The sequence below is a fragment of the Flavobacterium pokkalii genome, assembly GCF_014596575.1.
Taxonomy (GTDB): Bacteria; Bacteroidota; Bacteroidia; order Flavobacteriales; family Flavobacteriaceae; genus Flavobacterium; species Flavobacterium pokkalii.
The window spans coordinates 1-42,128 of record NZ_NASZ01000029.1 but is presented as its reverse complement, the minus strand read 5'-3'; the positions used below and the strand labels follow the sequence as shown (position 1 = coordinate 42,128).

The 42,128-nt window shown below is 35.7% G+C and carries 38 protein-coding genes, 2 tRNA genes and 1 pseudogene; 15 read left to right on the top strand and 26 right to left on the bottom strand.

Going from position 1 to position 42,128, the window contains the following annotated elements:
• The 3 genes and pseudogenes from B6A10_RS14985 to B6A10_RS14975 form a co-directional block, all read right to left on the bottom strand.
• Positions 1–2,007, bottom strand: a pseudogene (locus B6A10_RS14985) (PKD domain-containing protein); the annotation flags it as partial.
• 498 nt (positions 2,008–2,505) lie between these two features.
• Positions 2,506–3,729, bottom strand: coding sequence for a 3-oxoacyl-[acyl-carrier-protein] synthase III C-terminal domain-containing protein (locus tag B6A10_RS14980; protein WP_188221502.1), 1,224 nt, complete (start codon positions 3,727–3,729; stop codon positions 2,506–2,508).
• A 969-nt stretch (positions 3,730–4,698) separates the two neighbouring features.
• Positions 4,699–7,332, bottom strand: coding sequence for a valine--tRNA ligase (locus B6A10_RS14975; RefSeq protein WP_188221501.1), 2,634 nt, complete (start codon positions 7,330–7,332; stop codon positions 4,699–4,701).
• Between the two features lie 237 nt (positions 7,333–7,569).
• On the opposite strand from B6A10_RS14975, the gene B6A10_RS14970 reads away from it, so the two are divergent.
• Positions 7,570–7,959 (top strand): DUF1573 domain-containing protein, encoded by a 390-nt coding sequence (locus tag B6A10_RS14970; RefSeq protein WP_026714611.1) that lies wholly within the window; start codon positions 7,570–7,572, stop codon positions 7,957–7,959.
• A gap of 42 nt (positions 7,960–8,001) precedes the next feature.
• On the opposite strand, the gene B6A10_RS14965 is transcribed toward B6A10_RS14970, so the two are convergent.
• Positions 8,002–9,342, bottom strand: a complete 1,341-nt coding sequence (locus B6A10_RS14965; protein WP_188221500.1) for an aspartyl protease family protein — start codon at positions 9,340–9,342, stop codon at positions 8,002–8,004.
• A 125-nt stretch (positions 9,343–9,467) separates the two neighbouring features.
• On the opposite strand from B6A10_RS14965, the gene B6A10_RS14960 reads away from it, so the two are divergent.
• From B6A10_RS14960 to lgt, 6 genes are all read left to right on the top strand, one after another.
• Positions 9,468–10,664: a pyridoxal phosphate-dependent aminotransferase gene (locus B6A10_RS14960; protein WP_055093008.1), complete on the top strand. Its 1,197-nt coding sequence runs from the start codon at positions 9,468–9,470 to the stop codon at positions 10,662–10,664.
• A 190-nt stretch (positions 10,665–10,854) separates the two neighbouring features.
• The gene (folE, locus tag B6A10_RS14955) at positions 10,855–11,526 is read left to right on the top strand and encodes a GTP cyclohydrolase I FolE (RefSeq protein ID WP_188221499.1); all 672 of its coding nucleotides are present in this window, start codon (positions 10,855–10,857) and stop codon (positions 11,524–11,526) included.
• Positions 11,527–11,578: 52 nt separating this feature from the next.
• On the top strand, positions 11,579–11,944 hold the full coding sequence (locus B6A10_RS14950) for a four helix bundle protein (protein ID WP_394354339.1): 366 nt from the start codon (positions 11,579–11,581) through the stop codon (positions 11,942–11,944).
• A 65-nt stretch (positions 11,945–12,009) separates the two neighbouring features.
• Complete coding sequence (gene cysS, locus B6A10_RS14945) at positions 12,010–13,488, top strand: cysteine--tRNA ligase (protein WP_188221497.1); 1,479 nt, start codon at positions 12,010–12,012, stop codon at positions 13,486–13,488.
• A gap of 54 nt (positions 13,489–13,542) precedes the next feature.
• Positions 13,543–13,791 (top strand): membrane protein insertion efficiency factor YidD, encoded by a 249-nt coding sequence (yidD, locus tag B6A10_RS14940; RefSeq protein ID WP_188221496.1) that lies wholly within the window; start codon positions 13,543–13,545, stop codon positions 13,789–13,791.
• A 65-nt stretch (positions 13,792–13,856) separates the two neighbouring features.
• Complete coding sequence (gene lgt / locus B6A10_RS14935) at positions 13,857–14,783, top strand: prolipoprotein diacylglyceryl transferase (RefSeq protein ID WP_188221495.1); 927 nt, start codon at positions 13,857–13,859, stop codon at positions 14,781–14,783.
• Between the two features lie 113 nt (positions 14,784–14,896).
• Here lgt and B6A10_RS14930 read toward each other — a convergent pair.
• From B6A10_RS14930 to idi, 7 genes are all read right to left on the bottom strand, one after another.
• Positions 14,897–14,970, bottom strand: a tRNA-Thr gene (locus tag B6A10_RS14930).
• A gap of 66 nt (positions 14,971–15,036) precedes the next feature.
• A tRNA-Thr gene (locus B6A10_RS14925) sits at positions 15,037–15,110 on the bottom strand.
• A 79-nt stretch (positions 15,111–15,189) separates the two neighbouring features.
• Positions 15,190–15,456, bottom strand: coding sequence for a hypothetical protein (locus tag B6A10_RS14920; protein ID WP_055093020.1), 267 nt, complete (start codon positions 15,454–15,456; stop codon positions 15,190–15,192).
• A gap of 55 nt (positions 15,457–15,511) precedes the next feature.
• Complete coding sequence (locus B6A10_RS14915) at positions 15,512–16,477, bottom strand: type I phosphomannose isomerase catalytic subunit (protein WP_188221494.1); 966 nt, start codon at positions 16,475–16,477, stop codon at positions 15,512–15,514.
• Between the two features lie 97 nt (positions 16,478–16,574).
• Complete coding sequence (locus tag B6A10_RS14910; RefSeq protein ID WP_188221493.1) at positions 16,575–17,024, bottom strand: peroxiredoxin; 450 nt, start codon at positions 17,022–17,024, stop codon at positions 16,575–16,577.
• Complete coding sequence (locus tag B6A10_RS14905; RefSeq protein WP_055093027.1) at positions 17,024–17,434, bottom strand: 6-pyruvoyl trahydropterin synthase family protein; 411 nt, start codon at positions 17,432–17,434, stop codon at positions 17,024–17,026. Before B6A10_RS14905 ends, B6A10_RS14910 begins: the two co-directional genes overlap by 1 nt.
• A gap of 21 nt (positions 17,435–17,455) precedes the next feature.
• Positions 17,456–17,983 carry an isopentenyl-diphosphate Delta-isomerase gene (idi, locus tag B6A10_RS14900; RefSeq protein WP_188221492.1) on the bottom strand — a complete coding sequence of 176 codons (528 nt, stop codon included), beginning with the start codon at positions 17,981–17,983 and terminating at the stop codon, positions 17,456–17,458.
• Between the two features lie 234 nt (positions 17,984–18,217).
• Here idi and msrB point away from each other — a divergent pair, with 234 nt between their 5' ends.
• On the top strand, positions 18,218–18,769 hold the full coding sequence (gene msrB / locus B6A10_RS14895; protein ID WP_188221491.1) for a peptide-methionine (R)-S-oxide reductase MsrB: 552 nt from the start codon (positions 18,218–18,220) through the stop codon (positions 18,767–18,769).
• Positions 18,770–18,784: 15 nt separating this feature from the next.
• Positions 18,785–19,396, top strand: a complete 612-nt coding sequence (gene msrA, locus B6A10_RS14890) for a peptide-methionine (S)-S-oxide reductase MsrA (RefSeq protein ID WP_188221490.1) — start codon at positions 18,785–18,787, stop codon at positions 19,394–19,396.
• A 155-nt stretch (positions 19,397–19,551) separates the two neighbouring features.
• On the opposite strand, the gene B6A10_RS14885 is transcribed toward msrA, so the two are convergent.
• The gene (locus B6A10_RS14885; RefSeq protein ID WP_188221489.1) at positions 19,552–21,132 is read right to left on the bottom strand and encodes an NAD(P)/FAD-dependent oxidoreductase; all 1,581 of its coding nucleotides are present in this window, start codon (positions 21,130–21,132) and stop codon (positions 19,552–19,554) included.
• A gap of 50 nt (positions 21,133–21,182) precedes the next feature.
• Entirely contained in the window at positions 21,183–21,356 is a 174-nt protein-coding gene (locus tag B6A10_RS14880; RefSeq protein ID WP_188221488.1) for a hypothetical protein, read from the bottom strand.
• 54 nt (positions 21,357–21,410) lie between these two features.
• On the opposite strand from B6A10_RS14880, the gene B6A10_RS14875 reads away from it, so the two are divergent.
• On the top strand, positions 21,411–21,650 hold the full coding sequence (locus B6A10_RS14875) for a hypothetical protein (RefSeq protein ID WP_188221487.1): 240 nt from the start codon (positions 21,411–21,413) through the stop codon (positions 21,648–21,650).
• 122 nt (positions 21,651–21,772) lie between these two features.
• On the opposite strand, the gene B6A10_RS14870 is transcribed toward B6A10_RS14875, so the two are convergent.
• Positions 21,773–23,968, bottom strand: a complete 2,196-nt coding sequence (locus tag B6A10_RS14870) for a RecQ family ATP-dependent DNA helicase (protein ID WP_188221486.1) — start codon at positions 23,966–23,968, stop codon at positions 21,773–21,775.
• 85 nt (positions 23,969–24,053) lie between these two features.
• Here B6A10_RS14870 and B6A10_RS14865 point away from each other — a divergent pair, with 85 nt between their 5' ends.
• The 4 genes from B6A10_RS14865 (at position 24,054) to B6A10_RS14850 (ending at position 26,941) form a co-directional block, all read left to right on the top strand.
• Entirely contained in the window at positions 24,054–25,019 is a 966-nt protein-coding gene (locus B6A10_RS14865) for a KpsF/GutQ family sugar-phosphate isomerase (RefSeq protein WP_188221485.1), read from the top strand.
• Positions 25,019–25,828, top strand: a complete 810-nt coding sequence (gene tatC, locus B6A10_RS14860) for a twin-arginine translocase subunit TatC (RefSeq protein WP_188221484.1) — start codon at positions 25,019–25,021, stop codon at positions 25,826–25,828. Before B6A10_RS14865 ends, tatC begins: the two co-directional genes overlap by 1 nt.
• A gap of 84 nt (positions 25,829–25,912) precedes the next feature.
• A complete protein-coding gene (gene lptB, locus B6A10_RS14855) occupies positions 25,913–26,653 on the top strand; it encodes an LPS export ABC transporter ATP-binding protein (protein WP_026714591.1) in 741 nt (246 codons plus the stop codon).
• Positions 26,654–26,704: 51 nt separating this feature from the next.
• Positions 26,705–26,941, top strand: coding sequence for a DUF5808 domain-containing protein (locus B6A10_RS14850; RefSeq protein ID WP_188221483.1), 237 nt, complete (start codon positions 26,705–26,707; stop codon positions 26,939–26,941).
• Here the strand turns inward: B6A10_RS14850 and B6A10_RS14845 are convergent, their stop codons facing one another.
• The gene (locus tag B6A10_RS14845; RefSeq protein WP_188221482.1) at positions 26,942–27,805 is read right to left on the bottom strand and encodes a glycoside hydrolase family 25 protein; all 864 of its coding nucleotides are present in this window, start codon (positions 27,803–27,805) and stop codon (positions 26,942–26,944) included.
• A complete protein-coding gene (locus tag B6A10_RS14840; RefSeq protein WP_188221481.1) occupies positions 27,789–28,511 on the bottom strand; it encodes a CDP-alcohol phosphatidyltransferase family protein in 723 nt (240 codons plus the stop codon). Before B6A10_RS14840 ends, B6A10_RS14845 begins: the two co-directional genes overlap by 17 nt.
• Before the next feature lie 169 nt (positions 28,512–28,680).
• On the opposite strand from B6A10_RS14840, the gene B6A10_RS14835 reads away from it, so the two are divergent.
• Positions 28,681–29,823, top strand: a complete 1,143-nt coding sequence (locus tag B6A10_RS14835; protein WP_238929422.1) for a lipoprotein N-acyltransferase Lnb domain-containing protein — start codon at positions 28,681–28,683, stop codon at positions 29,821–29,823.
• 4 nt (positions 29,824–29,827) lie between these two features.
• On the opposite strand, the gene B6A10_RS14830 is transcribed toward B6A10_RS14835, so the two are convergent.
• From B6A10_RS14830 to B6A10_RS14785, 10 genes are all read right to left on the bottom strand, one after another.
• Positions 29,828–31,222: an exopolysaccharide biosynthesis polyprenyl glycosylphosphotransferase gene (locus tag B6A10_RS14830; RefSeq protein WP_238929421.1), complete on the bottom strand. Its 1,395-nt coding sequence runs from the start codon at positions 31,220–31,222 to the stop codon at positions 29,828–29,830.
• Between the two features lie 119 nt (positions 31,223–31,341).
• Positions 31,342–32,700 carry an O-antigen ligase family protein gene (locus B6A10_RS14825; RefSeq protein WP_188221480.1) on the bottom strand — a complete coding sequence of 453 codons (1,359 nt, stop codon included), beginning with the start codon at positions 32,698–32,700 and terminating at the stop codon, positions 31,342–31,344.
• Positions 32,693–33,775 (bottom strand): glycosyltransferase, encoded by a 1,083-nt coding sequence (locus B6A10_RS14820; RefSeq protein ID WP_188221479.1) that lies wholly within the window; start codon positions 33,773–33,775, stop codon positions 32,693–32,695. Before B6A10_RS14820 ends, B6A10_RS14825 begins: the two co-directional genes overlap by 8 nt.
• Positions 33,772–34,893, bottom strand: coding sequence for a glycosyltransferase family 4 protein (locus B6A10_RS14815; RefSeq protein WP_188221478.1), 1,122 nt, complete (start codon positions 34,891–34,893; stop codon positions 33,772–33,774). The genes B6A10_RS14820 and B6A10_RS14815 overlap by 4 nt, the downstream gene beginning before the upstream one ends.
• Before the next feature lie 3 nt (positions 34,894–34,896).
• On the bottom strand, positions 34,897–35,448 hold the full coding sequence (locus B6A10_RS14810; RefSeq protein ID WP_188221477.1) for a serine O-acetyltransferase: 552 nt from the start codon (positions 35,446–35,448) through the stop codon (positions 34,897–34,899).
• A gap of 415 nt (positions 35,449–35,863) precedes the next feature.
• Complete coding sequence (locus tag B6A10_RS14805; RefSeq protein WP_188221476.1) at positions 35,864–37,024, bottom strand: glycosyltransferase family 4 protein; 1,161 nt, start codon at positions 37,022–37,024, stop codon at positions 35,864–35,866.
• A gap of 241 nt (positions 37,025–37,265) precedes the next feature.
• Entirely contained in the window at positions 37,266–38,483 is a 1,218-nt protein-coding gene (locus tag B6A10_RS14800; protein ID WP_188221475.1) for a UDP-glycosyltransferase, read from the bottom strand.
• Positions 38,484–39,131: 648 nt separating this feature from the next.
• On the bottom strand, positions 39,132–40,034 hold the full coding sequence (locus B6A10_RS14795) for a hypothetical protein (protein ID WP_188221474.1): 903 nt from the start codon (positions 40,032–40,034) through the stop codon (positions 39,132–39,134).
• 42 nt (positions 40,035–40,076) lie between these two features.
• Positions 40,077–40,421: a GIY-YIG nuclease family protein gene (locus B6A10_RS14790; RefSeq protein WP_188221473.1), complete on the bottom strand. Its 345-nt coding sequence runs from the start codon at positions 40,419–40,421 to the stop codon at positions 40,077–40,079.
• Between the two features lie 147 nt (positions 40,422–40,568).
• Positions 40,569–42,002, bottom strand: coding sequence for an MBOAT family O-acyltransferase (locus B6A10_RS14785; protein WP_188221472.1), 1,434 nt, complete (start codon positions 42,000–42,002; stop codon positions 40,569–40,571).
• Between the last annotated feature and the right edge of the window lie 126 nt (positions 42,003–42,128).

The following is a 42,128-nucleotide window of genomic DNA, read 5'->3' as shown; positions in this document are numbered from 1 at the left end:
AACCCAGGCAAAAGTAGCTCCTGCTGTCGAAGAAGAACCACTCAAAGCAATCGAAGTTACAGTACAAGTCAATACTTTATCAGCTCCTGCATTAGCATTTGGTGCTGTGTTATTTAGAGTCACTAAAGCAACATCGGTAGCGGTACAGCCATTTGCCGGATTAGTAACCGTTAAAGTATAAGTACCAGCCATATCAACTGTTGGTGTTGCAGTGTTGGCTCCGGAAACTATGTGTCCACCATTGCTGGCAACCCAGGCAAAAGTAGCTCCTGCTGTTGAAGAAGAACCACTCAAAGCAATTGAAGTTATAGTACAAGTCAATACTTTATCTGCTCCTGCATTAGCATTAGGAGGAGTATTATTTAGAGTCACTAAAGCAACATCAGTAGCTGTACAGCCATTAGCCGGATCAGTAACTGTTAAGGTATAAGTACCAGCCATGTCAACTGTTGGTGTTGCTGTATTTGCACCTGAAACAATATGTCCTCCATTGCTGGCAACCCAGGCGAAAGTAGCTCCTGCTGTTGAAGAAGAACCACTCAAGGCAATCGAAGTTATCGTACAATTCAGCACTTTATCATCTCCTGCTGCTGCATTTGGCGGAGCAACATTAACCGTTACATCCACACTATCCATATTACTACATACCGTACCTGTTTTAGTTTTAGTAACTGTATAAGTAGTATTTTCCGTTGGATTAGCAATTGGATTTGCAATATTAGGATCACTCAAACCAGTTGTTGGTGACCAGGAATAAGTAAATCCGGCTTCCGGAGTTTCTCCAATCATTTTACCTGTCGGGTTAGAAGTACAGGTTTTGGTAAAATCAGCTCCTGCATTCGCAATTGGAATCAAATTCAAATTCAATTGAATAGGAGCTCCAGGAAAATCTTTTAACTCTGATTGAGCCGAATTTCCTGAAGAACGGGTTCTAATAAACAGAGTACTAATATTAAAACAAGGATCATTAGGACTTGTATTTTTAAATACTTCTGTTAAGTTAATTGCCCCTTCAGCCCATTGGTTTGGTGCATAAGTCCCCGGAGTAACACCATAAGCATCAAAAGGTACTGTGGTAGTTACACTATTATTCGTACAGAAAATATTTCCAGGAAAAGTATCATTAGGCACTACGACATACTCAAATCCTCCTCCGGCTTTTGCTTTCCAAACTCGAATTACAACTGTTGCGTCTCCACCTCCCTGAGTAAACTCAATAGTGATTAATATATCGCCAACTGTACGCCCTCCATCTGTACCCAAACTAGAAAACGCTCCACTACCACCGGTAATTGGTGCTATACCTGTATTAGGATCTACCGGTCCAAATGTAGCTCCGGTTATAGTTAAGGGTTTTTGTAAAAACTCAAAATCAATATAGCTACTTCCATTAGTAACCTGACGATCACCAGCAAAGAGACACCATAAATCAGTTGAAACACCTTGTCTACTTGTTCCATTCACAAAAGTCAATCCATCAACACTTACTCCTCCGGTCACAGAGGGACTACCATAAGAAAAATGAGCTCCGGCATTTTGAATCTCATTTTTATTAGGCGAAGATCCCGGCCCCCAAGTATAAGTATTTGGATTATCATTAATTTTATTAGAAGAAGTAAAAATGGTTAAATCATCAACATAACGATCTTGTAAAAAGAATGTAAACCCCGGATAAAGAAGTGACCCATTCGAAAAATCCAGGACTCCATTATTTACCACATCCCCAGGGTACATAGGATTACCAAATTGTCTATCAAACAAATCCCCTACATTCTCATAAATAGTACTAATAGGCTCATGTGCCCAGGCATCTCCATCAACCCCGGAACCACTAATAGGATACTGTACCGGCACAATTCCTTTGATATTTTGAGCAATCGTAATATTTCCGGTAAATAACATCAGTCCAAACAGCAGACAAAAAATAAATGTCTGACGCCAACCATCTAACAAAGCACGCCAACAGACTGTCGCACCCCGCATCGTATAAAAAATATTTTTTTTCATGATAATAGTATTTTTATGTCATAAATTATATTAAATAGGTATATAAAAGATTTGAGGGAAAACTATTATAAAAAACAGCTTCAAATAGTCATTGAAGTAAACCTCTTTCATATAAAAAAATTAAATACAACCGCTCCGATGGTCTACAATGTCAGGCATTATCAAACACATCGAAATACAATTATCGAAGTAGGAAAATCACAATATTCCTAAGATTTGGAGAAAGGAAATGTGTAGCAACAGCAATTGCATTTACAGCCAAAGAATTTCCTTATTAGCAATGCAAAATACCACAACATTAGATGTTGCTTCTGAAAAATGAAACCAACAAAAGTCAGGTTTTAAATAGTTATCAAACTTGGGGGAGATAACCGTTAGATAATTTTCTTCATATAATAATGAAGTTCGCCATCTGAAAAAATCAAATTGATGAAATCAATCCTGATTTTCAATAAAAACTAGCCGTGAAGTGTAAAACTTTATTTCAATAAAAATAACTTATAATTTCTCAAATAATAAAGACGTCGCTGTCAAACCGGGACCAAAAGCCATCGCAATTACCCGAGTTCCTGACACTATAGTAACATCATTGATAATAGCATCCAAAATATAGGGTATGGTAGCCGAAGACATATTGCCATGATTACGCAATACAGCATAAGACCATCGTGCCTGATTGTCGGAGATCCCGAGCTCACTTACCACATAATCAATAATTTTAGGTCCTCCGGGATGAATGGCAAAATACATCTGCGCCTTCTCTTCATCCAGATTCACACCACTTTTTTCGCAAAGCGTCGTCAAAAATTCTTTAATGTTTTTTCGAATAAAAACCGGAACTCTTTTAGACAGCGTCATCAAAAAATTATATTCTCCTAAATCCCATGACATATCTTCTAAGGAATCCGGAATAATTACCTCGTGCGAGGCTAAAATGCGAAGCCCTTTTTTCTCCAAAACTGAGTGATCGGCCATAAAAGCATTTTCTTCATACAAAGAATAGCCTATAAATCCATCGGCAAAGAGCGAACAAATCATGGTATTGGCCGGAGAAAATTCCGTTAGATTCAAATGTGCCGACAACAATTCGGTATGCACCACGTCGGCTCTGCCATTTTCTGAACTGGCAGCTATAAGGCTTCGGGCGGTTCGGATTGCCGGAAAGGCTCCGTAACATCCCATGTGATATGAATGGGTAACCTGTACATTGTTCCAATTGCGTTCAATAACCGCTTCCTGTGCCACACTGGGCGAAGAATAACCCGAACAGGTAACATGAATTAAATTTTCAGGCGGAGTAGTAGTTTTTAAATAAAACTGATCGAAAACATAGCCCATTTTAGTTTTAAACCACTCCATCCTAACTTCTATTTTAGGTCCAAAAGATTTTCCTTCTTTTACTTCAAATCCATCCGGAAAATGATAATCCAAAGGAGAGCGAACATTCATGATATTTTCAATAAATTTTCTAACTCCTTCAAAAATGATAATTTGTCTTTTATTTATACTTTCAGAAGAAACCGAATACTTATCCACCTGATCGGAGATATAATCAAAACCGACAGATTCCTTCGTTGTCTCTTCTAAATTTCCTGTATTTTCCACAATAGGAATATTTTGAAAATGATAATATAAAAATTTGGTGTACTGATTGAGCTTGTCCTGCTCAAATAATTCACCAACCTGAATCGGATGAAAATTGGAAAGAATAATGCTTTTCATAACCTTAAAATTTAACTCACTATTAAAGTTTTAAGTGAAAACTTCTTAAAAAATAGCTTTGTGATTATTATTCCCCTTTCAACCTTTAGCAAAACGCAACAAATTAAAAAAACTAACTAAAAAAAACTAAATACCAACTTGTTACGCATTCAAACATTGCTCAAATTGGAATAAATTTAATCCACAAAATTGCCGCGGTAATACTAAAAAACGGAATTAATAACAAAGAAATAATGCAATCCTTTTCAAAAAAGAATAACATCTGTTCCAATACCTGGAAACTGTTATTTACCGGAAGAAGCGTAATTTTATTTCATAATTATCCAAAAAGAAAAATTTGGGGAAATATATTCGAAAGAAAAAAAACAATTACAAAATGCATCATGGAAAAATACCACAATGTAAACTTCTGTATAAAGATACCTTTTGAGCTATCCTTACGAACCAAAAACTATTAAACAACAGTTTTTAATTACTTAAAAAAAGAAATGGTTACAAGCATGCTTTTTCAGACTGGGGAAGAAAAGCTGTAAAAACAATCTTCATAATATTTTATGAAGGAACCTACTATCATTACATTGTAAAAAATAAACTGTTTGGAGTTGTAACGAACCAAGCATTTATTAATCACATTAATTTTAAAACAAAACCAAACAATAGGTTAATGAAAGGGTAAGTTTGAGGGACTTAACGGCTATACATTCAAGATCCAAAAGACGCTTTTTTTCAGAAGAAAAAGCTTTCTCTAAGAATCTGATTATCAAAGTTAATTGGAATTAAATTAACATTAAGAAAACCAAATGTTAAAAAAAACTTAAAACAGCCAATCTGTTATTTTTATCGATGAAATGCAATTCATTGTAAGAAAAAAAGCTAAAGCAAATTAAAAAAAACGTTTATACTTACAAAAAAATAAGCCAGAATAACGTCAGTCATTCTGGCTTTTAATTAATTGTGTATGCTTAAAAATTATTTCAAAGCAACTAAACTTTGTTCAATAGTAGCAATTTTTGCTAAAGCATCAGCTTCTTTTTTGCGCTCCATAGTAATCACTTTTTCCGGAGCACCACCCACAAACTTCTCGTTAGACAATTTTGCCTGAACTGATTTCAAGAAGCCTTGTGTATATTTCAATTCTTCTTCCAGTTTTTTAATTTCAGCTTCTACATCAATATTTCCGGTAATTGGAATAAAATATTCGTTAGATTTTACACGGAAAGACAAAGCTCCGTCCACTTTTTCAGTAACATATTCAAAAGCAGCAACATTACCTAATTTCGAAACAATCGAATCAAAATATGTAGAAACATTTTCATTATTGATTGCTTTTAACTCTATCGCGTCTTTAAACGGAATGTTTTTATCCTTACGAATCGTTCTGATTCCTGAAATCACTTCAATAGTATTTTCAAAATCTGAAATCAAATTAGCATTGAAAGCTTTTCCTTCCGGCCATGTCGAAACAATTAAAGCCTGTTCCGGAGTTCTTTCAGCAATATTCTGCCAAATTTCCTCTGTAAGGAAAGGCATGAATGGATGCAATAATTTTAAATTATTTTCCAACATTTCGATAGCCTTATCAAAAGTCAGCTTATCAATTGGTTGTTGGTAAGCCGGTTTAATCATTTCCAGGAACCAGGAACAGAAATCATCCCAAACCAATTTATAAATAGCCATCAAAGCATCTGAAATTCTGTATTTCTCAAAATTATCTTCAATCTCCTTCAAAGTTTGTTGCAACTTCGCCTCATACCATTCGATAGCTACTTTGGATGATTCTGGTTGAGCAATCGTTTCTGAAACTTCCCAACCTTTAATCAATTTGAAAGCATTCCAAATCTTATTCGAAAATCCTTTTCCTTGGTTACACAATTCTTCGTCAAACATGATATCGTTTCCAGCCGAAGCACTCAACAATAATCCTACACGTACTCCATCGGCTCCAAACTTATCAATTAAATCTAATGGATCCGGTGAATTCCCTAAGGATTTAGACATTTTGCGACGTTGTTTATCACGCACCAAACCAGTCAAATAGACATTTGTAAATGGCTTATCTCCCGCATATTCATATCCGGCAATTATCATTCTGGCTACCCAGAAAAACAAAATATCCGGACCGGTAACCAAATCATTCGTTGGATAATAATATTTAAAATCTTCGCTTTCCGGATTCATAATTCCTCCAAAAACCGACATTGGCCACAACCAGGATGAAAACCAGGTATCAAGAGCATCTGCGTCTTGTTTTAAGTCAGAAATTTGAAGTTGGGAATTAGAAGTTTTTTCTTTGGCTAAAGCCAAAGCTTCTTCAATAGTTTCAGCAACCACAAAATCTTCTTTTCCGTCGCCGTAATAGTAAGCAGGAATTTGTTGCCCCCACCACAATTGACGGGAAATGTTCCAATCGCGAATATTATTCAACCAATGTGCATAGGTATTATTGAAACGAGATGGATGTAACTTAATATCTCCGTCTTCTAAAACCGCTTTGATAGCCGGTTTTACCAATTCGTCCATTTTCAGGAACCATTGATCGGATAATCTTGGCTCAATAACAGCCTTAGTCCTTTCAGAAGTTCCAACTTTATTCAGGTGAATTTCAGTTTTAACCAAGTCACCGCTAGCCTCTAATTCTTTGGCAATTTCAGCACGAACCACAAAACGGTCTTTCCCCTGATAATGCAATCCGAAACTGTTCAGAGTTGCATCTTCATTAAAAATATCAACGATTTCAAGGTCGTGTTTTTCACCCAATGTTTTATCGTTCATGTCGTGCGCAGGCGTCACTTTCAAACATCCGGTTCCGAATTCTACATCTACATATTCATCTTCAATAATCGGAATTACTCTGCCGCAAATAGGCACAATCGCTTTTTTACCTTTCAAATGTGTGAAACGCTCATCGGTAGGATTGATACAAATAGCTGTATCTCCAAAAATAGTTTCCGGACGGGTTGTGGCTACTGTTAAATAATCTTCCGAACCTTCAATTTTATATTTTAAGAAAAATAATTTTCCTTGTTGTTCTTCATAAATAACTTCTTCGTCAGACAAAGTAGTTTTGGCTTCCGGGTCCCAGTTCACCATACGGTAACCACGATAAATCAATCCTTTGTTGTACAAATCAACAAAAGAACGGATTACAGAAGCGGACATATCCGGATCCATAGTAAATTTGGTTCTTTCCCAATCACAGGAAGCTCCTAGTTTTTTTAACTGTTCTAAGATAGTTCCTCCGTATTTATCCGTCCATTCCCAGGCGTGTTTTAAAAACTCTTCGCGAGATAAATCATTTTTATTGATTCCTTCCGCTTTTAATTTCGCCACAACCTTAGCCTCAGTAGCAATAGAAGCATGATCTGTTCCCGGAACCCAACAAGCGTTGAATCCTTTCAAACGGGCTCTGCGGATTAAAACATCCTGAATGGTATTATTCAACATGTGCCCCATGTGCAAAACTCCTGTTACATTGGGAGGAGGAATAACAATCGTATAAGGGGTTCTGTGATCTGGTTCTGAGTGAAAATAATTGTTTTTCATCCAGTAATCATACCATTTTTGCTCTATTGTTTTAGCGTCAAATTGTGCGGGAATTGCCATTTACTAGGTTTGTTTAATCGTTAATTTGTTTAATCGTTATTTGTTCTTTGTTAATCGTTTTTTGAATCTTTCAGTTAAACGATTAAACAGTTAAACAAATAAACCCAAAAAATTGGTTCGATTTTTGTAATTTAAAATTGGGAACAAAAGTAAATAATAAAGTACACTATAAAAAGGGAAATAAAAATTTGTGTACTAATTAAAACAAAGTATATTTACTTTATAATACCAATTCAAATGAAAAAAATAACCACATTTATAGCAATCTTATTTTTTGGCAGCATTGGATTTGCCCAGAAGGGAGCTAAAATAGAATTCAAAGCCAAAAATAACACTATTGATTACGGAGTAATAAATAAGAACAGCGACAACGGTATTCGCTCTTTTGAATACACCAATACCGGCGATGCTCCGTTGATTATTTATTCCGTTCAATCCACAACGAGCTGTACCATTTTATCCAAACAAAACGAAACGGTGCAACCGGGAAAATCCAGCAAAATAGACATTAAATACAACATGACTCCCGGACCAATTAGAAAAACAATTACGGTAGAATCCAACGCTATCAACTACGACGAAGGACGAATTCCTTTAAAAATAAAAGGAGAAGTGGTCTCTTTATAAAACCTAATAAAAATGCTTCCGAAAATTCTGGAAGCATTTTTTTTATAAAACATTCTTCAAATGAAATTTAAAATCCATCGGTTGCCCTTCCCGCAGAATCCTTAAAACAACCCAAACTTCATTTTCTGACCACAACAGCGCATTAATTTCTTCCAACGAATAATTGTAACATTCTTTCCCGTCAATCGAAACCAAAACATCTCCGGTTTTCAAACCACTTTGAGCCGCAGTCGAATTGGCTCTTACATACCCAATTTCATAAACCGGTTTCAGCGACATTTTAATTTTATACCCCAAATTATTCCCTCTGGAATTATCTCCCTTAACATCTTCAGCATGCAAAACGATGGAATTATCCGGAATTGCCACCAATTGTTTCACCAGTTGCACTCCGCTATGCCATATTTCAATTCCACTCTTATTATAAGTAAAAGGTTTCCTGTACATTTTATTTTTCTTCAAATACATTTTTTCGCCCTTGTAATCAAAAACCACCGTGAATCGTTTTAAAATTTCACCTCCTAACGACCCCAACCGATTGGGCTGTAAACTGATATTTTTTAAAGAATGAATATTCGGAAAAGCAACTATTGGCGAACGAAATTGGAAATTTGCAATTTCAAATGCATCAATCCGGGCTCTTTTCCCTTCAACGGCTCCGCTGAGTCCCTGCCCCAAATAATCTTCAAAATACTTCTCAGGGATTTCAATTTTACTGGAAAGTTGGTCAAAAAGCCACACCGCATCACTATTTCCGGAATCGACTAAAAGTTTGACAGGAACTTCTTCCTCTTTAATATTTACAATCGAATTAACATAAGGTTTCCCCTGTTCTATCGAAAGCGGAATACTGCTGTACTTTTTTTGAATTCTCTTCACATACTTGGAATCCGACTGATAAAAGTTAACTTTTTTCTTGTCGTAATCAATCGCCACCAAATGATTCCGAAAAGCAGCTGAACCAATAATTCCGTTAACAGTAACCCCTACATAATTTGACAAATTAAACGAAGGATCTAAAATCAGATACAACAAATAATTTTCAGCCTGCATTTTATCAATAAGCAACACATTTCCGGAAGATTTAAGTCCTTCAACCGCCTCATTACCTCCCAGTCCCTGAATACTTATTTTCTCAACATGATTCAAATTGAGTTCTTTAACATCTTCAAAACCAAACAAAATTGTTTCCTGAACTCCGGAATCTAACAAAAAAAGAAGTTCAACCCCGTTAACCTGAACCGGAATAAAAACCAGATTATTAATAAGCTGAAAGGGAATTGTTATCCTGCTGCTGTTATTTTTAATAAACTCAAACCCCTGTTGTGAAAACACTGGAGTTGCAAAACCAAAGAGAAAAAAAAACAGGATAATTTTTTTCATGAATTGCAGTTTTCATAAAGTTAACAAAAATCCTCCTTTTTTAGCAACTAAAATTTCAAATTGTAAATCTATCAATAGGTCAGTTCAAAAAAAAAATTGCAAATTTGCACCAAATTTTTAGTAACATGCCTGAGATTTCAATAAGAGGACGAAAAATGCCTGAATCGCCAATTCGAAAATTGGCTCCATTTGCTGACATAGCTAACAAAAAAGGCCTAAAAGTATATCACTTAAATATAGGTCAACCGGATATTAAAAGTCCGGAAATAGCCATGCAAGCCATCAAAAACATCCAAATGGATATTATTGAATACGGTCCTTCGGCGGGTTATGAAAGTTACCGAAAAAAATTAGCTCAGTTTTATACCAATCAAAATGTAAGAGTTGATTTTTCAGACATCATGATTACAACCGGAGGTTCTGAAGCCTTATTATTTGCAATGGGAAGCATTATGGATCCGGGAGATGAAGTTATCATTCCCGAGCCTTTTTATGCCAATTATCATGCTTTTTCCGAAGAATCCAGTGCCACTGTTATTCCTGTAAACTCCGATTTTGAGGGCGGTTTTACCCTGCCTTCTATCGAAGCTTTCGAAAAATTAATCACACCAAAAACCAAGGCAATATTAATTTGTAATCCAAGTAACCCAACCGGAAATTTATATTCGGAATCCGAAATCCAACAATTAGGAGCATTAGTTAAAAAACACGATCTATTCCTGATTGCCGATGAAGTGTACCGAGAATTCATCTATGATGAAAAAGACCGCCATTATTCTGTAATGAACTTAGCTGGTTTGGAACAAAATGTAATTATGATAGATTCGGTTTCCAAACGCTACAGCATGTGTGGCGCCCGAATTGGTTGTATGGTTACCAAAAACAAACAAGTAATTGCTACTGCAATGAAATTCGCTCAGGCGCGTTTATGTCCGCCAACAATCGAACAAATTGCCTGTGAAGCCGCTATTGACACTCCGCAAAGTTACTTTGACGAAGTTATCAAAGAATACAAAGACAGAAGAGATACTTTAATTGACGAATTACACAAAATTGAAGGTGTAAAAGTAACACCTCCAAAAGCTGCTTTTTATTGCATTGCCGAACTTCCGGTCGATAACACCGAAACTTTTGCTCAATGGCTTTTAGAAAGTTACCATTTGAATGGCGAAACCGTTATGGTAGCTCCGGCAGCCGGATTTTACTCCACTCCGGGAATGGGACTAAAACAGGTACGTATTGCCTATGTACTTAATAAAGAAGACCTAACCAGAGCGGTTCATATCTTAAAAGACGCCATAGCTACTTATAATGCCCGATAAAAGTAATTTTTAAAAATACAAACAAAGACAATAACCGCTTCTAAAGTTATTGTCTTTGTTGTTTAAAAGAATACCACAATTACCCCATAAAACAGCTTATTTTTTTATCCAAACCGATAGAAAATCTTTGATTTTTATTAATTATCTTTACAGCCTTTAAAAATAACACCCACTATAATAGTAGTATTTAATGATACACAACGAAGAAACGCACGACGAAATAGGAGACAACCACATCAGTACAAGTGCAAAGAATCCGATGAGAGAAGATGCTTTTGCTATTTCGGATGACGAAAAAATTGAAAAAATAAAAAAAGATGTCGAAAACATTCTGGTAACTTTAGGAATGGACTTAACTGACGACAGCTTAAAAGGCACTCCTAACAGAGTTGCCAAAATGTTTGTTAAAGAAATTTTTGGTGGTTTAAATCCATCCAGAAAACCAAAAGCCTCTACTTTTAACAACAATTACAAATACGGTGAAATGCTTGTTGAAAAAAACATCATTGTTTATTCTACCTGTGAACACCATTTATTACCAATTATCGGTCGAGCGCATGTTGCTTACATCTCTAACGGCACTGTAATTGGTTTATCTAAAATGAACCGTATTGTAGAATACTTTTCTAAAAGACCTCAGGTACAGGAGCGTCTTACTATGCAAATTGTTCAGGAATTACAGAGAGCTTTAGGTACAGAAGATGTTGCCTGTGTTATTGACGCCAAACACCTTTGTGTAAACTCAAGAGGGGTTAGCGATATCGAAAGCAGCACGGTAACTTCTGAATTTGGAGGAAAATTCAAAGAAGCACAATGTCGAAGAGAATTTTTAGATTACATTAAACTGGAAACTAAATTCTAATTTAATGTTGAATTGCAGTATGTTTAATCGTTAAATCGAATTAAATATGTACATGTTTTCATTTGAAAAACTTGATGTTTGGCAAAATTCAAGAGAATTAATTTTGACAATTTATAAATTGACTGCTAATTTTCCATCAAGTGAGATATATGGCATCACTTCTCAAATAAAAAGAAGTGCATCATCTATCGCAACAAATATAGCCGAAGGAACTTCGAGAAATACCAATAAAGACAAAGCATATTTTCTCACGATTTCGTATTCTTCTGCAACAGAAACATTAAATCACCTGATAATCTCAATAGATCTTGATTATATTACAGAAGAAGAATACCTTCACTGCAGAGAAAATTTAGAAAAAATTTGTAATCAGATCAATAGTTTAAAGAAATACTATATTTCACAAGAACAAAATTGAATCATTTATTCACTTCATTAAGCAAATAAACGAATCAACAATTAAACGATTAAACAACACCCTTTATGTCCTCATACAATACTCAAACACTAAAAATATACAATTCACTTTCAGGAGAAAAAGAAACTTTTGTACCCATAAACGAAGGAAGCATTGGAATGTATGTTTGCGGACCTACAGTTTACAGTAACGTACATCTTGGAAACCTACGAACTTTCATGTCATTTGACGTGATCTTTAGATATTTACTTCATCTGGGCTACAAAGTGAGATATGTTAGAAACATTACCGACGTAGGACACATAGTAGATGATGTGGACGAAGGGGAAGACAAAATTGCCAAAAAAGCACGCCTAGAGCAATTAGAGCCTATGGAAGTGGTTCAACGTTATACCGTTGACTTTCATGAAATTCTGAAAGCTTTTAATTTTTTACCACCAAGTATCGAACCTACTGCAACAGGCCATATTATTGAGCAAATTGAAATTATCAAAAAGATTATTGATGCCGGAATTGGTTACGAAGCGAATGGTTCGGTTTATTTTGATGTGGTAAAATTCAATGAAACTAATAATTACGGAAAACTTAGTGGTCGTAATATCGAAGACATGCTGGCCAATACCCGTGATTTGGACGGACAATCTGACAAAAGAAATCCCCAGGATTTTGCACTTTGGAAAAAAGCCGAACCGGAACACATTATGCGTTGGCCTTCGCCTTGGAGCGACGGTTTCCCGGGCTGGCATTTGGAATGCACTGCCATGAGCACTAAATACCTGGGAAATCATTTTGATATTCATGGTGGCGGAATGGATTTAAAATTCCCGCATCACGAATGTGAAATTGCCCAAAACGAAGCTTGCACCGGGCAATCTCCGGTAAATTACTGGATGCACGCCAACATGCTTACTTTAAACGGTAAAAAAATGGCCAAATCTACCGGAAACAACATCTTGCCAAGAGAAATCCTAACCGGAGAAAACACTATTTTAAGCAAAGCTTTCCCGGCTTCAGTAGCTCGTTTCTTCATGTTACAGGCACACTACAGAAGCATTCTTGATTTTTCGGACGAAGCCATTGTCGCTGCCGAAAAAGGATACAAAAGATTAATGGAGGCTATCGATGCTTTAAAACAAATCAAAACTAGCACCAACAGCACTTTGGATATTGCAAATTGGAACCAACTTTGCTATGATGCTATGAATGACGACTTCAATACTCCTATTTTAATCGCTCATTTATTTGAAGGTGTTCGTTATATCAATTTATTAAAAGACAACAAAGAGAGCATCACCGCTGCCGATTTAGAAACACTTATTTCGGCAATCCATTCTTTTGTGTTTGATGTTTTAGGTTTGGAAAACCAAAAAGCCGCAGACAGCAGTAACGACAAACTGGAAGGCACCATTAACATGTTGATTGACATGCGCAACAAAGCACGTGCAGATAAAGATTTCGCCATGTCTGATCACATCAGAGACCAACTACTTGCCTTAGGTATCCAATTAAAAGACAGCAAAGAAGGGACTACTTTCAGCATCTAATTTAAAAAAGAAGATTGAAAATATTTTTCTTTTGTGAATCCTAAAAACATAAAAATGTTTTCAAAAATCATCATATTTCCATTCATAATATTGGTTCGAATTTACCAATTAGTGATTTCTCCACTGACTCCGGCAACTTGTCGATTTACTCCAAGTTGCTCGGCCTACATGATTGAAGCCTTAAAAACACACGGTTTATTTTATGGCGGATTTTTGGGAATAAAGAGAATCTTCAGCTGTCATCCCTGGGGAAAAAGCGGTTACGATCCGGTACCTAAAAAAAAGGATTGTCACAAACATTAACCTTTCATTAGTACTCATTTTACTTTAAATATTTAATTTTACAACTCATAAAAAAACAAAATTACATGACACAGGCTTTAAACATCGTATGGAATCCATCCGAAGGTATTGATTTAGGTTTTTTTGTAATTAGATATTACAGCTTAATGTTTGTGATTGCATTTGGATTGGGTTGGTATATTATGAAAAACGTTTTCGAACGCGAAAATGAATCCCTAGAAAAACTGGACTCCTTATTTGTATGGAGTGTTCTTGCCACACTAATTGGCGCCCGATTGGGACATGTTTTCTTTTACGATTGGGAATATTTCCGAAACCACTTATCTGAAATCATATTACCTTTCCGATTCACACCAAAATTTGAATTTACAGGCTATCAGGGATTAGCCAGTCACGGAGCAGCAATTTCTATTATTGTTGCGATGTATTTTTACAGCAAAAACATTCTGAAAAAACCTTTGTTGTGGATTTTAGACCGCATTGTTCTTGCCGTTGCCAGTGGCGCTATCTTTGTTAGATTAGGGAATTTTTTCAATTCTGAAATTGTTGGAAAAGAAACCTCTTCTGCTTTCGGAATCAAATTTCTTCATGATTACTACAGCAAATCCGACGCTGTAAATCTGACACAAATCCCGAATCCAAAAGAAGCTTATACCGCAATTGCAACCAATCCTAAATTTGCCAATTTACTGGCACAAGTTCCGGTAAAACACCCAACACAGCTGTACGAAGCCTTTTGCTATATTTTTGTATTTGCTATTTTGTTTTACTTATACTGGAAAACCGAAGCCAGAAAAAAATCAGGCTTCTTATTTGGATTATTCCTGGTTTTATTATTCTCTGTTCGAATGGTAGTCGAATCAGTTAAAGAAAGTCAGGGCGGATTTGAAAGTGCCTTAGGATTACTTTCAACTGGACAATGGCTTAGTATTCCATTTATTTTGATTGGTTTTTACTTTATTTTTACAGCCGAAAAACCGGTAAAAATATAATTTCAACATAACTCAACAACATACCGCTTTTTTAGCGGTATTTTTTTTGCTCTAAAAATCCAAACAGCCCAAAAACAAAAAAACCACCTAACAACGTTAGATGGTTTTTCCTGAGCCGATAGAGGGACTCGAACCCACGACCTGCTGATTACAAATCAGCTGCTCTAGCCAGCTGAGCTACATCGGCATTTTTTGTAATAATGTTTTATTGAAATCTCAATAAAAAACCACCTAAAATTTAGATGGTTTTTTGAGCCGATAGAGGGACTCGAACCCACGACCTGCTGATTACAAATCAGCTGCTCTAGCCAGCTGAGCTACATCGGCGTCATTATTACGGGTGCAAATATACAGCTGAATTTTAATTCTCCAAAGGAAATTTGCACTTTTTTTCGCTTTTTACCGACTACAATTCGTTGATTTTAGCAATCAATTGATTTGCAGTTTGTTCCAATTCCGCATTAATTTGCTTGAAGTGTGCTTTTTTATTTTCTACATTCTTAGCATTCACTTTTGCGATTAAATTATCAAAAGCAGCAATAGCTTCGTCAATCAAATTATTCGTTTCTTCTGTAGGTTTACCTGTAGTTGAAAGTTCAAACAAGTAAATTGCCTCAATAATATCCCCTAAAACGTAGTTGATGTCTTTCTTTAAATTCTTAACGTTTGCCATTTTATTTAATTTTGATTTGCGTTTGCAAAAGTACGTATAAACTTTTTATTAGTCACTATGAAATGTAAATTTCTAAAACAGAAGCTTTTCCGCTCAGCACAAAAGAGTCGATTGCAGCCGGAATCAATACCGTATCCCCTTTTTTATAACTGTATTTCACTCCATTATATGCTATTTCAAATACCCCTTCAACACACATATAAACCGTAAAAGTCTCCCCGTTTTTACTCATATTAATTTCTCCATCCAAGGGAATAAAATTAGTTGTAAAATAAGGACAATCAACAACCGAATTAGATCGATTGACTTCTTTGGCATATTGCTTATAAGTATCAACTTTATCGTAATTAATCGCATCTAAAGCCTGATCAATGTGTAATTCTCTTTCGTTTCCTTGCGCATCTACCCGGTCAAAATCATAAATTCGATAGGTAATATCCGAAGTTTGCTGAATTTCAGCCACTACTAATCCGGCACCAATTGCATGAACCGTTCCGGTTTCCAAAAAGAAAACATCTCCCGATTTTACTTTTACAGCATCAAGGATAGAAAGCAAACTTTTATTTTTTAGATTCGAAACATATTCTTCCGCATTTGATTTTTCTTTAAATCCAACAATAATACGTGCATCTGCATCAGCCTGCATGATGTACCACATTTCGGTTTTCCCAAAAGAATTATGACGCTCCTTTGCTAATTCATCATTAGGATGCACCTGAATCGACAAATCTTCGCGTGCATCTAAATATTTAAACAATAACGGAAATTGCTTTCCAAATTTTTGATAAACCGCAGTCCCTAAAATTTCATTAGGTGATTCATCAATCAATTGCATTAAAGTACGTCCTTCCAATGCTCCGTTAGCTACCACACTTACATCACCTTCAACTGTGGACAACTCCCAACTTTCTCCGGTAGTAACCGATTCAATCGACTTATTTAAAACCGTTTTTAATTTTTCTCCTCCCCAGATTCGCTCTTTCAAAATGGGTACAAACTGTAACGGATAGACATTCTTCATTTTTAAATTTATTTTTAGTGTAGTGTTTTTATTTTCAAAGTCAAATATAAAGCGTCCAAGTCTTTAAAAACAAGTACTTTTTATTCAATCTTATAGACTATTTTACCATTTTCTCTAACATTTTACGAACATGCTTCATCCCGCTCATACTTTCAAATACCATTTGAATCACTCCGGCTTTATCAATTAAATAAGTGACTCTTCCCGGCAATAACCCAAAAAATTTGGAAGGCACGCCAAAAAGTTTTCTAACAGACTGATCTGTATCCGACAATAAAATAAAAGGCAAATTATATTTTTGAGAAAAATCACGATGCGAAGCCACATCATCCGAAGAAATTCCAATTACGGCAATATCTAAATTTAAAAATTCAGAATAATTATCCCGAAAACCGCAAGCCTGAGCGGTACATTGAGGCGTATCATCTTTAGGGTAAAAATAAATAATTGCTGCTTTTTGACCAATAACTGACCGACTGTCAAACAAGTTTCCCGCAGCATCTTTAGCTGTAAAACCCGGAATGTGATCTCCTTCTTTTAAAGCCATCACAATCCTTTGTAGGTTACAAAATTTCGGGGAGTCTCATAAAGAACGACTTCTAATTCAAATTTAGATTCAATTCTTTTTCTGATTTTATTCCAAATTACGATAGCAATATTTTCGGCCGTTGGATTCAGATTCTCAAATTCAGGCACATCCAAATTCAGGTTTTTATGATCAAAAGCATCTTCTATTTCTATTTTGATAATATCTGCTAAAATTTTAGCATCCATCACAAAACCGGTTTCCGGATCAACAGCTCCGGTAACACTCACCACCAACTCATAGTTATGACCGTGAAAATTAGGATTATTGCATTTTCCAAATACAGCATCATTTTGCTCAAACGTCCAGTCTTTTCGATACAAACGATGAGCAGCATTAAAATGGGCTTTTCTACTAATAGTTACTTTCATAATCCTGTTTTAAAACCAATTTCAAACTTTATGTTCTTCCAAATAATGATAAAATTCTTCAAAAATAATCTTAAACCAAACCGTATAAAGCTCCGGATGAACCGAAATATCTTCTTTCACAGCCTCAATATCCATCCATTTCCAGGCTTCTACCTCCTCAGGATTAATTACCGGATTTTCATTGTAATACCCAATCATCACATGATCCAGTTCATGCTCGGTCAATCCGTTATCAAAAGGAGCTTTGTAAATAAAATGAAACAATTCTTTTAATTCGGTCTGAAACCCCATTTCTTCCTTCAGCCTACGATTTCCTGCCTGAAGATTGCTTTCACCTTCACGCTGATGACTACAACAGGTATTAGTCCACAACAATGGAGAATGGTATTTATGATGTGCCCGTTGTTGCAACATCAATTGATTCTTTTCATTTAAAATAAAAACCGAAAAGGCACGGTGTAATACCGCTTTTTCATGAGCTTCTAATTTTGGCATTAACCCAATTGGCTCATCTTTTTCATTAACCAGTATTACGTTTTCTTCTGTCATATTCTTTTATAGCTAGACAAAAATACAAAAAAGATAAGGAAACAAACAGCCTTTAACGTTCTCTTTCGAATTAATAAACGAAACCAAAAACCAAATGACAATCTTAAACGTATATGGTAATCAAACGTTAAACAACACCTAAATAGCCGTTAAATTACAGAGTTCACATCATTTTTAGCCAATTTGCTCGTTATCTTTGTATTAACACTAAACTTCAAAAACAAAAACATAATTATGAAAACGAACATCTTTATTAATACGTTCTTTTTCTTACCGTTTTTCATTGTTACCGCCTGCGGACAAAACAAAAAATTACCGGAAGAGAAAGCTGTCATCACGAACAAGCAAATCAACAAACCGGGAAATCCTTATTATTCCAATTCCGACACCACCAAACTTAATTTAACGGACGCCGAATGGAAAAAAGTACTTCCCGAAGACGTTTATCTAGTCATGCGCGAAGCTGAAACCGAAAGAGCTTTTACCGGAAAATATTGGAATACCGATGAAAAAGGAACCTATTATTGCGCTGCCTGTGGCAATAAATTATTCCGTTCTACAGCTAAATTTTCCAGCAGTTGCGGCTGGCCAAGTTTCTTTGAACAGGAAAACAAAAAAAGCATCATTTTTAAAAACGATTTCTCTTATAATATGGAACGAATTGAAGCACTTTGCGGCAGATGTGGCGGACATTTAGGTCATCTTTTTGACGACGGCCCTCCTCCTACCGGAAAAAGATATTGCATGAATTCCATTGCGCTTGATTTTGTTCCGGATAACCAATAAATCAATCAAATCCACATGAAAAAGTCTTTTTTAATTATTTTACTGATCTCACTAAGTGCTTTCAGCCAAAAAAAACCGGCAGCAAATTCTAATCTCGAAACCATAACATTAGGAGGAGGCTGCTACTGGTGTATTGAAGCCATTTTTGAAAATTTGGTCGGAGTAAAAACAGTAATTTCCGGATTTTCGGGAGGAACAGTAAAAAATCCGAGTTACGAAGCAGTTTGCACCGGAAAAACCGGTCACGCCGAAGTAGTACAAATTACTTATGATAAAACGAAAACTAATCTGGATGAAATTCTGAAAGTATTTTTTACCGTTCACGACCCTACTACTTTAAATCGTCAGGGAGCCGATGTAGGCACTCAATACCGTTCAGTTATTTTTTACAGCAATGATTCCCAACGAAAAGCTGCTCAGGAAATCATTAACGAATTAAATAAAAATAAAGTTTACAACAGTCCAATAGTCACAAAAGTTGAGCCTTTTAAAAACTTCTATGAAGCCGAAGATTACCATCAGGATTATTACGAATACAATAAAAACAAACCGTATTGCCGACTGGTCATCCAACCCAAACTGGAAAAATTTGAAAAGGTTTTTAAAGACCGTTTGAAAAAGAAATAACAAATAGAAAACAGACACAAATTTCACAAATCAACACAGATTCATAAACTTTAAATTACGTAAACTTTATGCCTAAATATCACTGATTCGCTAGATTAAAACGAAACATTAGTGTAAATCAATGTAATTCGTGTCTAAAAACACAGAACCTCGAATTAAGTTACAATTCGAGGTTTTTTATTTAAAGCTTCACCAATTTTCAAAGCACATTTTTCACCGTCAATCGCAGCCGAAATAATACCTCCCGCATAACCGGCTCCTTCTCCGCATGGATACAAACCTTTTATTTGCAAATGCTCTAATGTAATTCCGTCTCTTGGAATACGCACCGGCGAAGAAGTTCGGGATTCCGGTGCATGCAAAATTGCTTCATTAGTGAGATAACCTTTCATCGACTTTCCAAATTCCGTAAATCCCTGACGCATAATTTGCGTTAAAAAACCCGGAAAAACCTGTCCCAGTTCTACCGAAGCAGTCCCAGGAACATAAGAAGTTTTTGGAATTTCTTTAGATACTTTAGACTGTGTAAAATCAATCATTTTTTGAGCAGGAACTTTCTGTGTTTCCCCTGCCAAATGCCAGGCTTTTTGCTCGATGCTTTTCTGAAACTCCATTCCAGCCAATGCACCAAACTTCGCAAAAGGCTTAAAATCTTCCAGTTTCAATTCGACCACAATTCCGGAATTAGCCGTTGCCTGATCTCTTTTAGACGGTGACCAACCATTCGTAACCACTTCTCCCGGACTGGTGGCGCAAGGCGCAATAACACCTCCGGGACACATACAAAAAGAATACATTCCTCTTCCTCCTACCTGTTTCACGATACTGTAAGGCGCAGGTGGCAGCAATTCACCTCGAAAATCACAACTATATTGAATACTGTCAATTAATGTCTGCGGATGCTCGGCACGAACACCCAATGCAAAAGGTTTGGCTTCAATCAGTATTTTTTTTCGATCTAATAATTCAAAAATATCTCTGGCTGAATGTCCGGTAGCCAAAATCAGTTTGTTAGCTAAAATTTTATCACCGTTTTGAGTTACCACTCCTTCCACTTCATTATTCTTCACCAAAATATCCGTCACCCGGGTTTCAAACAAAACCTGACCGCCACATTCTTTAATTTTTTCACGAATGTCTTCGATAATTTTTGGTAATTTATTAGTCCCAATATGCGGATGCGCTTCTACCAAAATATCCGGAGTAGCACCAAAAGCTACCAATAATTCCAATATTCGATTCACATCGCCACGTTTTTTAGAACGGGTATATAATTTTCCATCCGAATAAGTTCCGGCACCTCCTTCTCCAAAACAATAATTAGAATCCTCATTTACAATATGATCCCGATTAATCGCTTTCAAATCCCGGCGGCGACCTCTTACCTCTTTCCCCCTTTCAATTACTATAGGCTTCAAGCCTAATTCTATTAACTGCAAAGCAGCAAAAAGACCCGCAGGTCCTGCTCCTACTACAATTACCTCCTGTTCATTCGATACATTAGGATAATCCGGAAGTTGAGAAATCTGCTCCTGAAAAGCTTCGCCTTGTAAATAAATAAGAACTTTCAAATTAATTTTAATCGCTTTTTGACGGGCGTCAATAGAGCGCTTCAAAATAACAACATGTTGAATTTCGGAAACAGCTACTTTTATTTGTTTGGACAAATACTCTCTCAACAAAGATTCATTGGCAGCAATTTCCGGACTTAGCTGAAGTAAAAGTTCTTTGGGCATAATGACTGAATTATTCTGTTAGCTTTTCTATTTATGAAATGAGCATAAACTTAAATTAATTTGTAATCACCAATACAGTTTATGCGAATTACATATGTCCGATAAAAAACAATAAATATCAGCATATGAAAAGAAGCTGCAAAAATACTATTTTGAAATGACATTCCAAGACGGTTCACTCCCGAAGCATTGGTAACATCCAAACTCATAAGCAGATTATTCATTTTCAAAAGAGACTTTGTACCTTTGTGATTCAAAATCTTTGCAACTTTAAAAAAATGTCCAGAAAAATAAAATTGATATGGGATTTTCGAGGTCCTGCTTCCGCCAAAACCGCCGAACATCACGAAATTCACCTAAAAGAATATATTGCAATTGAAAAACTTCCGTTGAACATCACCGGATTTGAAATTTATGACGAAATGTACGCCATAGCTTTTATGGTTGTCACGGATGAAAATATGATTCAGGTAAGGGATGCATTAAAACCGCATCGAGGGGAACTTTTTACAGAATAGAGCGCAGATTTTAGAAGGCAGAGCTCAGAAAACAGAAGGCAGAAACAAAAAAAGATTTCAGATTAACACTTTATAAAAAGAATCAATCTGAAATCTAAAGTCTTAAGTCTGCAATCTAAAATCTAATTCGCTACTTCGCTGATGAATTTAATACGCATCAATCGTAACTCATCAATATCGTAATCGCCATCAAATTCTTTTAAAGCTTCTTCAATTTTATCTGTGGCTGATTCCATAAAATAATCGTGAATTTCTTCCTGCTGATCTTCGTCCAGCATATCGTCAATCCAATATTTGATATTGAGCTTGGTTCCGGAATACACAATCTGCTCCATTTCTTTAATCAAAGCATCCATCGTCATACCTTTGGCTTTAGCTATATCATCCAAAGGCAGTTTTCTGTCAATATTCTGAATAATATACAATTTATTCGCCGAATTGGTTCCTGTGGATTTCACTACCAAATCATCCGGTCGAATAATATCATTATCCTCAACATATCTATTAATCAAAGCCACAAATTCCCCTCCGTACTTTTTAGCCTTTCCTTCTCCCACACCATGAATATTGGTTAATTCAGCTAATGTTACCGGATATTTCAACGCCATATCCTCCAAAGAAGGTTCCTGAAAAACCACAAACGGAGGAACACCTAATTTCTTAGCAACTTTTTTACGCAAATCACGCAACATTTCCATCAAAGCTTCATCGGCAGTTCCTCCGGACTTAGAAGCTGCTACCACTGTTTCATCGTCAGCGTCGGTATATTCATGATCTTCAGACATCATAAAAGAGGTAGGATTTTCGATAAAATCCAATCCTTTTTGGGTGATTTTTACAATTCCATAGGTTTCAATATCTTTTGACAAATAGCCTTCAACCAAAATTTGTCTCAACAAAGCCATCCAATATTTTTCGTCATGTTCGGCTCCACAACCAAAAAAAGATTGTGAATCCGTACGATGTGCTTTAATTACAGCGTTTACACGACCTATTAAAGTAAAAACAATTTCTTTGGACTTGTATAAATGTTTCGTATCCCGAACAACTTCCAAAAGTTTTACCACTTCATTTTTGGCTTCTACTTTGGTTTTAGGATTTTTTACATTGTCGTCCATATCGCCCCCTTCTCCTGTTTCGCTGTCAAATTCTTCACCAAAATAATGGAGTAAAAATTTTCTTCTGGACATCGAAGTTTCGGCATAAGCCACCACTTCCTGCAACAAGGCAAAACCAATTTCCTGTTCGGCAACTGGTTTTCCCGACATGAATTTCTCTAATTTTTCTACGTCTTTATAGGAATAATAAGCCAAACAATGTCCTTCACCTCCATCACGGCCGGCACGACCGGTTTCCTGATAATAACTTTCGAGAGATTTTGGAATATCATGGTGAATTACAAAACGCACATCGGGTTTGTCAATTCCCATTCCAAAAGCAATGGTTGCCACCACCACTTCTACATCTTCCATCAAAAACATATCCTGATGTTTGGCTCTGGTTTTAGCATCCAATCCGGCATGATACGGAACAGCACTGATTCCGTTTACTTTCAAAACCTCGGCAATCGCTTCTACCTTTTTACGGCTTAAACAATAAATAACACCTGATTTCCCTTTATGCTGACGAATAAAACGGATAATATCCGATTCAACATTCTTGGTTTTAGTACGTACTTCGTAAAACAAATTAGGTCTGTTAAAAGAAGCCTTGAAAGTAACCGCATTGGCCATATCCAAATTTTTCAAAATATCCTCCTGAACTTTTGGAGTAGCCGTCGCTGTAAGTCCAATCACCGGCACATCCCCAATTTGTTTGATGATATTTTTCAGATTTCGGTATTCGGGTCTGAAATCATGCCCCCATTCCGAGATACAGTGTGCTTCGTCAATAGCCACAAAAGAAATAGGGACACTTTTTAAAAAAGTCACATTTTCTTCTTTTGTTAAAGACTCGGGAGCAACATACAATAATTTAGTTAATCCGGAAGTAATATCTTTTTTTACCTGAGCAATTTCCGTTTTGGTAAGTGAAGAATTTAAAACATGAGCGATGCCATTCTCTGAAGACAAACTCCTTATTGCATCAACCTGATTTTTCATTAAGGCAATTAATGGAGAAACTACTACCGCAGTTCCTTCCTGAATTAAAGCAGGCAGCTGATAACACAACGATTTCCCTCCACCTGTGGGCATGATAACAAAAGTATTTTGTTTTTTGAGAAGGCTTGTCACCACCTGCTCCTGTAACCCCTTAAATTGACTAAAGCCGAAATATTTCTTTAATTCTTTATGGATATCAATTTCGTTTGAATTCATTCTTTATTATCTGGTATTTTGTATAAATTTGCATCACATAAAGATACAAATTTCTTTTTCACACACAAATTTTAAACATTCTGTTTTGACATCCAAAGAAAATATATTGGCCATTGCCAAAAAAACCATATTATCTGAAAGTGAAGCAATTGTAAAATTAATCGATTACTTAGATGAAAATTTTTCAAAAGCTGTAGAAATAATCTTTCAATCAAAAGGTCGCTTAGTTGTTACCGGCATTGGAAAAAGCGCTATTATCGGTCAAAAAATGGTAGCTACTTTTAACTCCACAGGAACTCCATCCATGTTTTTGCATGCTGCCGAAGCCATTCACGGAGATTTAGGAATGATTCAGGAAAACGATGTAATTATTTGCATTTCTAAAAGCGGAAACAGTCCTGAAATCAAAGCACTCATTCCGTTATTAAAAAGAGACGGAAATCCACTCATTGGAATCAGCGGCAACAGTAATTCGGCTCTCGCAAAAGGTTCCGATTTCGTTCTAAACACTACTGTTGACATGGAAGCCTGCCCCATTAATTTGGCTCCTACCAACAGCACCACAGCCCAATTGGTCATGGGCGATGCTTTAGCAGTTTGTTTAATGGAAATGCGCGATTTCAAACCGGAAGATTTTGCCAAATACCATCCGGGAGGGGCTTTAGGAAAAAAATTACTGCTAAAAGTAAAAGATTTAATCGAACACAATCAGAAACCAATAGTAACTCCGGACACTCCGGTAAAAAAAGTTATTTTCGAAATTTCCGAAAAAAGACTCGGTGTTACTGCCGTAATTGAAAATGATACCGTAACAGGAATCATTACCGATGGTGACATTCGTAGAATGCTCAACGATACCGATAATTTTACCGATTTGACCGCTAAAGACATCATGAGCCGAAACCCAAAATCAACTTCATCAGAAACGATGGCGATTGATGCTTTGCAAATTTTGGAAAACCATTCCATAACCCAACTTATTGTAATTGACAACGGAGTATATAAAGGCGTTTTACACCTACACGATATACTAAAAGAAGGAATCCTATAATGGCAAAAAAAAATGTAAACGAAATGTCGTTTTTAGACCATCTGGAAGATTTAAGATGGTTATTAGTTCGAAGTACTGTTGCTATACTTATCATGTCAGTTTTCGCTTATTTGATTAGCGATTATTTATTTGACACGGTTATTTTTGGCCCAACAAGACCAAGCTTTTTCACCTATGTTTATTTTTGTGAATTATCACACAGCTTAGGTTTTGCCGACAGCATTTGCATTACCGAAATGCCTTTTATCATTCAAAATACCGAAATGGAAGGTCAGGTCAATGTTTTCATCTGGATGTGTATCCTTTTTGGTTTCATCCTCGCTTTCCCCTATATTTTATGGGAAATCTGGAAATTTATCAGTCCGGCACTTTATAATAACGAAAAAAAGAATGCTAAAATTTTCATCTTTTTTTCATCGTTATTATTCTTTTTAGGAGTTGTTTTTGGGTATTTTGTGGTTATCCCAATGTCGGTTAATTTCGTAGCTACTTTTACCATTAGCCCAACAGTAATCAACCAATTCACCCTGGATTCCTATATGGGAATGGTAAAAACCTCCATGATTGCCAGCGGATTATTTTTTGAATTACCAATAATTATTTATTTCTTAAGCAAATTAGGATTAGTAACTCCTGATTTCTTAAGAAAATATAGAAAATATGCCATCGTAATCGTTTTGATTGTAGCTGCTATTGTGACTCCGCCAGACGTAGTAAGTCAAACCATTGTAGCGATACCAATGTTATTAATTTACGAAGCCAGTATTTTTATTTCTGTTTTTGTTTCTAAAAAAGAAAAGAATAATTAATTGTTAATATCGCTATTTGTTTATTGGGTTATTCGTTAATTTGTCGAAGAAACAGCTATACACTGAGTCAAAAACCAACACAAGATGATTTTAAGAGCCGATAATTTAGTAAAAACATACAAAGGAAGAAGTGTTGTAAAAGGCATTTCGGTAGAAGTAAATCAGGGAGAAATCGTGGGATTACTCGGACCAAACGGAGCCGGAAAAACCACCTCTTTTTATATGATTGTGGGATTGGTAAAACCTAATGCCGGAAACATTCATCTTGATGATACTGACATTACGCATTTCCCGATGTACAAAAGAGCACAACAGGGAATTGGTTATCTGGCTCAGGAAGCTTCGGTTTTTAGAAAATTAAGTATCGAAGACAACATTTTAAGTGTTTTGCAATTGACCAAACTTTCCAAAGAAGCCCAAATTGCCAAAATGGAAAGCCTGATTGCCGAATTCAGTTTGGAACACATTCGTACTAACCGTGGCGATTTATTATCCGGAGGAGAACGCCGTCGTACAGAAATTGCACGCTGTCTGGCAACGGATCCAAAATTCATTCTGTTAGACGAACCTTTTGCAGGAGTTGACCCGGTTGCTGTTGAGGATATCCAACGAATTGTTGCACAGTTAAAAAACAAAAATATCGGAATCCTGATTACCGACCACAATGTTCAGGAAACATTGGCTATTACTGATAAAACCTACCTGATGTTTGAAGGTGGAATCCTAAAAGCGGGAAAACCGGAAGAATTAGTTGAAGACGAAATGGTAAGAAGAGTGTATCTGGGACAAAATTTCGAATTAAGAAAAAAGAAATTAGAGTTTTAAGAAAAAAATTACGTTATTTGAGTAAATCATTTTAAACTAATATTTGTAAAAATGGAAGATCCAAATAACCCAAGCAAAGAAATCTTAGATAGATGGTCTAAAGATCCGAACAATTGGATTTGGGGAATGTTTTATTACAACCCAAAAGACAAACGTATTTTTCCTCCTAAGAAAAAAGAATGGATGGGTTGGACTGTTAATTTTGCCAACAGAAAATCAGTACTATTTTTTATAGGTATGTTATTATTTTTCGCCCTAGTTACTTTCACTATCTTAAGAAAACACTAATTATTCTTTGGTGATAAATTGCAACTGTTCTAAATCTCCGTTAAAAATATTCACATCTACGTTCCCTTTTATTCCTGAAACAGAGGCTTTTTCGGTAAATTGCCAAAAGAGCCAATCTTCCTCCATTTTTTCGCGGTAAAAATTATAATTGGCTATCCAAAACAAATAATCGGAGAATTCTTTTTTGAGAAAATCATCATAATAACGTTCTCCGGTATAAATAATCGGTTTGACTTTGTAATGCGCTTCTATTTTGGTCAGCCAACGTCTTAATCCTAATTTCAATCGTTCCATAGATTGATTTTCAGGCAAACGTTCAATATCCAAAACCGGTGGCAAATCACCTTTTTCTAAACGAACGGTTTTGATAAAAAGCTCTGCCTGTTCCAGCGAATTTTCATTAGGTCGGTAATAATGATAAGCACCGCGAATCAGCTTGTTTTCTTTGGCCTGAAGCCAATTTTCTTCAAATCGTTTGTCTAATCGGTCGTTTCCAACTGTGGCGCGAATAAAAACAAAAGACAATTGATAATCGTCATCCAAGGTTTTTACCTCATCCCAATCGATTTCGTCCTGATATTCCGAAACATCAATCCCAATGGCTTTGGATTCGTTCTTTTCTAAGACCTGATAATTACGAACATCCGAAAGTCGTTTTTCCTTCGCTTCCTTATCCAGAGTCTTATTGGTTTTAAAACTAAAATAATAAGCCAAACCATTTCGATAATGATAAATAATTCCAAAACCCAATAACAACAGCAAGGCTACTGTCAGGAACTGAATTGCCTTTTTTCGTAGTACCGAAGTTTTCTTTTTAGACTTTCGGGAAGGAGCGGTTCTTCGTCGGTTATTTTGTTTTGCCATCCAGAGAAAACCTATTATTCAATACCGACAATAACACATAACTGATAATCACCAAAGGAACACCCGCATATTGAAAAAACAATACCAATAAAACAGACAGAGTGATAAAAGCAATTTGCAGCCAATTATCTTTCAAAGTAAACTTCTTAATTTTTAAAGAAAACAAAGGAATTTCGGCATTTAAAATAAAAGCACTAAAAGCCGTAATCAGCAACAAAACCCATTGATTAGTCAGTAATTCTAAAATAAACAAGGAATCCGAATATTTAAGCACCAAAGGCAAACTTAACATAAACAGGGAATTTGCCGGAGTAGGCAATCCTATAAATGATTCGGACTGACGGGTATCTATATTAAAAAAAGCCAAACGATAGCAGGAACCCATTGTAATGATAAAACCTAAAAAAGGGAAAAACATACAATCGCATATTTCGTGCTGACTGTTTAACAACAAATAATACATCACATAACCCGGAACAACACCGCTGGTTACCATATCGGCCAGTGAGTCCAATTGTAATCCTAATTCACCGGTAACCTTGAACATTCGCGCAAAAAAGCCATCAAAAAAATCAAAGAAAATCCCTAATGCCACAAATAAAAAAGCAATTTCAAAATCCTGATTACTCACAAAAACCAACGCTATACAACCACAAAAAAGATTAAGTAATGTAATACTGTTAGGAACGTGTTTTTTGATATTCATTGCTGTTTATTTTAAAAGGATAGTACGCAAATTTAATACAATTAATCCATGCAAACACTTTCTCTGAAACAGATTATCAACAGAAATTTCACAAAGAATATTTAAATCCGAAAGGAAATAAGCTCGCTAAAAAATGATACTTTTGAAAAAATAACGAAAACCATTAATTATGATGAATATTTTGATTTCCAAAAAAACAATATTTCTGCTATTCTTTCTTAGTTTTTTTAATGCTTTTTGGGGACAAAATATCCAATTATCCAAAGACGCTACCGTTAGCGTAATCACTTGCGGACTGGGGAATGAATCCTATTCGCTATTTGGACATACCGCCATCCGAATTAAAGACGAAGCGAATTTTGTAGATGCCGTTTACAATTACGGCGCTTTTGATTTTAACACACCTAATTTCGTTCCCAAGTTTGCCAAAGGAGATTTACAGTATTTTGCAGTTGTGCATCCTTTTACTGATTTTATCAGTCAGTACACTTATGAAAACCGTTCGGTTGATGAACAGGAATTAAATATCCCATTAGCATTAAAACAAAAACTTTTTGAAAATTTAAATACCTCACTGGCTTCCGGCGACAGTCATTATACTTATAAATTTATTGATAAAAATTGTACTTCTATGGCTATAGATATTATCAACAAGACTTTAGGAAGTACCGTAATTACTAAAAAAACAGACACTAATTTAAGCTACAGAAGTATTTTATATCCTTATTTTAACCATCATTTTTATGAAAAACTGGGTACCAGCATCATCTTTGGTTCTAAAGTAGATCAATTAGGTACAAAACTCTTTTTGCCATTGGAATTACAAAAAAGCTTAAAACTGATTCAGTATAAAAACCAGCCTCTGGCTCCTAAAAACGTAACACTTTTACACTTTGAAGAATCGCATCCAAGCTCCTGGTGGAACAATATTTATTCGTACTTAATTCTTATAGCGCTATTCGTTATTTGGAACAAAAAAAGCATACATCTTGCTTATTTTATCTTAATGGGAATACTTGGTTTATTCTTTCTTTTTATGGGATTTTATTCAAACCATTTAGAATTAGCCAACAATTACAACGTACTGTTATTCAATCCGGCCTTATTAATTTTAGTATTCTTTTACAGTAAACAGAACAAATTATGGACGTACCGATTAGCTTTGTTCAACCTCTTTTCACTACTGATTTATCTGGTGTTCCTATTCAACAAAGCCCATTTATTAATCGTTTTGCCTTTAATAGTCACTTCGGTATATTTCTTAGTTCAAATAACACTCAAAAACAAAAAAGCAATTCCGATTATTATTTAAAAAGCTACTGTCCGCGGTAAAATAAAATGGTGGTTATGGTTTTTAAGGCAATATTAAAATCGAGGTAAAAACTTCGGTGTTTGATATAATACAAATCGTATTGGAGTTTAATCAGACTGTCTTCCAGACTTTCTCCGTAAGAATAATTTACCTGCGCCCAGCCGGTAAGTCCGGGCTTAATGATATGACGGGTTTCATAAAAAGGCATTCTTTCGGCAATTTCTTTAACCACAAAAGGTCTTTCGGGACGGGGCCCAATAACCGCCATGTCCCCTTTTAGAATATTAACAAACTGAGGAAATTCATCCATTCGGGTTTTGCGCATAAAGCGTCCAAAAGCAGTTACTCTCGCATCATCAGGAGCTGCAAAAACAGCTTGGTCTGCTTCCGAATTTTCCAACATGGTTCGGAATTTCAAAATATTAAAAACTACTCCGTCTTTTCCTATTCGTTCCTGTGTATAAAACAAAGATCCTTTGTTCGCAAAACTATTCATAACAAACACAAAAGGAATCAGTAATGCCGTAAGAAGCAAACCGACGAAACAAAGAATTATTTCAAGGATTCGGATTATGGACAAATACAAACGGTTTTGGTTACTGCGACTAAAAGGGAAAAACCGATAAAAATCACGCCCGATGTATTGCACAGGAATTCGCTGGGTTTTAGACTCATACACCTGCGAATATTCCCTGATAAGTCTTCCGGATTCCAGTAATTTTAATAATTGCTGGTACAATTCGGTAGTGATGCTTTCCGGATTTTGTGTGCCTACTACAATTTCAGTAATTTGTTTGGCATTCACATAGCGCATTAATTCTCCTGCATTTACACATTCAATACCTGGTTTTAAACGAACCGATTGGGCTACTTTGGCACAATCACTTACAAAAGCCACAATTTTATAATGCGGATCGATAGATTCTATTCCTGAAACCAAGTCTTCAACTTGCTCGGCATCACAAATCAACAAGGCATTTTGATAAAATCTTTTAGAGGCCAGAAAACGTACATAAAACAACCTCCATAAAATAAGCGACAGAAAGATAACTGTAAAAAAGGCTAAAATTTGCAAGCGGTTAGCCGGCAACGGAGGCGAATAAACTGGGGTTAAAAAATAAGTAACCGTAGTGGTAGTAACCGTTAATATGGTGCTTCGGATTAACTGAAATTCGGTACTGGCGACTTGAAGATTGTAAAATTCAAAAACGGCCCCTATTAATTTTAAATAGACCAATAAAAGCAACAGATGTACTCCGTTAGACACTGCCAATGTTAAATATTCCAATCTGAAGAAATTCCCGGTAACATTGAGAGCCAAAAGCACACAAATAACATCCACAAAATGCAGCATCATTTTTCTTTCGGAGAGTTCAAAATGAATTTTATCGGTTGTCATTGGAGGGCTGTTTAAAAGCAATATTACAATTTATTCGATAATTTCTACATGGAAAAAATAGAAATCAGGAACAAGTTTGCAAACTATTTCCAATTGTTAAAATTTATTCTTTAAAAGGATTAAATTTCTGTTGAAACGCCCTCTTTTGCTGTTTCAGCTGCCGAAAAATGAACTGTGAGTAACGTAAGCGCGTACACAAAAGCCGGAGCTGCAATTCGCATCGCGGCATGATTAATTGTTAACAACCAAAAGACATAAAAGGAAAAAAAATAGATATTTTGATACTGAACCAAAAAGAGCATCAGCGGGGTGAGTACTAAAATCAACAACATCAATACTCCAAACAGACCGTGTTCGGCCAGCAAACGTGTAATTTCATTATGCGAAGCCACTTCCTGTCCCAGCATTTGCTCGCGATAGGATTTTCCTAAACCTATTCCCACACCCATCACAGGGTTTTCCTGAAAAAGAGCTATTTCGGTTCCCATTATTTGTTCACGTCCTCCTAAGCGATCTGCTTTTACACGTCCGGCTGCATTTTGATTAGCATATCTTTTGGTAATTAAACCACTGGTTTGCACCACCGAATAACTCCAAATTCCCAAAGCCAGCAAACTGCTAAAAATCATAATCCATTGTACTTTTCTTTTTCCGGAATTGTTGCTAAACAAATAAGCCGCTAAAAGCAATAAAACAATCATTGCAAAACCGGTAATTACCCCTCCTCTGGAAAAAGTAACAATAGCACGATAGGCCGCTACAACAAAAAGAAAGCCATTCAGCAGCAGCATTCTTTTGGACTTGGACATAAAAACCAACTGAGCAAAAAACACAAACATTCCCAGCCCTAAAACGGTAGCTACCTGATTAGGTCCATAGCCTCCGGAAGTAGCAAAATTTGACTGAGTTCCGGTTACCACATCCCGTACAGAGGGATTGTACAACAACAGATAAACCAGAGTAGCTATCACAGGCAATCCTAAAAGGACTACTATATTTTGCAACTGACCAAAACTTATTTTTCTCTGGTAACAATACAAAGCACTCAGTCCCAAACAAACCGGTCCGGAGATATTAAATGTAATGGCTTTTCGAATTTCCAAATCGAGATCCTGACTGCTCATAGTAACCAGCATTCCGGGAATCAGGAATAAGAAGTAAAACCAATAAACAATGCTGTTTTTAGAAAAACCACTCAGAACAAAACCCAATAACATTAGTAAAGAAACTACCGTCTTGACATACTCATTGTTCAGATTACCGCCGGTCATTCTTAAAAAAACTTCTGCCCCAACCAGATAAGCCGACACATAAAGCACTTCATTGTTTTGGTTGTTTTTCGATATAATATAATAACCTCCTAAAACAGCAATCAGCAAGGCGTAAATTTTAGACAAAAAAGGAATAAAAAAAATAGCAAATGCAATCCCGACATGCAGGAATATTAAATTGATATAATTGATTTCAGACTTATTCATTTATAATATCATTATACATTCTAAATAATCTTTTTTTTATTCCCTCAGAAGAATACTTTTCCAATATATCTTTCTTCAAATTCAAACCTATTTTTTCTTGTAACTCAGAATTAAAAACTAATTTTAAAAATTGTTGCTCCAATGCTTTTTGATCATAAGGATTAAACAATAATCCATTTTGTCCTTCTTTAATTATTTCAGAACAAAATCCAGCATCCGTACATATTGTTGCTAAACCGGCATATCCATATTCTAATAAACTAACCGGAAACCCTTCATATTCAGAAGCCAAAACCCCCACATTTGCCTGTGCTAAAATAAAAGACACATCTTCTTTTGAATCATACAGAAAAACACTTTCTTCTAAATTATTTTCATTAATAAATGACTTTAAAGTATCGGAATAACTATCCTCGTATATTTTACCCACAAAATGCAATGAGCATCCTGCATCCTTCAGATTACTCGCAGCAAATGCTTTAAGTATCATAATATGATTCTTAGGTTTCTTTAAATTTGCAACACAAACAATTCTTTTTCCTTCCTGACCTTTTAAATAAGTTTCTCCATTAAGCAAATCATTTTCCATTAAAAAATTAGACATAAAGAAAACATTTTTTTTATTAAAATTCTTCTCTATCCATTTTTTCAATTCCTGATTTACAACAAAACATGCTGAGAAAAAGAAAGAACATACCCATAATGCAATGTTTTCACTTTTGCTTTCATGAATTCTATTCCCATAATGATCGTGCCAGATAATTTTTAGCTTGGGATAGCTGCATTTGACCAAAACGGCTAATAAGAAAGAAGAACTATGCGCCTGAACACACTGAATCCGGTGTTGTTTTATGAATTTCCGCAACTTGAAAACGGCACTAAAATCGAGGGTTCTTTTTTTATTTAAAAACAAATAGGCCACTTTGGGCGCTATTTTTGCTTTTAAAACTCCCTCTTTTCGGGTAGTAACCAATGCCGAAAAAGCTCCTTCTTCCGACAACATATTGGCATAATTAACTGCCATGCGCTCGGCTCCGCCTGCTTCTAAGGAATCAATTAGTTGTAGTATTCTCATTCTTGCAACAGCTTTTTTATTTCGGTTTCAAAATATTCTAAGGTATATTTTCGGGACCAATCGATGGCTTCTTTACTTCTCTTTTCAAACTGGTCTGGATTATTTATTAGCGTTGCGATTGTATCGCTATCTTTCCCTGTATCCATTTGCAACAAAATTCCGCGACGGTCGTAATCCAGCATTTCAGGTACGCAGGAAACAGCTGTTGCCAACGGCACGCAACCCCAGAACATGCCTTCGGCAATAGCTTTGGGCCAGCCCTCACTCTTAGAGGCTAAGATAACAAAATGGCTGTTTTGATAAGCCTTTTTAAGTATTTCCTGGTTTTGATTGCCATGCAATACCAGCTGATTTTTAAGCGCATTGATTTCCATATATTGTTCCAAAGAAGTTCTAAGCGGGCCTTCTCCATAGACATCTAATTGGACATCAAAACCTCTTTTTTGTAAAGCCTGCAGGAGTTGAACTGCATAAAGCGGTTGCTTCCCTGCTGTTAGTGTTCCTATAAAAAGTAACTTTATTTTTGTAGTCGAATTAATAGTTTTAACTATAGCCAGGGGCTCTTTTCCTGAATAAGAGGCGGTAAAAAAAGCTTTTATATTAGGCGATTGTTGCTCCCAATTCCCATATACCAATACCTGCATGTTGCGGGTTAAAAAGGGATTAGACAGTATCCATTTCTGCAAGCGGTAGGTCAAGGGCTGTTTTGATTGTGGATCCCAATTCCCAGCATATTTTGCTGTTTTAGGTTTTGAGGGGAAAAACAGCTGCATTACGCAAGCCAATAATCCTATGTTCCCCGGGCAACGCAAATGGATATGATCGGCCTGTTGCATGGCTTGCCATATAATCTGTGTATTTTTTAATACTTTAGTTATTGATACAAAAGTCTCTCTTCTATTTTTTATATTAAATTCGTAAAGAGGTACGACCTTTTTAACTGAGAAACTTATTGGATTAATTAACAATTTTTTGTCCTCATTCCATACCGGAGCACAAAATTGAATTTCATCAACATATTTAGCCCAAATTTGCATTTCACATTCATAAGGTGCGTACAAAAATAACTCCCCATTCAAATTGATGACCGGAGCAGATGAAAATACTATTAATTTCATAAATTAAATATAGCCATTTGATCCTTTTGTTGAAATTTTTACAGCAGGTACTCCCATAACAACGCTACCTGACTCTACATCTCTGGTAACTAAGGAACAGGCACTCACGATCACATTATCTCCTACACTAATATCCCCTGCAACAACACAATTAGCTCCCAAATACACATTATTCCCAATTTTAGGCACTCCTCTATTCTCATTTAAACCTGAGACACCAATTGTAACTCCCTGCGAGATATTACAATTATTTCCTATAATTACATTCGCATTAATTATAATACCTCCAAAATGACCAATATAAAAAGAATGCCCTATACTAGCCGAAGAAGGTATCGAAACACCAGTTAACAACTCAATTCCTTTTTGCCAAATCAGACAAAAAAACTGACATAAATGTTTTAAAACCGGAATTTTAAACTTAGAAACAAAATTAGCAACTCTATATTGCAATATTGCCCAAAAACCCTGAGTAAAAAAAAGTATAGAAATAAAATTCCCTCCATACTTTTTATATTTTTTATAATCAGATATTATTAATTGAAAAACTCCCATAGTAAAAATTCATATTACTAATTGGGGTAAATATAAGATTTCTAATTATAATTGCCTATCAAATTTCTCTAACAAAGTAGTTAGCTAGGTTGTGAAATATGTTTAGTGATAATTGAGTGTGTTTTAGTTTTGCACAGGTTTTCCTTCCCCCTGCCCTAAAGGGAGGGAAAAACTAGAGTGTTTGTTTCCCCCTCTAAACCTTTTCCGTTATGAGTTGTGGGTTATCGGCAGGTGGTAATTGAGGACTTAAAGATTTCATTTCATGTTTTACACACCCCTAACCCCTCTCAAGAGGGGAATGTGTCTGTACTAATTGAGAGCGTTTTGAATTTTCTTCACGATTGTAACACACCCTTAGCCCCTCTCGGAGAGGGGAATATGTGTAGTGGTAATTACAAAAATTCAAACTACATTCTTAGTTTTTACCAGAAATTATCTTGGAATAAAACTGTATGTTTTTTTGAATGAGTATTTTGACATTGAAGTTATTTAGTACCTCTTTTCTAGCTTTGATCCCTATTTGTCGGGCTTCAGATTTATGACTCAATGCCCATATTATTTTTTCGGCTATGGCTGACGGATTATTTGGATTACATAAGAATCCTGTTTTGCCATCCATGATAATTTCCGATCCCGGTCCTTTATTAGTGAATACTACTGCTTTTTGCATTGCCATCGCTTCTAATGCTACCAGACCAAAGGTTTCCATGTGGGAAGGAAATACACAAACAGCAGCTTTGGCATAAACTTCGGTAATTTCAGTAAAGGGGATTGCACCATGAAAATGAATGTCTTTTGCTGTTTTTCCTAATTGTGGTAATTCTGTTTCTTTCAACATCTGAATATAGGAACTTCCATCGGGAAAAAGCCAATCCCGTCCATAGATTTCAAGAGTGGTTTTGGGAATTTCGTTTTTCACTAATGGGAAAGACTGAATCAACTGACGGACTCCTTTTTTTTCACAAACTGTACCTACAAAAACAATTTTATTTTCCAATTCTGACACTACTTTATCTATTGGTCTAAAAAAATCAGTATCAACAGGATTATTCAGGTATACTATTGGCTTGTTATGGTAACTTAAATATTTTTCAGTATGTGTTTTTACATATTGAGAAACGGCAATAAAGGCATCGGCTTTTTGAAAAGAGCGTTTTTCCTGAAATCCTTTCCATGTATTAATTCCTCTATTCTCGGCTTCTGCAAAAAAATGATGTCCGCCATGCAATCGGATGATATACTTAATATTCTTTACTTTTTTTATAAAAGCCAGACTTAACTCTGCTCCCTCCGCAATATCAATGGGTTGCTGTTTGTGAATTGTTGCTATTTTTCTGTTAATTGCTTTTGAATTGAAAAACCAGGCTAATCCTTTTACTTTGCTTTTTTTTAACCGATATACATTTACACCATCCAGAAGTTGATGTTCATCATTTGGGGTATAATTTAATCCAACTACCGACACTTCAATCCCCTGTTGTACTAATGTCCTCCCCAAGGTTTGAACAAAACTGCCTATGCCTCCGTGCGGGAAGCCTTTTTTAGGATATTCATTGGTCAAAAAACAAATGTGCATATTGAGTTAGTTATAAGCTGTTGTGGAAATTATTAAAATCGTCTTTTCGAGTTTTTTTGCCTAATGAAACGGAACAAAACTTCTCGATACGCTTCGCTACTCGAAGTGACGGATATCGAAAACCGTTTTTAATGAAATTTTTCTTGTTTTCGATACGATTTTCTTCCCGAAGTTTCGGGAGAAAATCACTCGAACTGACGAAAATTTGTTATCAAAAACTAATTTTACCCAACTGGTTTAATTATAATATTTGTCTAATTTTTTGAGAAGCTTCCTTATAGTTTCCTATTACGACTTTTTCCCATTGCAACATAGCTTCCTTATTGTAATTCATATTCACCAGTTTTTGAATGATTTCTTCTTTTGCATTGAGCCATATTACAGCCTCTTTATCCGGCATTGATTTAAAATGCTGGTATTGGTAAATGGTTTTAACTGACCAATCTTTAACTGTTTTATTTTGCTGATCATAATTAATAAATATACAGGGTTTGTTATAAACCGCAAAATCAAATGCCATTGTTGACCCCACATTAACCACTACATCAGCATAATATACTGTACTTACTAATAGTTTCACATCCTCTCGGGAAGGGTAAACTGCATTCCAGTCTTTTGATGTGTTGCAATACCATAAAGGAGGTGCTTCTTTAATCAGCTCTTTATATTCTGCTACAACAGCATCAAATCTACCTGAAAAATCTACCGGGCATCTTCTTAACAAAATCTGATATTCATTCTGTAAATTGGCTTTTATTAATTCATCAGCCATATCTTTTAGATACAAAGGGTCGTCCGGTGAGGTTTTGGTATCATCACCCGAAAAACAAATGATTTTTTTTGTCGGATCTAAATTGTATTTTTCGTAAAACCATTTCTTCTCTATAATATTTGTTTTATCAGCATAAAATTCAAATTGGGGCGTTCCTGTAATGTGAACTTTTTCGGCAGCAATTTCAGGATAATAAAAATGTAATTCTTCCTTCATATATTTTGACCAAACCAAATAATTATCGGCTCTTAAAGCCAAACGTGCCTTAGGTAAATTGTCCCAGGAAAAAATAACTGTTGTGGTTTTAATTCCTAAATCAGCAGCCGCAGCAAATATTGTTGCCGCTTTTAAGGCTCTTTGATGTGAGCAAAAAACAATTTTAGGTTGGATTTCTTTTAAAATAGCTTTTACCTCATCATAAAAAGGATTTTTTCGGATGGCTGCCTGATAAGCCTTTTCTAACTTTAAAATAGCGGCGTATTTTGTAAAAAAAGGGGCTATGCATTCAATTGTTTTGTAAAATAGTTTTTTAGAAATTGTTTTTTGATTCCTATTCCAATTGTTTAATAGCGTTGGATTATTGACCTTTGACTTATTATAATATAATCTTGAGAGACAAATTAATTCTCTTAAAAATTTTTCTTTCAGAGATTCTTTGTATTTAGGAATACTTATTTCCGTATCCATTGAAGTCTCTTTTTTTATAGTAGAAATTGTCTCGGGGTCGAAATTGTGGAACAAAATTAAATCATGGCTCTTTTTCTGAAAAACATCCGAATAAAGATAATTTCTAACCCCTACACCATCAGGAAATAATAATAAAATCTTGGTTTTCTCCATTTAAAAGTTGTGAGTTGTGAGTCCCGATAGCTATCGGAATGAATTGTGACCTCTAATCCTTCGTCGAGCCCAGGACAGGCTTAGCTCAGGACAGGATCGTTTTTATGGCTCATATTATCACTGCAAGTTAATGTTTTTTTCTCTTTTAAATTTATTCTATTCCGGGTTATGGGTCCCGATGGCTATCGGACATTTTCCGCCTCATTTACATTTAGCAAAAGACACTACCATTGACATTTTCTAAAAGTAAGCAATATTTGTCCTCAAGAATTTTCTTTTTTGCTTGATCAAAAAAGAAACAAAAAAATCAAGTCTCTGCATCCTCGTCGGTTAAATTTATTTTCGAATGCTAAAAGAAAAGAACTCGTCCTTCGTCCTCAAACAGCTTTTCTTTTTACGCATTCTTCAAATATTTGACGCTCGACTGCGGATGCTAAGGACATTTAATTTTCGTAAACAACAATGATTTAGTTTACAATTCAAAAACTCAAAACTTTAAAACGTCAGTTTATTCGATACCTTTTTGTAAAAAAAATCATTGATAATCCTTTCTGTAAATAACCTCGCCCCTTCATTGTTCATGTGGCCGCAGGAGGAGAAGTATTTGTCTTCTACAACTACATTTTCATAATTGTGAATTTCAGGGTAGGCTTTTTTTACCTTATCAAAATAATTGATTCCTTTGGTGTTTTCACACATGGGAGTCATTACCGCTATAAAGTTAATTTTATTGACTTTGCAAATTGCTTTTATATCTTCGTAATACTTATTTTTTAAAGGTTTTAAGCTACTAATATCATTTTTCATGCTGCCTTTTTTATTTTGTTTCAGCGCATGAAATCCTCCTTTGTCCAAGACATTAGTTGGTTGCTTCGATAGTGTTTTATAAAATTCTCTGAAACCGATTAATTCATCAAAATTGACATAGCGATAAAAAGGGATATAATACAGGCTATTAAAATCGGGTTCTTTGAAGAAATGTTCTTTAATAATTTCAGAACGGTGTATATAGGGTAAAAATTTAGCCGCCACCGTTTCGGAACGTTTTTCACTGGACAAATTTAAATCGGCTTCCAGAATGACTGTTTTGATTTTATAATGGCGTTCCATCATTAGTTTCAGCAGTAAATCGGCTTCGAATAAATGTCCGCCACTGATGCCATAGTTAAAGGTTTTCAGGCCTTTTTGTTCGAACATTTCGGAAACAAAATGGTTGTTGGCACGGGAAGAGCCCAAAATTACGACGTCGTAATTTCTATTTTCGGAATTATAGACATCCTCTATTTTGTTTCGGTTATTCGAATGTGCATATACGGTGGTATAGGCATAGTCCAACAGTACTGCTAAAAACAGGATGATGACTATGGTTTTGATTGTGAAAAGTATGAATTGTTTCATTTTAATTTTAACTTTATTACTTATAAGAAAACCAACTACTTCTTATCGGAAATACTTTATGTGATTCCTATCTTTAAACCTATTATTCAAAAATTCAAATTCGGGATTAAAAGAACGAATTAATTCGATTTTTTTTGTTCTATTCCATCCTTTTAACTCTTTTTCTCTTGCAATAGCTTGCTGTACCCAAGTAAATTTTTCATAATACACCAAAAATTCAACACTATATTTAGATGCGAAGGTTTTTTTGTTTTCAATTATATTATCATGATGTTGTTGCAACCTTATTCTCAAATTATTTGTCATACCTATATAAAAAGTACTTCTATAATTATTTGTAATTATATAGACATAATAAGTATGGTATCCCTCATTTAATTCATACATAATTTTATTCTTATCTTTTACAAAACATTACTTTGTGCAATTATTACATATTTAAAAGTTCTCTTTACAGACTTACTTTATGTGATCTTTCCTGCGTCAAGATGACAAAACTGTGTGTTATTCTATTTTTTTCTTAAACAATAATTATTAAAACTGAAAATAAATAAATTCTTTATAGTCCGAATACGTACCTAATGTAATAATTGCTGCTAAGCAAAGGGCTAGTTTTACAGTTTGGTATTTGCCGGAAATAGGTTCTTCTTTGGTGCGATGGTTCCATTCGACAGCTATAAAAGCTACGAGCATTAATACTAATTCGTAATTGTAGCGCTCATTGGCTAAGTATTGAGAGGAAAAAATTCCATTGGTCAACATTTTTTTCAAATACAAAAAAGCATCGGTAATGGTATTGGCTCTGAAAAATACCCAGGCCAGGCAGCTCAGCGCAAAAGTGAGCAGGATGTTAGCCACTACTTTTACAGAATTCCAACTTTTGTCCAGCTCCACAATTTCGATATTGTTTCGATTGGATTTTCGCAATAACAAGGGCAGGAAATACAAGGCATTGATAAATCCCCAAACGACATAGGTCCAATTGGCGCCATGCCAAAATCCGCTGACTAAAAAGATGATAAAGGTATTTCGGATTTTCATCCAGAGTCCGCCCTTGCTGCCTCCGAGGGGAATGTACAAATAATCGCGAAACCAGGAAGAAAGAGAAATGTGCCAACGACGCCAGAACTCGGCAATGTCTCTGGAGAAATAGGGATAGTTGAAATTTCGCAGCAACTCTAAGCCGAACAATTTAGACATCCCCAAAGCCATATCGGAATAGCCGGAGAAGTCTCCGTAAATTTGGAACGCAAAATACGCCGCTCCCAAAATGAGTGAACCGGAATTCATTGACGGATAATGGTCGAAAATGGCATTGGCATAGGTAGCACAGGTATCGGCAATCACGACTTTTTTGACTAATCCCCATAGCATTTGGTAGATTCCGGCCTTGGCCTGTTCGAAGTTAAAGCTTCTTTTTTCTTTTAATTCGGGCAACAAATGCGTGGCTCTTTCGATAGGTCCGGCGACCAACAGCGGAAAATAACTCACAAAGAGTGAATAATCGACAAAGTTGTATTCGGCTTTGATTCTTTTGTAATAAATATCAATAACATAGGACAGGCCGTGAAACGTATAAAACGAAATTCCCACGGGAAGCACGACTTCCAACAAAAAAGGGGAGGTTTTCAGTCCGAAGCCATTCGCTAATTCGGCAAAAGAACTTGCGAAAAAATTGTAGTATTTGAACATGCCCAGAAATCCCAGATTGACTCCGATACTAAGCCAAAACCAGAATTTACGTCCGCTTTCTGTCCGGCTTTTTTCAATGCGGATTCCGGTATAATAATCCAGAAAGGTTGAAAAAACTAATAGAAACAAAAAACGCCAGTCCCAACAGGAATAGAAATAATAGCTAGCAATAATTAACAGGCTGTTTTGGGTAGTTTTGTTTTTATTGAACACGAACCAATACAGCACAAAAACTATTGGGAGGAAAATGGCAAAAGTTAGGGAGTTGAAAAACATTTTAGTAGTGAATGGTGAATAGTGAGTTGTGAGCTGTGAGCTGTGAGCTGTGAGCTGTGAGCTGTGAGCTGTGAGCTGTGAGCTGTGAGCTGTGAGCTGTGAGCTGTGAGCTGTGAGCTGTGAGCT

Bases quoted from the DNA above. Each gene is read 5' to 3' on its own strand.
- B6A10_RS14980 (WP_188221502.1), bottom strand. From the start codon at position 3,729: ATGAAAAGCATTATTCTTTCCAATTTTCATCCGATTCAGGTTGGTGAA.
- B6A10_RS14975 (WP_188221501.1), bottom strand. From the start codon at position 7,332: ATGGCAATTCCCGCACAATTTGACGCTAAAACAATAGAGCAAAAATGG.
- B6A10_RS14970 (WP_026714611.1), top strand. From the start codon at position 7,570: ATGAAAAAAATAACCACATTTATAGCAATCTTATTTTTTGGCAGCATT.
- B6A10_RS14965 (WP_188221500.1), bottom strand. From the start codon at position 9,342: ATGAAAAAAATTATCCTGTTTTTTTTTCTCTTTGGTTTTGCAACTCCA.
- B6A10_RS14960 (WP_055093008.1), top strand. From the start codon at position 9,468: ATGCCTGAGATTTCAATAAGAGGACGAAAAATGCCTGAATCGCCAATT.
- folE (WP_188221499.1), top strand. From the start codon at position 10,855: ATGATACACAACGAAGAAACGCACGACGAAATAGGAGACAACCACATC.
- B6A10_RS14950 (WP_394354339.1), top strand. From the start codon at position 11,579: ATGTTTTCATTTGAAAAACTTGATGTTTGGCAAAATTCAAGAGAATTA.
- cysS (WP_188221497.1), top strand. From the start codon at position 12,010: ATGTCCTCATACAATACTCAAACACTAAAAATATACAATTCACTTTCA.
- yidD (WP_188221496.1), top strand. From the start codon at position 13,543: ATGTTTTCAAAAATCATCATATTTCCATTCATAATATTGGTTCGAATT.
- lgt (WP_188221495.1), top strand. From the start codon at position 13,857: ATGACACAGGCTTTAAACATCGTATGGAATCCATCCGAAGGTATTGAT.
- B6A10_RS14920 (WP_055093020.1), bottom strand. From the start codon at position 15,456: ATGGCAAACGTTAAGAATTTAAAGAAAGACATCAACTACGTTTTAGGG.
- B6A10_RS14915 (WP_188221494.1), bottom strand. From the start codon at position 16,477: ATGAAGAATGTCTATCCGTTACAGTTTGTACCCATTTTGAAAGAGCGA.
- B6A10_RS14910 (WP_188221493.1), bottom strand. From the start codon at position 17,024: ATGGCTTTAAAAGAAGGAGATCACATTCCGGGTTTTACAGCTAAAGAT.
- B6A10_RS14905 (WP_055093027.1), bottom strand. From the start codon at position 17,434: ATGAAAGTAACTATTAGTAGAAAAGCCCATTTTAATGCTGCTCATCGT.
- idi (WP_188221492.1), bottom strand. From the start codon at position 17,983: ATGACAGAAGAAAACGTAATACTGGTTAATGAAAAAGATGAGCCAATT.
- msrB (WP_188221491.1), top strand. From the start codon at position 18,218: ATGAAAACGAACATCTTTATTAATACGTTCTTTTTCTTACCGTTTTTC.
- msrA (WP_188221490.1), top strand. From the start codon at position 18,785: ATGAAAAAGTCTTTTTTAATTATTTTACTGATCTCACTAAGTGCTTTC.
- B6A10_RS14885 (WP_188221489.1), bottom strand. From the start codon at position 21,132: ATGCCCAAAGAACTTTTACTTCAGCTAAGTCCGGAAATTGCTGCCAAT.
- B6A10_RS14880 (WP_188221488.1), bottom strand. From the start codon at position 21,356: ATGAATAATCTGCTTATGAGTTTGGATGTTACCAATGCTTCGGGAGTG.
- B6A10_RS14875 (WP_188221487.1), top strand. From the start codon at position 21,411: ATGTCCAGAAAAATAAAATTGATATGGGATTTTCGAGGTCCTGCTTCC.
- B6A10_RS14870 (WP_188221486.1), bottom strand. From the start codon at position 23,968: ATGAATTCAAACGAAATTGATATCCATAAAGAATTAAAGAAATATTTC.
- tatC (WP_188221484.1), top strand. From the start codon at position 25,019: ATGGCAAAAAAAAATGTAAACGAAATGTCGTTTTTAGACCATCTGGAA.
- lptB (WP_026714591.1), top strand. From the start codon at position 25,913: ATGATTTTAAGAGCCGATAATTTAGTAAAAACATACAAAGGAAGAAGT.
- B6A10_RS14850 (WP_188221483.1), top strand. From the start codon at position 26,705: ATGGAAGATCCAAATAACCCAAGCAAAGAAATCTTAGATAGATGGTCT.
- B6A10_RS14845 (WP_188221482.1), bottom strand. From the start codon at position 27,805: ATGGCAAAACAAAATAACCGACGAAGAACCGCTCCTTCCCGAAAGTCT.
- B6A10_RS14840 (WP_188221481.1), bottom strand. From the start codon at position 28,511: ATGAATATCAAAAAACACGTTCCTAACAGTATTACATTACTTAATCTT.
- B6A10_RS14835 (WP_238929422.1), top strand. From the start codon at position 28,681: ATGATGAATATTTTGATTTCCAAAAAAACAATATTTCTGCTATTCTTT.
- B6A10_RS14830 (WP_238929421.1), bottom strand. From the start codon at position 31,222: ATGACAACCGATAAAATTCATTTTGAACTCTCCGAAAGAAAAATGATG.
- B6A10_RS14825 (WP_188221480.1), bottom strand. From the start codon at position 32,700: ATGAATAAGTCTGAAATCAATTATATCAATTTAATATTCCTGCATGTC.
- B6A10_RS14820 (WP_188221479.1), bottom strand. From the start codon at position 33,775: ATGAGAATACTACAACTAATTGATTCCTTAGAAGCAGGCGGAGCCGAG.
- B6A10_RS14815 (WP_188221478.1), bottom strand. From the start codon at position 34,893: ATGAAATTAATAGTATTTTCATCTGCTCCGGTCATCAATTTGAATGGG.
- B6A10_RS14810 (WP_188221477.1), bottom strand. From the start codon at position 35,448: ATGGGAGTTTTTCAATTAATAATATCTGATTATAAAAAATATAAAAAG.
- B6A10_RS14805 (WP_188221476.1), bottom strand. From the start codon at position 37,024: ATGCACATTTGTTTTTTGACCAATGAATATCCTAAAAAAGGCTTCCCG.
- B6A10_RS14800 (WP_188221475.1), bottom strand. From the start codon at position 38,483: ATGGATACGGAAATAAGTATTCCTAAATACAAAGAATCTCTGAAAGAA.
- B6A10_RS14795 (WP_188221474.1), bottom strand. From the start codon at position 40,034: ATGAAACAATTCATACTTTTCACAATCAAAACCATAGTCATCATCCTG.
- B6A10_RS14790 (WP_188221473.1), bottom strand. From the start codon at position 40,421: ATGTATGAATTAAATGAGGGATACCATACTTATTATGTCTATATAATT.
- B6A10_RS14785 (WP_188221472.1), bottom strand. From the start codon at position 42,002: ATGTTTTTCAACTCCCTAACTTTTGCCATTTTCCTCCCAATAGTTTTT.